General features: G+C 53.4%; 54 protein-coding genes and 3 pseudogenes (2 of these 57 cut by a window edge). 5 read left to right on the top strand and 52 right to left on the bottom strand.

Annotated elements, in window-relative coordinates:
- From EXY20_RS08285 to EXY20_RS40605, 8 genes and pseudogenes are all read right to left on the bottom strand, one after another.
- On the bottom strand, positions 1–1,329 hold the 5' portion of the coding sequence (locus tag EXY20_RS08285) for an MDR family MFS transporter (RefSeq protein WP_135549619.1). Its footprint begins 195 nt before the window's first position; only the first 1,329 of its 1,524 coding nucleotides appear in the window; it begins with the start codon at positions 1,327–1,329; the stop codon falls past the left edge of the window.
- 167 nt (positions 1,330–1,496) lie between these two features.
- A complete protein-coding gene (locus tag EXY20_RS08280) occupies positions 1,497–3,296 on the bottom strand; it encodes a hypothetical protein (protein WP_135549617.1) in 1,800 nt (599 codons plus the stop codon).
- A 111-nt stretch (positions 3,297–3,407) separates the two neighbouring features.
- Positions 3,408–4,097: a FadR/GntR family transcriptional regulator gene (locus EXY20_RS08275; RefSeq protein WP_135549615.1), complete on the bottom strand. Its 690-nt coding sequence runs from the start codon at positions 4,095–4,097 to the stop codon at positions 3,408–3,410.
- A 19-nt stretch (positions 4,098–4,116) separates the two neighbouring features.
- Complete coding sequence (gene vanX / locus EXY20_RS08270) at positions 4,117–4,725, bottom strand: D-Ala-D-Ala dipeptidase VanX (protein ID WP_135549613.1); 609 nt, start codon at positions 4,723–4,725, stop codon at positions 4,117–4,119.
- Between the two features lie 5 nt (positions 4,726–4,730).
- Positions 4,731–5,762, bottom strand: a complete 1,032-nt coding sequence (gene vanA, locus EXY20_RS08265; RefSeq protein ID WP_135549610.1) for a D-alanine--(R)-lactate ligase — start codon at positions 5,760–5,762, stop codon at positions 4,731–4,733.
- 18 nt (positions 5,763–5,780) lie between these two features.
- On the bottom strand, positions 5,781–6,893 hold the full coding sequence (locus EXY20_RS08260; protein WP_135549608.1) for a sensor histidine kinase: 1,113 nt from the start codon (positions 6,891–6,893) through the stop codon (positions 5,781–5,783).
- Positions 6,886–7,584, bottom strand: a complete 699-nt coding sequence (locus EXY20_RS08255) for a response regulator transcription factor (RefSeq protein ID WP_135549604.1) — start codon at positions 7,582–7,584, stop codon at positions 6,886–6,888. Before EXY20_RS08255 ends, EXY20_RS08260 begins: the two co-directional genes overlap by 8 nt.
- A gap of 100 nt (positions 7,585–7,684) precedes the next feature.
- Positions 7,685–7,996: pseudogene (locus tag EXY20_RS40605) on the bottom strand (VanZ family protein); the annotation flags it as partial.
- Between EXY20_RS40605 and EXY20_RS38830 the strand changes: the two are divergent.
- Positions 7,889–8,269, top strand: a complete 381-nt coding sequence (locus tag EXY20_RS38830) for a hypothetical protein (RefSeq protein WP_167859041.1) — start codon at positions 7,889–7,891, stop codon at positions 8,267–8,269. The pseudogene EXY20_RS40605 and the gene EXY20_RS38830 overlap by 108 nt on opposite strands.
- Before the next feature lie 110 nt (positions 8,270–8,379).
- Here the strand turns inward: EXY20_RS38830 and EXY20_RS08245 are convergent, their stop codons facing one another.
- From EXY20_RS08245 to EXY20_RS08235, 3 genes are read right to left on the bottom strand one after another with little or no spacing between them, the layout of a single operon-like run.
- A complete protein-coding gene (locus tag EXY20_RS08245) occupies positions 8,380–8,784 on the bottom strand; it encodes a hypothetical protein (protein WP_207671241.1) in 405 nt (134 codons plus the stop codon).
- Positions 8,785–8,835: 51 nt separating this feature from the next.
- Positions 8,836–9,615 (bottom strand): helix-turn-helix domain-containing protein, encoded by a 780-nt coding sequence (locus tag EXY20_RS08240; protein ID WP_135549599.1) that lies wholly within the window; start codon positions 9,613–9,615, stop codon positions 8,836–8,838.
- A 48-nt stretch (positions 9,616–9,663) separates the two neighbouring features.
- Positions 9,664–10,560 (bottom strand): phytanoyl-CoA dioxygenase family protein, encoded by an 897-nt coding sequence (locus EXY20_RS08235; RefSeq protein WP_135549597.1) that lies wholly within the window; start codon positions 10,558–10,560, stop codon positions 9,664–9,666.
- 197 nt (positions 10,561–10,757) lie between these two features.
- Between EXY20_RS08235 and EXY20_RS08230 the strand changes: the two genes are divergently transcribed.
- Positions 10,758–12,323, top strand: a complete 1,566-nt coding sequence (locus tag EXY20_RS08230) for a glycoside hydrolase family 32 protein (protein ID WP_135549595.1) — start codon at positions 10,758–10,760, stop codon at positions 12,321–12,323.
- 177 nt (positions 12,324–12,500) lie between these two features.
- Here EXY20_RS08230 and EXY20_RS08225 read toward each other — a convergent pair whose 3' ends face one another.
- From EXY20_RS08225 to EXY20_RS08100, 29 genes and pseudogenes are all read right to left on the bottom strand, one after another.
- Positions 12,501–12,995, bottom strand: coding sequence for an ABC transporter permease family protein (locus EXY20_RS08225; RefSeq protein ID WP_135549593.1), 495 nt, complete (start codon positions 12,993–12,995; stop codon positions 12,501–12,503).
- A 125-nt stretch (positions 12,996–13,120) separates the two neighbouring features.
- Entirely contained in the window at positions 13,121–13,825 is a 705-nt protein-coding gene (locus EXY20_RS08220; RefSeq protein WP_235885426.1) for a hypothetical protein, read from the bottom strand.
- Between the two features lie 295 nt (positions 13,826–14,120).
- Positions 14,121–16,019 carry a heparinase II/III domain-containing protein gene (locus tag EXY20_RS08215; protein WP_135549591.1) on the bottom strand — a complete coding sequence of 633 codons (1,899 nt, stop codon included), beginning with the start codon at positions 16,017–16,019 and terminating at the stop codon, positions 14,121–14,123.
- 159 nt (positions 16,020–16,178) lie between these two features.
- A complete protein-coding gene (locus EXY20_RS08210; protein ID WP_135549589.1) occupies positions 16,179–16,631 on the bottom strand; it encodes a GNAT family N-acetyltransferase in 453 nt (150 codons plus the stop codon).
- 150 nt (positions 16,632–16,781) lie between these two features.
- A complete protein-coding gene (locus EXY20_RS08205; RefSeq protein WP_167859083.1) occupies positions 16,782–17,444 on the bottom strand; it encodes a phosphatase PAP2 family protein in 663 nt (220 codons plus the stop codon).
- A gap of 231 nt (positions 17,445–17,675) precedes the next feature.
- The gene (locus EXY20_RS08200; RefSeq protein ID WP_135549585.1) at positions 17,676–18,146 is read right to left on the bottom strand and encodes a GNAT family N-acetyltransferase; all 471 of its coding nucleotides are present in this window, start codon (positions 18,144–18,146) and stop codon (positions 17,676–17,678) included.
- 305 nt (positions 18,147–18,451) lie between these two features.
- Positions 18,452–19,276, bottom strand: coding sequence for a creatininase family protein (locus EXY20_RS08195; RefSeq protein ID WP_135549583.1), 825 nt, complete (start codon positions 19,274–19,276; stop codon positions 18,452–18,454).
- A 23-nt stretch (positions 19,277–19,299) separates the two neighbouring features.
- Positions 19,300–20,412, bottom strand: coding sequence for a hypothetical protein (locus EXY20_RS08190; protein WP_135549581.1), 1,113 nt, complete (start codon positions 20,410–20,412; stop codon positions 19,300–19,302).
- Positions 20,413–20,436: 24 nt separating this feature from the next.
- Complete coding sequence (locus EXY20_RS08185) at positions 20,437–21,408, bottom strand: Gfo/Idh/MocA family protein (RefSeq protein WP_167859082.1); 972 nt, start codon at positions 21,406–21,408, stop codon at positions 20,437–20,439.
- Positions 21,409–21,427: 19 nt separating this feature from the next.
- Positions 21,428–22,819 (bottom strand): FAD-dependent oxidoreductase, encoded by a 1,392-nt coding sequence (locus EXY20_RS08180; protein ID WP_167859081.1) that lies wholly within the window; start codon positions 22,817–22,819, stop codon positions 21,428–21,430.
- Positions 22,820–22,843: 24 nt separating this feature from the next.
- Positions 22,844–24,241 (bottom strand): extracellular solute-binding protein, encoded by a 1,398-nt coding sequence (locus EXY20_RS08175; protein WP_135549575.1) that lies wholly within the window; start codon positions 24,239–24,241, stop codon positions 22,844–22,846.
- A gap of 37 nt (positions 24,242–24,278) precedes the next feature.
- Positions 24,279–25,112: a carbohydrate ABC transporter permease gene (locus EXY20_RS08170; protein WP_135549573.1), complete on the bottom strand. Its 834-nt coding sequence runs from the start codon at positions 25,110–25,112 to the stop codon at positions 24,279–24,281.
- A 33-nt stretch (positions 25,113–25,145) separates the two neighbouring features.
- A complete protein-coding gene (locus EXY20_RS08165; protein WP_235885424.1) occupies positions 25,146–26,030 on the bottom strand; it encodes a carbohydrate ABC transporter permease in 885 nt (294 codons plus the stop codon).
- A 213-nt stretch (positions 26,031–26,243) separates the two neighbouring features.
- A complete protein-coding gene (locus EXY20_RS08160) occupies positions 26,244–27,428 on the bottom strand; it encodes a response regulator transcription factor (protein WP_135549571.1) in 1,185 nt (394 codons plus the stop codon).
- Positions 27,403–29,163: a sensor histidine kinase gene (locus EXY20_RS08155; protein ID WP_167859080.1), complete on the bottom strand. Its 1,761-nt coding sequence runs from the start codon at positions 29,161–29,163 to the stop codon at positions 27,403–27,405. Before EXY20_RS08155 ends, EXY20_RS08160 begins: the two co-directional genes overlap by 26 nt.
- A gap of 164 nt (positions 29,164–29,327) precedes the next feature.
- A complete protein-coding gene (locus tag EXY20_RS08150) occupies positions 29,328–29,792 on the bottom strand; it encodes a RidA family protein (protein ID WP_135549566.1) in 465 nt (154 codons plus the stop codon).
- A 9-nt stretch (positions 29,793–29,801) separates the two neighbouring features.
- A complete protein-coding gene (locus tag EXY20_RS08145) occupies positions 29,802–30,959 on the bottom strand; it encodes a mandelate racemase/muconate lactonizing enzyme family protein (RefSeq protein WP_135549564.1) in 1,158 nt (385 codons plus the stop codon).
- 258 nt (positions 30,960–31,217) lie between these two features.
- A complete protein-coding gene (locus EXY20_RS08140; protein ID WP_135549786.1) occupies positions 31,218–32,471 on the bottom strand; it encodes an FAD-binding protein in 1,254 nt (417 codons plus the stop codon).
- A gap of 183 nt (positions 32,472–32,654) precedes the next feature.
- Positions 32,655–33,452, bottom strand: coding sequence for a phytanoyl-CoA dioxygenase family protein (locus EXY20_RS08135; RefSeq protein WP_135549563.1), 798 nt, complete (start codon positions 33,450–33,452; stop codon positions 32,655–32,657).
- A 217-nt stretch (positions 33,453–33,669) separates the two neighbouring features.
- On the bottom strand, positions 33,670–34,473 hold the full coding sequence (locus tag EXY20_RS08130) for a phytanoyl-CoA dioxygenase family protein (protein WP_167859079.1): 804 nt from the start codon (positions 34,471–34,473) through the stop codon (positions 33,670–33,672).
- Positions 34,470–35,084, bottom strand: a complete 615-nt coding sequence (locus EXY20_RS08125; protein WP_167859078.1) for a sugar phosphate isomerase/epimerase family protein — start codon at positions 35,082–35,084, stop codon at positions 34,470–34,472. Before EXY20_RS08125 ends, EXY20_RS08130 begins: the two co-directional genes overlap by 4 nt.
- 71 nt (positions 35,085–35,155) lie before the next feature.
- On the bottom strand, positions 35,156–35,635 hold the full coding sequence (locus EXY20_RS08120) for a sugar phosphate isomerase/epimerase family protein (protein ID WP_235885422.1): 480 nt from the start codon (positions 35,633–35,635) through the stop codon (positions 35,156–35,158).
- Entirely contained in the window at positions 35,607–35,978 is a 372-nt protein-coding gene (locus EXY20_RS39770) for an apurinic/apyrimidinic endonuclease family protein (RefSeq protein WP_235885420.1), read from the bottom strand. Before EXY20_RS39770 ends, EXY20_RS08120 begins: the two co-directional genes overlap by 29 nt.
- A 25-nt stretch (positions 35,979–36,003) precedes the next feature.
- The gene (locus EXY20_RS08115) at positions 36,004–37,305 is read right to left on the bottom strand and encodes a Gfo/Idh/MocA family protein (RefSeq protein ID WP_135549555.1); all 1,302 of its coding nucleotides are present in this window, start codon (positions 37,303–37,305) and stop codon (positions 36,004–36,006) included.
- 54 nt (positions 37,306–37,359) lie between these two features.
- Positions 37,360–37,569, bottom strand: coding sequence for a helix-turn-helix domain-containing protein (locus EXY20_RS40600; protein ID WP_407944898.1), 210 nt, complete (start codon positions 37,567–37,569; stop codon positions 37,360–37,362).
- Between the two features lie 175 nt (positions 37,570–37,744).
- Positions 37,745–38,575 (bottom strand): annotated as a pseudogene (locus tag EXY20_RS40595) (sensor histidine kinase); the annotation flags it as partial.
- Between the two features lie 251 nt (positions 38,576–38,826).
- A complete protein-coding gene (locus EXY20_RS08105; RefSeq protein WP_135549551.1) occupies positions 38,827–39,558 on the bottom strand; it encodes a hypothetical protein in 732 nt (243 codons plus the stop codon).
- 39 nt (positions 39,559–39,597) lie between these two features.
- Complete coding sequence (locus EXY20_RS40245; RefSeq protein WP_268966064.1) at positions 39,598–39,729, bottom strand: hypothetical protein; 132 nt, start codon at positions 39,727–39,729, stop codon at positions 39,598–39,600.
- 8 nt (positions 39,730–39,737) lie between these two features.
- The gene (locus EXY20_RS08100; protein WP_135549549.1) at positions 39,738–40,052 is read right to left on the bottom strand and encodes an apurinic/apyrimidinic endonuclease family protein; all 315 of its coding nucleotides are present in this window, start codon (positions 40,050–40,052) and stop codon (positions 39,738–39,740) included.
- Positions 40,053–40,254: 202 nt separating this feature from the next.
- Between EXY20_RS08100 and EXY20_RS08095 the strand changes: the two are divergent.
- Together EXY20_RS08095 and EXY20_RS08090 are read left to right on the top strand one after the other, a co-directional pair.
- Positions 40,255–41,178 (top strand): annotated as a pseudogene (locus tag EXY20_RS08095) (beta-galactosidase); the annotation flags it as partial.
- A complete protein-coding gene (locus EXY20_RS08090) occupies positions 41,156–41,917 on the top strand; it encodes a hypothetical protein (RefSeq protein WP_456238568.1) in 762 nt (253 codons plus the stop codon). The pseudogene EXY20_RS08095 and the gene EXY20_RS08090, both read left to right, overlap by 23 nt.
- Before the next feature lie 53 nt (positions 41,918–41,970).
- Here the strand turns inward: EXY20_RS08090 and EXY20_RS08085 are convergent, their stop codons facing one another.
- On the bottom strand, positions 41,971–43,092 hold the full coding sequence (locus EXY20_RS08085) for a glycosyltransferase WbsX family protein (RefSeq protein WP_135549543.1): 1,122 nt from the start codon (positions 43,090–43,092) through the stop codon (positions 41,971–41,973).
- Positions 43,093–43,235: 143 nt separating this feature from the next.
- Between EXY20_RS08085 and EXY20_RS08080 the strand changes: the two genes are divergently transcribed.
- Positions 43,236–44,162 carry an AraC family transcriptional regulator gene (locus EXY20_RS08080; RefSeq protein WP_167859076.1) on the top strand — a complete coding sequence of 309 codons (927 nt, stop codon included), beginning with the start codon at positions 43,236–43,238 and terminating at the stop codon, positions 44,160–44,162.
- On the opposite strand, the gene EXY20_RS08075 is transcribed toward EXY20_RS08080, so the two are convergent.
- The 11 genes from EXY20_RS08075 to EXY20_RS08025 form a co-directional block, all read right to left on the bottom strand.
- Positions 44,095–46,419, bottom strand: coding sequence for a glycosyl hydrolase family 95 catalytic domain-containing protein (locus tag EXY20_RS08075; RefSeq protein ID WP_167859075.1), 2,325 nt, complete (start codon positions 46,417–46,419; stop codon positions 44,095–44,097). The two genes, EXY20_RS08080 and EXY20_RS08075, sit on opposite strands and share 68 nt — an antisense overlap.
- Positions 46,420–46,436: 17 nt before the next feature.
- The gene (locus EXY20_RS08070) at positions 46,437–46,952 is read right to left on the bottom strand and encodes a GyrI-like domain-containing protein (RefSeq protein ID WP_135549537.1); all 516 of its coding nucleotides are present in this window, start codon (positions 46,950–46,952) and stop codon (positions 46,437–46,439) included.
- A gap of 122 nt (positions 46,953–47,074) precedes the next feature.
- Positions 47,075–48,046 (bottom strand): NAD(P)-dependent alcohol dehydrogenase, encoded by a 972-nt coding sequence (locus tag EXY20_RS08065; protein WP_135549535.1) that lies wholly within the window; start codon positions 48,044–48,046, stop codon positions 47,075–47,077.
- A 15-nt stretch (positions 48,047–48,061) separates the two neighbouring features.
- A complete protein-coding gene (locus EXY20_RS08060) occupies positions 48,062–48,571 on the bottom strand; it encodes a DUF2306 domain-containing protein (RefSeq protein ID WP_207671240.1) in 510 nt (169 codons plus the stop codon).
- Between the two features lie 115 nt (positions 48,572–48,686).
- Entirely contained in the window at positions 48,687–49,385 is a 699-nt protein-coding gene (locus EXY20_RS08055; protein WP_235885413.1) for a hypothetical protein, read from the bottom strand.
- Complete coding sequence (locus EXY20_RS08050; RefSeq protein WP_207671239.1) at positions 49,382–49,696, bottom strand: hypothetical protein; 315 nt, start codon at positions 49,694–49,696, stop codon at positions 49,382–49,384. Before EXY20_RS08050 ends, EXY20_RS08055 begins: the two co-directional genes overlap by 4 nt.
- Positions 49,697–50,056: 360 nt before the next feature.
- A complete protein-coding gene (locus EXY20_RS08045) occupies positions 50,057–52,777 on the bottom strand; it encodes a LuxR C-terminal-related transcriptional regulator (protein WP_135549533.1) in 2,721 nt (906 codons plus the stop codon).
- Positions 52,778–52,805: 28 nt separating this feature from the next.
- Positions 52,806–54,665, bottom strand: coding sequence for a ribosomal protection-like ABC-F family protein (abc-f, locus tag EXY20_RS08040; protein ID WP_135549529.1), 1,860 nt, complete (start codon positions 54,663–54,665; stop codon positions 52,806–52,808).
- A 345-nt stretch (positions 54,666–55,010) separates the two neighbouring features.
- Positions 55,011–56,018 (bottom strand): hydroxyacid dehydrogenase, encoded by a 1,008-nt coding sequence (locus EXY20_RS08035; RefSeq protein WP_135549526.1) that lies wholly within the window; start codon positions 56,016–56,018, stop codon positions 55,011–55,013.
- A complete protein-coding gene (locus tag EXY20_RS08030) occupies positions 56,019–56,804 on the bottom strand; it encodes an alpha/beta hydrolase (RefSeq protein WP_135549523.1) in 786 nt (261 codons plus the stop codon). It lies immediately after the preceding gene.
- Positions 56,805–56,945: 141 nt separating this feature from the next.
- Positions 56,946–57,671: the 3' end of a hypothetical protein gene (locus EXY20_RS08025; RefSeq protein WP_135549521.1), read on the bottom strand. It continues 756 nt past the right edge of the window; 726 of the gene's 1,482 nt are visible here — the last part of the coding sequence; its start codon lies beyond the right edge, outside the window; the stop codon is at positions 56,946–56,948.

The raw sequence follows: 57,671 nt of genomic DNA, 5'->3' as shown, positions 1-57,671 counted from the left end.
CAACAGCGAATGGGGATCGCTTAAGCTTAAGCCGGCCGGGATCGCAATACCGCCGTCGCCGACAGACTCCATGAGCCTCGTATGCAGGCTGTGGCTTTGAATAATCCCGAAGACGGTAATGCCAAGCGCCATGCCCAACGAACGGTTAAAATTCAACGTCGAGCTGGCCGCTCCGCGTTGCGCCGCAGGGAACGAATGAAGAACCGAAGTGCCCAACACCGAGAAGGAAGCGCCGATTCCAAGACCAATCAGAATCATGATGCCGGTAATCGCCAGTCGAGAAGATTCTACCGTAATTTGCGTAAGAAGGGAAAGGCCAATTAACAGCAAGGCCAGCGTTCCGATCATAATGGTCCGGTATTGCAGCTTCGTCATCAGAAATCCGCCAAGTGTCGCAGTGACAACCGACCCCATCATCATCGGCAACAACGTCAGCCCCGAGTTGGAAGCTGAACCTCCAAGCACGCCCTGCACGTAGATCGGAATAAAAATCGTCGCTGTCATGTACGCGGCGCCGCTGAGCATTGCAACCAGATTGCTCGTCGTATACAGTCTGCTGCGGAACAACCCGAACGAGATGATCGGTTCTGCCGCTTTTCGCTCCACAAGGACAAGCAGGAAAGCAAAAACAACGAATCCGGCGAACAACCCGATAATTTGCGGGGAATCCCATGCATAGGTTTTGCCGCCGAGTTCAAGTCCGAAAATAAAGCAAACCACAGCCCCCACGAGGAGAACGGAACCGGCCCAGTCGATTTTTTGCCGCGCATGTTCTGTCGATTCCCGATAAAATAAAGCTATCAGCAGCAAGGCGATGACACCCAGCGGCAGGTTGATGTAGAAGATCCACGACCAGTTGAGATGATCGGTAATATACCCTCCGAGCAGCGGACCGACCACGCTGGACAAACCGAACACCGCACCGAAAGCACCCATCATCTTCCCGCGTTCCTTGGGCGACACGACATCGAACAAGATCGTAAACGCAATCGATACCATCGCACCGGCGCCAACCCCTTGCAAGGCCCGATAAACGCTTAACTCGACGATGGAGTGCGCCATTCCGCACAACGCGGAACCGATCATAAACACGACGATCCCGAAAAGAAAAAACCGTTTGCGTCCGTACATATCGGACAACTTGCCGAAGATCGGCATACAAGCCATTTCCGCGACCATATACGCCGTTGTGACCCAAACGAACTTGTCGAGTCCCCCCATCTCTCCGACGATCGTGCCCATCGCCGTCGCTACGATCGTGTTGTCCATGGATGCCATAAGAATTGCCAGCAGCAGCCCTCCGACGATAGACGCCAATTTGTTTGTCATGCGTGTCCATTCCTCTCTTGTTTGAAGGATTGATTGGTGAACAATCATCTGCTGTCATCATAACCCGCCCTTGTTGACAACAGTATGTCAGGGAAGATTGGCCGCACCCCAACTTTTATCGAAAAAAGAAGCCGCCCGAAAGGCGACTTCTTCGATTTGACCTTGTTTTAGTTGTTCGGCGACACAAACAAGCGTTTGCCGTCCAATTGATGATCGAGCATGAGGTCGATTTTTTTCCGCAATTGATCTACAAGCCGGGGGCTTAAAAGGAAGATGTCCTCCAACTCCTCCGAAGGCGCCGTAATCAGCATTTGCTCCACGCGCCCTTCGATGAGCTCGATGATGCGCAGCGTATTGTCGATCTCCGCTCTCGTCAGCGCTTCGTATTCCAGCAGTTTCGGATCGGCGTCGATCGGCCAGCGCGGGCTGATCTCCGGCGCCGTATCGTAATCGGTGCTGTCGATAATGTCCTGGAACCGCATGGCATGGACCGCATTTTGGAAAAAGCAGCGCAGCAGCAGCAACCGGTCCGCCATCAGACGCAGCTTCTCGCTCAATTCTTCGCCTGCCCGTTCGCCGATGCGCAGGAAGGCGTCCGCCGCGCGCCCAATCCGCTCCATCGCTTTCTCCAACGCATGACTGGCCAGGCCGACGGCATACGAGCCGCGAATAAAGCTCGTGCACTGCATATTGAGCAGATCGTTTGCTTGCGCTTCATCATTCGCCTGAAACTGATACGGCCGGTAGTAGCTCTTCTCCTCTTCGGTCAGCTCATGCGGGAAAAGCACGAACGGACGATTGATCCAGCGCTGGTTTACGCTGGTCCAACTCAGTCCCTCGATGCGCGTATCCTCATAATGGATCTGGGCCTTCTGAAAATCGCTCCAGGCTTCCATCAGCTCGCCTGCATGCTCGGCGCCCACAATATCCGCCGCGACTTTGCCGAGCATCGCGATCCGGTCTTGTACGCCGCGTGTCGGCTGCTTATTGAACGCTTCGATCACCCGGAAATATTCCTCGTTGTCCGTCGAAACCAGGATATAAGAAATACTTCGACTTTGCTGCTGGTGCGCTTTCTCCAGTTTTTCGGCGAACGTAAACACGTCGGGCACATTTTTGAGCGGTGCCAGCTTATACTCGTAATCCACGTCGAGAATATGCGTGAGCGGAATTCCCGAGCGAGTCTGCCGGTTGACGCTGACGTTGTCCGGCAAGCTGTGCGCAATCGCATTCAACCCCGGGTCGGCCTTTTTCTTCATGATGCTGCTGCTCAGATCGATCTCGACCTGCTTGCCGGACGCGCGGGCGCCTTCCGTCAACGCATTCGTAAATCCGATGATGCGATCGGCCATGGAACGATGCTTGCACGCTGCCGGACCGTTCGCCCCGGGATAAAGTCCGTTGCTCCAGCAGATGCCCCCGCCGGAATCGTTCGTATGGATGAACAGGTACTCGATGTCCATCTCGTGAACCAATTTCTCCATCGCGTAGCTGTACATCTTCAGCACTTCGGCATTATCGATGCACGGACTGTAGTAATAATTCCTTGCCCGCCTCGGATGCTCGCAGCGCGGCCCCCGCCAGCCGGGATGATCCCGGTACGCTTCCTCCGGCAAGTAGAACGGTTCGCAGAGGCTTAATGCGCCTTTCAACCCGTATTTGCGGGCAATTTCCATCCGTTCCTTTAAAACCTTGTAATTTTCGGCGGCATACGCTTCGGGCAAATACGGCTTTAACGGCTCCGGAACGACAATCTTGAACAAGGAAAGAAAAATCATCCCCCAGTTGGGATACGGATCGGTCCGATCCCGTTCCCATACCCAGCGGCTTTTCGCAAGCTGGTTGATCATGATATGCGTACCGCCGGCGCGGGCGATATTTCGCGCGTCATGCTCGAATTGCTCCAGCGAATAGTCGATCTCGTTCTGATGCGTCACGGTCACAATGACTTTCTGTTTGTTTTCCATCGCGGCCTCCGTGTTCTGGTTAAGGACGAAATTCGCTTCTATTCTACTGGCAATTCACCCGGAATGATATAGCAGAAATTTGTTATTACATAGGGTAAATAAGCGATTCTGTCATGTAACCGACTGCAGCGCGTTTTCGACTTGGGCGAGATGCTTCGCCATCGTCGCGAACGCCAACTGCGGGTCTCCGTCGCGGATCGCTTCGAACAGCATACGGTGCTCCTCGAACAGCGTGCCGTCCGCATCCTCTCCTCCATAGAGCCACAGTCTGCGGCTATCCGGGACAGTGCGGAACATCGCCGCGGAAATGTGGGTCATGATCGTTTCCAGCATCGGGTTGCCGGCTGCCTTGGCGATCGCGAGGTGAAAGTTCGTATCGTAAATTTGGCTGATTTCCTCGTTGCCGACGGCGTCCCGCATTTGTCCGATGATTTTGCCAAGCGCTTCGACGTCTTCAGCCGTGCGGTGTTTGGCGGCAAGCTCGGCCGCCCCGACCTCAAGAATTTTGCGCACCTGGAGCAATTGCGACAGTTCGGAATTGGACGTCTGCAGCAATTCCAGCACCGCTTGCGGCTTGTGTCCGGGCTTCCTGACGTAGGTGCCGCCGCCTTGCCGCGATTCGATGAGACCGAGCGCCTTCAGCTGGCTGAGCGCCTCGCGCACCGTCGACCGCCCGACGCGGTACTGCGCCGCCAATTGATTGATCGAATCGAGCTTCTCGTTCGGCTTGATCAGCCCCGTTTCGATGATGCGCCGGAGCTCGTCCGTAATGATGTCGTAATTTTTTTTGTGCAAGTTCATGGCCTGTCGCTCCGCCCCGCTACAATACGGGGAAATCAAAATAACGATCGGGATAAGGCTCGTTTCTTAATACATAGTGCCACCATTCGAACCGATAAGGCTCAAACCCGCTGTTTTCCATGATCGAACGCAACAGGAAACGGTTGTGCGCCTCCGTGCTTGTTATCCCTTGTGCCGCATGGTGGGAACGTTCATCCATCAAATCGAAGCCGCCCCCCATGGAAACAAGCGCCCCGCTATCCAACTCGTAAAGCGTAAGATCAATCGCACTTCCGCGACTATGGCTGGATCGTGCCGCCACATATCCCTTGGCAATCATCTCGGTTCGTTCGATATTCGGATAAAATTTGTCCTTCGTCACGTTGTCTTCCGGTTGTTCGGACCACCGCAGGAAGCAATCGACCGCACGTTTCGGCCGATATCCATCCCATAACAGCAGCCCGTACCCTAGAGCCGCCGCTTGCTTCTGCGTCTCCAGCAGCGCATTGGCCAAGGCGTGTGTTCCCACGATGCGATTGACTTCGTATCCGTCTACCGGTTTTCCCGTGAAATTGTCCCAAGTGGAATATTTGGCGTCCCAACGAACACCCGGCAACATTTCATCGATAAATACAAATCCGTTTTCCATACTTATCAGCCCCTTAATGCCAATTCGATCAAACGGTCGATTAACTCGGAAAGCGGTATACCCGCAGCGGCCATCATCCGGGGATACCGGCTGTATGATGTAAAACCAGGTAAAGTATTAACCTCGTTAAGCACAATGCGGCCATCCGCCTGGATAAACATATCTACTCGGGAAATCCCTTTGCAGCCGAGCGCCTTGTAAATGGTTTTCGCCGTTTCCCGGATCCGTTCCCGCTCCTCGACGGGCAGGTCGGCGGGAACGGTGATAACGGCGTTTTCTGAGCCTTTTTCCGGTTCGGCTTCCTGATGGATGCGGAAGAAACCGTGCTGCAGCCTGATTTGATCCACCTCGCCGACCGTCAACGCGGAGCCGTTCCCCATTACGGCACAACCGACCTCATCGCCCACAACTGCCTGTTCAATCAGGATTTTGCTGTCATATCGCCTTGCCGTTTCGATTGCGGACTCCAATTCATTCGCATCATTAACTTTCGTCACGCCAAAGGATGAGCCCGAACGCGCCGGTTTGACAAAAACCGGATAGGAGAACGCATCTGTTGCCGGCCTTTCGTCTTGATGAACAATCCAAAATTCGGGAGTAGCGATGCCGGCGTTTTTCGCAACGATGTAGGCCAGCGACTTGTCCATACAAATCGCGGAACCTTGAATATCGCAGCCGACATACGGGATACCGGACAATTCAAACAGCCCTTGTATAGCTCCATCTTCCCCCGACTTGCCGTGCAACACGGGAAATGCTACATCGATGTGGTGGAGTTCGTATTCATGGTTCTTTCTGACAAGCACGCCGTGCATGTTTTTATCCGGCGAAAGCACGGCGGAATAACACGTTCCCTGTTCCCATTCCGCGCCGGGTTTTTCGCAACTTTTCCAACTGCCGGATTTCGTAATGCCAATGTATAACGGCTCGTACTTTTCCTTGTCAAGATTGGCGGCGATCTCGCTGGCGGATTTTACCGACACATCGTGCTCCTCCGAGCAACCGCCGAACAGGATGGCAACCTTTACTTTATCCATGAGTCAAGCTCCTTTTTATTAAAAATGGATGGGGACGTCTTTTTTGACGAGAGGCAGCCGTACTTCGAACACCGTGCGAACGGGATCGCTTTGAGCGGATATCGTTCCTTGATGCTGCTCCACAATATTTTTGGCGATGTACAGGCCGAGGCCTGTCCCGCCTTCTTTCTGCGTCCGGGCCTTGTCGCCCCTGTAAAACATCTCGAAAACATTCTGCAGCTGATCTCCGGCTATCGGGTCCCCGTAATTGATCACTTGAACGACGGCCTCGCCTTCCTCCGTATGCCCCGCAATATCTACATAGCGGCCGTCTGCGCCATAGCGGCAGGCATTGGTCAGCAAGTTGTCGAAGACGCGCGCGAGCATGTCGCCGTCGCCGATCACCGTCAGGTGAGGCGCGAGTTTCATCCGCGCTTCGAGGTTGTTTTTTTCGAAACCGGGGTACATTTCTTCCACTAACTGCGCCAGCAGCTCGACCAAGTCGAGCGGCTTAGATTCCACTTCCACATTTCCGTAATTCACTCGGGCAACCTCGAACAGCTCGTCGATCAGCTTCTCCAGCCGCCGCGCTTTCGTAAACGCGATTTCCGTAAAATGTTTCCTTTGTTCGTCACTGAGCCCTTCGTTCTGCAACAGGTAATCCAGATAACCAAGCACGGATGTCAGCGGCGTTCGAAGATCGTGGGCCAAATTAAGCATCAGCTGCTCCTTGCTGTTTTCCGCGAAATCGCCTCTCTCCAGCGCCAATCGCAGTTTTTCGCTTGCCAGGTTCATGTCGCGCGCGATCGTCCCGAATTCGTCGTCGGATTCGATGCTTACCCGGTTATGAAAATTGCCGCTGGCCAAGTGATGGATGCCGTTTGAAATTTCGCGAAAATATTGGGCGTATCGCTTCGTGAGAAGATAGAAAAAATAAACGGACAACGGGAGAAAAATAAGCATAAAAAAGTTGACGTCGCCAAACAGCTTGATCATGACGCGATATCTTGTCAGGGGGTCTTCCCGACTCGTCGTTCGGTAATAACTTTGCAGCGCTTTGTAAATGGTATAAGTGATCGTTCCTGAAACGAGCATGCTGAGTCCGAAGAGCAGGATCATCGTTGTCCGGAAGCTGAGCGATGTCTTAACCATGAAACGTGTAGCCGACCCCCCAAGCGGTTTTGATCATCTTGCTTTGACTTTGGTCTTCCCCTAGTTTTTTGCGCAGCGAACGAATGTGGACCATCACCGTATTGTTGTTTTCGTAATAGGCTCCCCCCCAGACATGTTCGAAAATTTTCTCCGAGCTGAACACCTTCTTCGGATGGCTCGCGAGCAGCAGCAAAATATCAAACTCTTTGGGTGTAAGCTCGATCTTGTTGCCGTATACAAAAACCGCGTGCTCCTCGGGATTGATCACGAGTCCGCCTGCCTCGATGACGGCCTTGCTGCCGGCAGACGGCGAAGCATTGAACCGGGTAGCCCGCCGCAGCTGCGCGTTGACCCGGGCGACGAGCTCCATCGGATTAAACGGCTTCGTTACGTAGTCGTCCGCTCCCCGAACCAAACCGGCGATTTTATCGAGGTCTGTCGATTTGGCGCTTAAAAAAATGATCGGCAGGTGAGAATTGTCGCGGATTTGCGCCGTCGCCTCGTAGCCGTCCAGCTTCGGCATCATAATGTCCAGGATAGCCAAATCGACCGGGTTCATCCGGATGGTTTGTACCGCTTCCTGTCCGTCGAAAACCTTGATGCAGCGGTAGCCCTCCTTCATCAGGTGCAGCTCGATCAGATCGGCGATTTCCGGTTCGTCGTCCGCAATCAGAACGGTCGTCGGTTTCACGCATCCCCCTCCTCCCTGTTTGAAATTGTGATGGATGGAAAGCGATGAGCATGCAGCCAAGCCATCCGCCGAAGGTGTTCAACAGGATGTCGTCGACGTCGAAGCTGCCGATGGCGAGCAAGGCTTCTGAGCTTTCCAGCAGCAGGCTGAAGGCGAACGATACCACTGCCGTGCGAGTCAGAGCCAAGCGGCCGCTTCGGAATACCCGCGGAAGCAGCATGCCGAATGGCACGAACACGGCAATATTGCCGACAAAGTTAAACAGGCGATGCCCCGTGGGTTCGTTCAAGGCGGCGGATATTTCGTGAAAAGGCGCAAGATTGCCCTGCTCGACTCTTTCCACGAAGAAGCGCGGATTTTCCAAGCTGATCCTCAAATGCTGCCAGAGCAGCTCCGAATCGACGGGGTGCATTTTGAACAACACGATCTTCACGATCACCCAAGCGTAAATAGCCAACAACGACCAGCATGCAACCTTTTTTATCGCCATGTGTTGCTTCATCGTCTGTTCCTCCTTGCTCTGGCTGAACTTAAGCTTAAGCTTAAAGTGAACAACTTAAAAAAAACCAGCGGAAAACATAAAATAATTCTTAAATGTGAAAGACAGGAATGGTTTTGGCGTCTAACGGTTTCAGCAGCGCTATTGGCAGGAAAACCGCCAAAATTGGAGGAAAACAGCAAATAAGCTTTCCTGGAATCGTTAGCTCCGGAAAACCGTTCGAAATGCCCAAATAGGCCCGCCTGGAACCGCAAGCGTGCCGTCGAAGTTGGAGGAGCGAAGCTTTCAAAATGGTTCTAGCTTAAGGGAGCACTTGCCGCCAACTCCCAGCAAATTTTCGGCTTTCGGTAGCGGCGCATGTCCGTTTCCATCAACACATCGATCGCCCATCCGTCAAATAACCGCTCCACGTCGGCTCTGTCAAAAAATCGTTTCCGCCGCCCGTCCTGCTTATAATAATGAGGTTCCAATTCGCTGCCCTGCCCGGCACCGTAATGAATATCTCTTGTGGAATTCAAGCGGGCCAGCAGCAAACCACGCGTGCCAACAACTCGCGCGATTTCGCTAACGATAGAAACCGTAACGTCCCAGTGAAAATAATGCAGTGACTCCTTGTTCTGTTTAAATCCTCTTGCGAACGGGAACACAAATATCTGTAACGGAATTCTCAGACTCAGGTCTATGAGTATTATTTTTAACATTATTTACCATTATCATATCTATAAGGCTCCGCTTCAATCGCAGTAAATCGTTTAATTATGAAACAGCCGCTGCGCCTTTCGCCATTCCGTCGGCGAGCTGCCCTCCAGCTTCTTGAACCACGTAGAGAACGAGTGCAATTGTCCGAAGCCAATCGCTTCCGCGATGGCTTGCATATCTTTGTCCGAGGAGCTGAGCAGCCACTTGGCTTCGGTCATTTTGCTCATTTGTTGATACTGCTTTGGGGTCATGCCATGCACTTTCATAAATCGCTTCCGAAAGCCTTCTTCCGAAAGTCCAGCCTTCTCGGCCATTTCGCCGATCTGCAGACCTTTGCCCAGATTGGTACGGATGTAATAGGCGATGTGCGAGCCGAACAGCGCTTGCGTACCGGCTTGCGAGTGCTCGAACACGAACAGCAACAGCATATCGAGCCAGGCCTCATAACTGCGCTCGGGCTCCTTGAGCTTCGACGCTGCAATGCGCAGCCACTGCTTGAACAACTGCACATACTGCTCCTGGTCGAACGGAGAAAGCGCAATAACCGTTGGCTCTCCGTTATGAAGCAGCCTGTCGAACAGCACCCTCGTCGCTTGCGGCAGTCCGTCCATCAGAATGACGGCGAAGCGGATCGCCGTCACGGCATGGAACGAGTGCTCGACATCGGGCGGGATGAGTACGATGTGACCCGCACCCACCGGGATCTCCTGTTTCCCCCAGCGAAACAGCCCACGGCCCTCCACAATATTGGTCAACTCCAGGCTTTCGTGCCGGAAGTAGCGAGAGTCCTCCCAATCCTTTTCGTGTGTCCCGATAAAGCTGCGAATATGCATTCGGCACTCCCCCTGCCCGGGAACGATGTTTCATGTTCTCCTGTAATACTAGACGCCCCATTCTTTGCGCGCTTCGGCGACGGATTTTTCCGGTGTTTTGCCCCAGGCGTAATGCGCCTTTGGCTTCTTGCCAATCCATCGTTCGTCAACCGGCTCCGAAGCGAGTTGGTAGCGCGTATCCGAGCTGATTCGATACCGGTTCGTCGTGTTGTTGAGCGACGCATGCATCATGAACATGCCGAACACGATCATGTCGCCGGCTTCGAAGGCAGTTGTCGCCCACTGTCCGCCGAATGTGTCAACCAATTCGATCGGATCGTCGGACAACCAGCCGGTCGCAACATTGTCGCGATCGACGTCCATTCGGCCGTATGTTTCCTTCACCTTTTCGTAGTGCTGCGAGCCGAGCAGCATCGCCAGTGTACCAAGCTCCAGCGGAATATCGGACATTGGCGTCCACATCGTGTACAAGTTTTTCGTGCCGCGCCCCATATAGACGATGTCGTAATGCGCGCCGGTATAACCGCCATGACCGACTGCTCGCGGCCATTTGTAATCGAATGTGATTGTCTGCCCCCCTAGCAAGCGGTCGAAGAAGGCAAACACCTTGGGATTAGTAACGATATTCATGAAGCTCGGGAAATCAGCTTCCAGTTCGAAACCGCTTTTGCCCCACGCACCGCCCTTGTTGCCTTCGCCAATAACGCCATCCTCCAGCGGAGCGCCAGGATCGAGCTTGCCCTGCTCGGCCAAACTGCGAAGAAACTCCCGACGCGCTTCCAGCACCGTCTCGCGATCATGGAAGCCGCGAATCAGCAAATACCCGTCTTCCTGCAGCCGCTTGCGCAGCGCTTCTGTATCATCCCAAATATCGTTCGAGCCGCGAAGCTCCGTCAAGTATTTGCTGTCCATCTCCAACTCGCGACTACCCATCCGCCATTTCATATCCGCCGCACCTCTCTTATTCTTCGAAGTTTGACTGCCCATACGCCAAGAATAAGCGAAATCGGCGGAAAAGTCGTTAATGAAAACCGTTCGCCATTTACGCAAAACCGAACAATTGACTGTATGTATTTATCTCATTAGAATGAAGCTGTCATAAAATAAATCGGCAATTCGTTGTCAGAGAGGGGAGCGTTCAAATGGCAGACGATAAAATCATGGCGATTCAGATGTCACAGGTAGAGGAAATGCTGCGAAAGGGGGATGCAAGCGAGATACAAGCCTTTTACAAAAACGATCGCCATCGGCCGCTTTATCATTTTGTCCCGATAGGCTGGATGAATGATATCAACGGCCTGTTGTTTTGGAAGGGCAGATATCACATCTTTTATCAGGCATATCCATACGGGGCCTATTGGTGCAACATTTCGTGGGGACATGCCTCAAGCACCGATTTTATTAATTGGGAGATCCATCCGATCATTCTGGAGCCTGCTCCTGGCGGATACGATCAGAAGGGAGTCTTCAGCGGTCATATTTTTTTGGATGACGACGGGATACCTACGATTGTCTACTTTGGCAACCCCGGCGGGGTTTGTCTCGCTGTTCCCGAAGATTTGGATGACCCGTTGCTGTTGAATTGGAACCGGCATGCCAATAATCCGATTCTGCCCAAGCCCAGTCTTGAAAGCGATGAATATACTAACTATGATGTGTTCGATCCGTCCAATCCCTGGAAGGAAGACGGTTTCTGGTATATGACGACTGGAAATAAATATCCGAACGATCCGATGAAACGGAAAGGTGACGTAACCTATTTATTTAAATCTCGCGATCTCATGAAATGGGATTTCATCGGCCCCCTTTACCAATCGCATAACAGATGGACAAGCCCTCAAGAGGACTGTGCGGTTCCTTGCTTTTTTACGCTGATGGACAAGCGGGTGCTCATGTTTTCCAGTCATGTATTCGGAACGCAATATTATACGGGCAGCTATGGAAACCATGAATTTGTACCCGAGCGGCACGACCGAATCAGTTTTCCCGGAGCAATGATTGCGGGTTCTATTGTGTCGACCGTACCCGATGGGCGTACGATCCATCTGGGCTGGGCGCTCGATTGGAGGGATAAACAAAGCCAGAGGGCTTCCGGATGGTCGGGCATTATGACATTGCCTTGGGAATTAACGCTCAGGGAAGATGGCCTTCTGTCAGCCCAGCCGGCGAGCGAGATCAGGGAACTTAGGCATAATGAGCGATCTCGGCATAATATTCTTTTGCATGCTGGACAAGAAATCGGGCTTCCCGGCTTTGAGGGCGATGTAATGGAGCTTGATCTGACAATCGACCCCGGCAATTGTTCGTTATGCGGAATTAAGGTACGCTCGAGCGGCGATGGCTTGGAGGAAACCGGAATCTATTACGATGCCGTTAATCAGCTTATTCGCATCGACCTGAGGAGATCATCGTTAGACGCCACAATCGAATACAAAAAATATTTTTATAACGCCGAAATATTGCCTGTCACTGCGTCTATCGTTTCGTTCACCGAAGCTCCATTTAAACGGATGGATCACGAGAAATTGAACTTCAACATCTTTTTGGACAAGTCGGTTATCGAACTGTTTGTAAACGGCAGACGATTTCTGATACAAAGGGTGTACCCTACCCTCGAACGAAGCAAAGGAGTCGCCCTATACGCCAAAGACGGGGACGTCCTGGTGGAAAGTATCACTGCATGGGATATGAATCCTTCCGAAAAATAACAAAACGTTAATCATAAACTTTTTGCACAGCCGCGTATAGAGCGAAAAAGTTACGAAAATGTCCGTTTTTCTACTCTTCCCTCGCCACATGTCAACCATCATATTCCGGTGTTGGAATGAGATCGCTTCTGCATACATCACACCGGACGGGGGCTTACCATGAAAAAGTTGCTGCGTCTATTGACCCGCACGTTCAATCGCAATCAATACCGCAAAATGCTGGTTCTCTATTCCGGCTTCACGCTGCTCCCATATCGTATTGCCCATGTGCAAATAATTCTGGATGAGCAAATAGTCCGGAATCATCCCGCCCGAGAAAAACATCGTGAATACGATCAGCATCGTAAAAGCGGCGCGATGCGGCAATTGTCGGCGCGAGAGCGGATACGCGAGCAGCGCTGTCAGAATGATCTGAATGAATGTGCCCAGTATCATGCGTTCGATAGTAACTTGGTATCCCGACCATATATACGGGTTATTCAGCACGTGCTTATAGGCATTAAAGCTGATTTCTTCCGGCCACAGCGTGAAGGCAAGCCGACTTGCCTCGGCGGGCGTGCTGAACGAGATACGAAATACATCCCATACTGGATAGATGGTAATAATACCAATGACAGTAAGAAGAAAATAATTAACTGCCTGGAATCCTTTTTCTCCCCGAGAGAGTTTCATTCCCCGCTTCTCCTCCTACCATAGTCCATAGTCGCTGAATCTCCGCACGATGTAATTGGTGCCTATCACGAGTCCGAAAGCGATAACATTTTTGAACATATTCATTGCCGTCGAGAAGCTGTACATCATGTTCTCCAGACCCATCCTGTACACGTAAGTGGAGAATACGTCCGACACCGAATAGCCATTGCTTCATACAGTTGTGAATCAACAGATGCAAGCGCTGCCATATAAATGATGGTTCCCCAGCCTACTTCCTTCCATGCGCCCGAAACGACCAATACCGTTCGGAACCAGTCGGGATCGCCCACGAAGAATATTGTTTTTACACCTATTGAGTTCAAAATTACGTTAACAAGGCCCGTTGAAGGAGACAGCAGGTTAATGACAATACCCGAAAGAATAACCCATGACAAAAAATGCGGCAAATACGTTATCGTCTGGATGACTCGCTTAAACAAGGTGATTCTCACTTCATTCAGCAAGATCGCGAGCACGATCGGAGCCGGGAACGTGAACACAAGCTTGTATGTGCTGATAATCAGGGTATTGCGGAACACCCGCACAAAATCCGGGGATCGAAACAAAGCCTCAAAGTGCTTAAACCCCACCCAGGGACTGGCGAAAATTCCTTGCATAATATTTAAGTCTTTGAAGGCGATAATAATTCCGTACATCGGTGCGTACTTGAACAACACATAATAAAGCAAGCCCGGCACCATCATCAAAAGCAAATAACGGTTCGAATAGTAATTGCGCATGATGGGGCGCCGTCCCGCTACAAGCTCTCCCTCGTTGCAGGCGGGGAATTTCGGTTTCGTGGCCGGCACGCTAATCTCTCCTTTTCTGGCGACTAAGCTCTCTCTGTCCTGATTGGCCTAATTTTACACTCGCAACGCGGGACTTATATAGCGCGAAAAAGTTACAATCTAGTCTATTTTTCTATTCATGCGACCGTGAACCATTGCTTAGTTGGGCGGAAATCATCGAAAGTGCTCCAGGATCGCGAGTGATGTTAATATTTACCATTTAATGATATTTTATTTCGCGCTCGCAAATTAATGAACGAAGGGAGCCTGCCGCGCGGCAAGCTCCCCACTATCGTTCTATCATGCTTTGAAACGATCAATCCTCGAAACGGTATTCCGCCTTATAGGTTGCAGATGTGCCCGTACGCCGCACCATGACTCCCCAGCGAAGCAAGTCGGAACGATGTTCGTACCCGCGGAAAATAAATACCTGGGTGCCGGGGCAACCTTCCATCGCCAGGCTTACCCGTTTTCCCGACAGCCTCCAGCCGATTTGCCAGTCTCCGTCCAGACTGCAGCTTTGCACATCCTGCATCAGCTGGTAGCCGTCAGCCTCTCCCGGCGCCGATGCGTTTGCCATGGGCAGCTCGCATTCCATTTCGCCCGAACAATGGAAGAACCAATCGAACGTATGCGTTTCGCTTTGGTCGCGGGAAGGCGTTTCCGTCGTAACGGTAAACTCGTCCTGCAGGCCATCTTCCGATAACTTGAAGCAACGCGTATACGTAACGCCCGGATACACATCAACCGCCTGTACGAGGCAGGAGTTGGCGACGGGATCGAACGACAGCAGCTTGCCGGCTGGCCGGTTCGGCTGATTGAGCCGGTCAACCATGACCGTATTGTGCGCGATCGTTTTGCGCTGCCATTCGCGGAAGATGTCCGAGCCATAACCGGCGTTCGAAATATCGCGCGACACGATTTCATCCTTCCGAAAAATTTCGAAGTTCATCACGTCGGCATGAGAATGCTCGCGGATGACGAAACCGTACTTCAAAAACACGCTAGTCTGCGGATTCTGCAGCATGACGTAATGGATGTCTTCGTCGCAGCGGGATATGCGTTCCGGTCGGATCGCAACGTCATGCGCCAGCTCATAACGCTCGAGCTCATTCCGCCAATCGGTGCCGAACAGCAATCGAGGGAGTGTCCCCACATATTCCGACGTCCCGTCGTTGTCGTCATCGTAGCATTGCGCAAGCGCATAGCGGAAAATCGGCTCGTCGTAAACGTTGCGGATCCACTCGTATTGACGCGCGTAATTGGCGAACGAGAGCAACGGCCAGCCGTCGTTCGGACTCGGGAGTTTCCCGTTCGGGAACGCGTATTGAACCGGGTAGCGGTACATTTTACGCAGGGATTCCGTAAACGTGGACTGCTCATACCCGTACAGCGCGCAAAAGGCGGCGTAATGCGTCAATCCGTCCGCACAGTAAAAATGATAATGGAACGAGCTCTCGTACCAGAAGCCTTGCGGCAGCAGACCTTTCTCCAGCTCCTTGTTGATCCCTTCGTGCCCATCCTCCGCCAGCCGGCACCATTCATGCTCGCCGTAGAACAGGCCGATCATGCCGAGCGCCGACTTCATCCAGCAGGCGATATTCGGCGTGCCGCCATCCTTCGTATTCAGAAACGAGGCCATCGGGAAGAAAAAGCGATGTTTGGCCAACTCGAGCTCGTCTTCCGGCAACTCGTCCCGCACCAGATGCATGCCGTTCAACATCCAGCAAATCGTGACAGCATCCCCCAGGTTAATGCCGCTGAACCGGCCTTCGAAGCCTTTCGGCGTACGAACTTGAAACGATTCCAGATGCTCCGACAAAAAAGCCAGCACCTTGCGGATATACGTCAAATACTTCGTATCCCCATGCAAGTTGTAAAGCACGGCGGCGGAAAAAATTTCAGTCCCCGCTTTGCTGCGATACGTGGCATTCCAAGCCTCGTTCGCTTCATCGTCATCCCGAACGGCATTGCAGCGGCTGCAGCGATGTTCGGTCGGCTTGCCTTCGTCAAATACTAGAGCCGAGGCGCACAGACGGCAGTAGTAATTGTGCCCCCACCCGGAAATGCGCGTTGGTTCGTCATTGTATTGCGCGATCCAACGATCGGTTTCCGTTTTCGTTTGTTCGGCTATCTGCTTCGCCCACGGATAGCGGGTGATTTTATCGTGGATCAAGGACCAGTCTTTCACCAAAGGGTTGGCTTTCGGCAGCATTCGATCTTCTCCTTCAATGGGGTCTATTATTCCCCCTGACAATAAAGGATTATCGTGGTGAAATGTAGGTGGTTTCTTGACGATTTTATTAGAAATATTGCTAATTCAAACGCCCGCGAAGTTGGGCATTCATTTCAAGACTGTTGAACAACCGTTTCACTATAAATCTTGCGATAAACGTATCATATCGATAACTTGTATACCATTTTCAAATATTGCTTCATCATAATGTCTGACAAAAAAGTCTCTGTCTACCCCAGTTATTCTAAATCCGCATTTCTGATAAAGGGCAAGTTGCCCAACACCAGAATTCCCGGTGCCGACTTCAATTGTTTTAAATCCCAGTCCCGTGGCAATTTGTATGGCATGCTTTACTAACTGTTTTCCAAATCCATTTCCTTGATGGTTTTCATCGACCGCAAGATTTACTAATTCAACTGTATCAGGTCTTGTTGGCAGCAAAACATAGACACCTATTACTTGATCATTCCTTAAGCCGATAAAGCAATATCCTCTGCGGAGATATTCTTCTACAAGCTTCTGTGACGGATCCGCTAATAATAGTAGCTCAAATGGCGGGATTTCGTTGGCATTCAACTTTCGTATTTGCATCTGAGTTACGCTCCGATTCCATAATTATTGATTATTTGTAAGGATTTTCCGCGGCGGCTTCACTTCATCAAACTTTTTTCTCCTCCATTCGAACGCCAGACAAAATGAAGAAGCGGCCGATATAATCGCCGCTCTCCGCTCTTTATCGCACTAATCGAATCCGATTGGATGAATTCCGGGCATTTCTTTGCCTTTTCCGACGAACCACCGTCTTGTACGCCTCAATACAAAAGTGGAAAAAGAAAACATGACGTGTCCGAGCATAACACCCGCCAAAACATCCATGACGACGTGCTGCTTAACGAATAATGTCGAGATGATGATGAACCAGGCAACGACTCCAATCGCTGCGACAGATTTTGGACGAATTGCCGGACTGCTTTTGGCTGCAATGAACAGAAGATAGCTGGACAGACAGTGTATGCTTGGAAAACAATTGTAAGGGGCATCGTTCTGGTAGACGAACATCACCATTCGGCTAAGCAGATCGTTGTCCTGCAATTGCAATCTCGGGACTGTCGTTTGGAAGAGCAAATAAATGCCATAACAGATCAGCACGCTCAAAGTATAAGCAAACAATGCCCGAAAGTAGAGCTCTCTGTCTTTAAAATAAAAATAAATGAAGGTTAGATATAAGAATGGCATCCAGATCATGTAGGGGATGATAAAATACCTGATAAAAGGAATCGTATCATCCAAATCCGTGTACAAGGTTCGCGACAACGAAGGTTCGCGATTGATCATCACGTAGACCATACCCAGTAACGGAATGACAAGGAGCAGCCACAATGGGTGCACGAATAGCTTCTTCATCTCATTTCCCCTTATCCGCTTGCGAGTCGGCAATGAAGTCCAATCAAGTATTCTTCTGAATTGTAACATAAATGATAAGCTTTGCGACATTCTGTTTCCAATAGGAGACATCCGACATGTTGTTGACAGGACCCATTTTGCAGGAATCCAGACCTCCATTAAAAAAGACCACTCTATTGAGTGGTCCCGTTCGATAAATGGATTTTCATGAAATACTGGATTCAAAGTGTTTTATCTCTTTTCTAATGTGGCGGGCTTGAGCTGCATCCGCGGCGCCGGTCCCCCCGGTGTGCAGGCGAAACCGCTGGCGATAAACCCGACGGATTCATAAAACCCTAACGCGTGCGGATTGGCAGTCACCTCGATTCGGACACCACGCCGCGCAATGTCTTCGATCAGGGCACTCGCAACGCCTTGGCGCATCCAATCAGGTTCCGTAAACAGATCCTCAAGTTCGAGGAAGTCGTCGACAGGACGCGCCGACGCAAAGCCCACGACCCGTTCGCCAACAACAGCTACTCGAGCGAACGGCAACATCATGTCGTCCCACAAGAGCCACTCAGGATGAGTGGCGATGAGATCGCGGTCGCCCTCGATTGTCAGCGAGGCACGACGGAAGATGTCGCGCAGTCGATCGACATCGTCGACGACTGCGCTTCGAATGAATAAGTTGGAAGAATCCAAAGGGTTATATTCATTCACGCTATTTCCTCGCTTTATTCACTTTCGTTTCGTGAATTGATCCAACTAAACAATTGGCGAAATGGTGATACACAAATCTGCTTTTAGTTTACTGCTCATCCTGACTTGCGGATTCGTGATGATGCTGTTGGGAAGTAATGCCCGTTTCACTTCATCACCATTACAGAGTTGTTGGCACAACGACCCCACCTTTTCATTTCTCTTGCTTAAAATATATCTTTATTCCGTTCGAATAAAAACCGAATAAATGGTTTTATCTGTTTTCTCTGCGCCCCAGCTCTAAATGCTTATTCGTGAACTTCTTGTTACGGCGAAGCGGGAGTGGAAGCATTCACGGAAGAAAGCTGCCCATCGCAGATTTCCGACATCGTGCCGTATACGTCGATCAGCCACCGCGATAGCGATTCGACGATCGTCTGCAGATAACGCACGCCTTTCGCCGCGTCGGCCGCGCCAGCCGCGTCCGTGAAGCCATCAATACCTGTGAGTTCTCCATGCTTGCCAATGAAGACGCCCGATTCCGAATACGTCGATCGCATATGCTCCCGATGGGTGTACGTGATCCGTTCGCGTTTGACGAGCTTGGGCATCAGTGCCATGATCAGCGACGTTTCAAACCCGCCGGCATGACCGGGCACTTTGCCGACCTCCTTGGCGCCTGCATCCACCAATGCCGACTTGGCAATATTCCAATAAGAAGCGGCTGCCGTCCATACAGGATGACGTACCGCCAAATCCTGGGCAGCCTGATTCATGAGGGCATGATTGCCGCCGTGCCCGTTGACAAAAATGATTTTGCGGAACCCGCAACGTACCAGACTTTCCGCGATATCGCCCAACATCAACAAATAAGTTGCCGAAGGGAACGAAATGGTGCCCCCGAAGCTTAAATGGTGCTGCGAGCAGCCAATGCTTACCAGCGGCGCCATAACGATCGGAACGGAAGCCGCAGCGGATTCCACCGACCGCCGCACGATGTGGTCGCAGATAAAACTGTCGGTATATACCGGCAGATGATCGCCGTGCTGCTCGGTAGCGGCAAGCGGAACGACGATGGCGGCGCCTTGGCCGGCCATTTCCGTTATTTCCGCACGCGTGTAATGATGAAAAAAAATCGAGCGTCCGCTCATGTTTGTTGCCTCTCTTTCGCAGCTTAATAGGACACGCGCAAGTAGGGCGTCTTAATTTCCTTGCCGCCACTGTGCAGCGATCTCATAAATGCGTCCAGCGCGCCTGTCGTCAGCAGCGATCGTTCGACCGGATGAGGTGGACGCGAGGTGTGGATGAATGTTTCGATTTCCAGGACGAGATAGCCCCAATGGCTGTTCGGCTTTTGATTTTGCAGTCTGAATTCTACGCAAACCGGGCTCTCCTCCGCAGACACTTGAAAGGCGGAAGCAAACAGACGCGCTTCCGGCTCGCCGAACAGTACGCCCGCTTTTAACCCGTCGACGTAATCGACCTCGCACAGCACCGGCTCGCTTAACCGGTAAGGAAGCGATTCCACGTCGCGCAAATTCGCGAATCCGCCGAGCGCCCGGTACATGGTCCGCCATTCATCCGACAAAAGCCGTTCAATCGCTTCCGCGTCCCGAAACGCACGAACCGATTCGATGCCCGATTCCCCGTATGCCCTGTTCTCCGCAATGCTCTGCATCATCTCAAGCGCATGGTACGTGTATCGTTCCACGCCGCTGTAAGCAAAACCGAACATCTTCCGGATTGGTGTCCCGTTCGGAATGCCGATCGATACCGGATGGCGCGGACAATAAGGTACAACCGAGCTCGACATGAACGGAATTTGGTGCCGCTTCACTTGATCGTACACCCATTCGATGTCTTCCCGTACAATGGCAAAGCCCTTGTCGGTAAACACGGGGACGATCCGGTCGTACGCCAGCATCACCTGCAAGCACTCTTCGAAAAAAGCCCGGCGCGGGTACAGCGTTTGCCCGATTTCATTGCACGGATAGTCGCCCAGCTCGCCGACGATAATAATACCTTCCACATCGAACGTATCTCCGCCGCGCAGCAGCGTTTCGCGAATCGAGCCAAATAGCGGAACGTGGTGCTTGGCCGCCATATCTTTGCCCATGTCGTTCACCGGGAACTGGTCGATGTACATGGACACGATATCGATAGTGGAACGATACGGGCGGCCATTCAGGACGAAACCTTCGAACATTTTGCTCAGCAGCACATCCGCGTGGCTGATATCCCAGTACTCCGTCACGATGACGGCCACTTTTTTGTTCCGCTTGTTCACGCAATGGCCTCCCTCTTGCTCGCGTCAATAGTTGATTAAATAGCCGAATGCAGCCGAACGAACGATACCGTCGATTAATTCCGCTGCATGGACGGTATGTCTCCACGGTGCATAATCGGGTGCATCGCCTCGCAGCAAGCTTCGGCTTACCCGGTCCAGTTCCTCGCGCAGTGCGGAGAAGGCGGCTTCGGATTGCTGCATTGCCGGCTGGAAGCCGGCTCGGACCGTTCCTTCCGTTCCGGATACGATCACTTCTGCCGCCTCGTCGGCAGCACAGGACGATTCGCCGCGATCAATAAGCAGCCCGGAGGCGCCGCTCGCAAACCGGAGCGTCACCTTCGCAATATGCGGCGCGTCCAGATTGACCGGCGCCCGCATTTCACCGTCTTGGCGATTATTCGTGGCGGCCGGATCTGCATAAGCTTTCAGCCGAACCGCCCGGCAGCCTGCGTACCACAACATCAGATCCAATTCCCGCGCATAACGCTCGAACAAGGAAAGGGCTCGGTCATATGACTTCTCGCAAGCCGCCCTATCGTATCGCAGCGTAATGCCGGTCAATTGGCCGATATGCCCGTCGCGAATGGCCGCATAAACGTCGGCATAACGTTCCTCTTGCCGGTGGTACGCTCCAACGAACAGATGCTTGCCGGCAGCAATAGCTGCCCTGCGTAACGCATCGGCTGCAAACGGGTTCGTCGCGACCGGTAAATCCATCAGGAGGTGCTTGCCTGCCCGAAGCGCCCATAGCGCAGGAACGAAGCGGTCGCTTTCGCGGGTGGCGACGATGACCAGCGCGATATCTTCGCGCTGCAGCAGCACCGCACACTCCTCATATCGGTCTTGAACGCCATACCGGTCCGCAACGGCCGCAAGCCGCTCCCCGCGCACCTCGCAAACGGCAGCTACACGAATGGTGTCGACTTCCCGGCAGGCGGCAAGATGAAGTTCCCCTCGCCCGCCGAGTCCGATAATGCCCACACTGATTTTTCCCACGATGAGAACGCCCCCCTTGCTACAGATCCCCTGCGACAATAGCCCGCTGCGAGCGCAGCTGCCGCTGCAGTTCCTTCACATTGACTGCCCGCGTCGATCGCTCGCCCCCGGCGGCAAGCGCCGCGGCGATCCCCGCCGCCTGGCCCATAGCCATGCAATGCGACTGCACCCGCGTCGAAGCCATCGCTTCATGGGAAGCCGATATATTGCGCCCGGCCAGCAGCACGTTGTCAAGCCCTGCCGGCAGCAGACAGCGGTACGGAATATCGTACGCGTTGTCAATCTCGACCCATACGTTCGTTTGGTCGTGCGGACTGTGAATATCAATCGGAAAGCAGCCTTTGGCAATGCCGTCGGCAAACTGCCGCCCATGCCGTACATCATCCTGAGTCAACATATAATCGCCGATGATCCGCCGCGTTTCGCGAACGCCTGCACGAGCCGCCGCGCCGGAGAGCGAAGCGCGGGAGAAGCCGGGCAATCGCTTGCGGGCGAATGCCGCGAGCGAAATCACCTGCTTGCGCAGCTCGATCTCGGCCCGAATCAATTGGTCGTTGTTCGTGCCGTCGATCCGATTGATCCGGGTCGCGTTGAATAGCACATCACCTTTGATAAAGTCGGAAAATAACGTGATCCGCTCCCGTCCCAGCTCAAGCTCGCCGCTGCTCAACCCTTCCGCGACCAAACGGTTGAAGCCGCTCAGGCAGACCATCCGGTCGGCAAAATGGGCCGGCAATCCGGCAGGAACAATCGGATAGGAAATCCAGACAAATTCGTCTTTGTGCGCAAGGGTATAGTCAATAAACGCATCCAGATCGACGTAGCTCATCTTGAACAGCGCCGATACCGGCTGCGTCAACCCGTCGGATGCGCGCCCCTGCTCATAGCGGGCGCCGGCCGCTACGGCAACATCGCCGTCGCCGGTAGCATCGACGAACACGTCCGCTTCCAGACGGCTCACGGACGATTTCGTCCGCAAGCCGACGGCCCGGATACGGCCTCCTTCACTCTCCACCCCGTCCACATACGCGTTCAGCTTCAGCTCGCAGCCGGCTTCCTGCACGAGCCGATTGTAGACGAACTTCAATATTTCCGGGTCGAACGGCGTAATGTGACCACCCGTCCCTTTCGTTTCGTCCTTGTTGTCATACGGACATTTCAGCGTACCGGGCGATCCTTCGTACGTGACCAGTTCATCCACGATATCCTGGAATATGCCGCGAATAACCTGTGTATCGCGATGATAATTCGTCATCCAGGGCCCGACGAGACTTGCCGTTCCCGCACCGCCCAGGTAAGATTGCGGTTCGACAAGCACGGTTTTGGCTCCCGCCCGACCGGCGGCGATCGCTGCCGCAACGCCGGCCGGGCCCCCGCCGATTACCGCGACCTCATAGTGAAGAGTAGACACCGCTCCCGCTCCTTCAGACAAGTCTTATTTTTTAAGCGCATCGATACGCTTTTTCATGCTCTGAATCGCTTGGGCCGAGTTTTGTTCGCCAATGAACGTTTTTTCGCCTTCTTCTTCCAAGATTTTCGTCATTTCCGTCATGTTGTCGAACTTCGTGTCCACGATAAATTCCTTGCCGGTAAACAACACCCGCTTGAACGATTCCACATCGAACAACTTTTCCGGGTTGTCGCCAAGCACCAATTTGACGACGTTGTCGATATTCGCTTTTTTCCATGCAGGCACACGGCCGGCGACGATCATCGGTTCGTTCCCTTCCGTTACATACCACTTGGCGAATTTCCATGCCGCTTCCTTGTGGCTCGAGCGCGAGCTGATCGTCACGAAGTCGAGATACCCGGTACCGGCCGTCTCGTATTTATCCGAAGCGTTCAGCTTCGGAACCGGCGCGAACGCCGTAACGAAGTCGTGCGGGTAATCTTTCGTGTTTTTGATGTTGCGGATATTCGCGGTTCCTTGCCAGAACATCGCCGCCTTGCCGGATAAAAAGGTCTGGTTCCCATCCAGCTTGGTCGCTTTCGCTTCGACATGCTTCGGTTGTACCTTCAACGTATTTTGCAGCTCCAGTTGAATGTCGAGGTACTGTTTAAATGCGGGATGTTCGATATTCGTGCTCCCGTCCTCCTTGTACAGCGCGTTGGCGCCTAACTGCGTTTTGACCGCATTGGCCATCCAGCCGGAGAAGTTGGGAGCGTTGCCGATGACCGAGCCCCATATTTTGTTGGCCCCTTCGCCCTTGGACATCTTCTGCGCATACGATTTGTAATCGTCCCAAGTCCAGTTCGTCGGCAATGGCAGCTTGCTTGCTTCCAGCATGCTTTTGTTGATGGATATGAAGTCGTTCAGGATGATCGCCGGGATATAGTACTTTTTGCCGCCCACCGGAACGATCGCCTTGTCGCCGAAATGATCGGCGACATTGAATTGATCTTTGCCGAAATACGCATCGAGCGGCTCCGCCATGCCGGCATTGATCCGTTTAAACAACGAATCCATCGAATAATTGATGAACAGATCGACCTCGCCATTAACGAGCAGTGCCGTGTCCAGCTTCGTATTGCCCGCCGTATCGTTCACGAACCGTTTGTAGGTAACCTGGATATCCGGATTTGCTTTATTCCAATTTTCGACTACCTGGGCAGGACCGGATTCTTCGGGAACCGCTCCCCAGAAGTTCAGCTTAACCGTTTCCTTGGGCCCCGGTGTGGCGGATGCGGTCGCGCTTGACGTTCCGCTTGTTGCCGGCGATTGCTGAGCACCTGATTTTCCGCCGCCGGAACATCCGGAAACGATCACTGCTGTCATGCATACGGCGGCAAGCGCCGTCGTTCCCCACTTTTTCCCGTATGGCAAACTGCTCATTGTTTACACTCCCCTTGTCATGAATGGATGCAACCGGCTACCCTTTAACACCGCTGGAAATAACGCCTTCGACAAACCAACGCTGGCAGATAATGAAGACAACCATAACCGGCAATACCGAGATGACTGCCGCCGCCATCATCAGCGTATACTCCGTACCCGATTCGTCGACGAAATTGTTAAGGCCAAGCGGCACCGTATACAACTCCTTGCTCGTCAAGAAGATAAGCGGGTTTACAAATTCGTTCCACGTCCAGGCGAAACTGAGAATGACAAGCGAGATCATCGCCGCCTTCGAAAGCGGCACCATAATGCGGCTCCAAATATGCAAGTGTCCGGCGCCTTCCATTTTGGCCGCCTCCGACAGTTCGTTCGGTACGGTCATATAAAACTGACGCAGCATGAACGTTCCGAAGGCAGTGAAAATACCCGGCAAAATCAGCGCCCCGTGCGTGTTGTACAGCCCCAAATAGTTGAACAGAATGAATCTCGGGACGAGCGTCACTTGATCGGGGATCATCAGCGTCGCAATATACAGCATAAAGACGGCGTCCCTGCCGGCAAAACGAATCCGCCCGAATCCATAAGCCGCAGCCGAGCTGACGACGATCGTCCCAAGCACGGACAATACCGTTACTTTGATCGAATTCCAATAAAACAACGCAAACGAATACGACCCGCTCCAAACCCGGCTGTAGTTGTCCAGCTTCAGCGGCAGCGGCAGCCAATCGATCGGATAGTGGAATACATCAATCGGCTTCTTGAAAGAAGTCGATATCATCCACAGGAACGGAACGATCATCGTAATCGCCGCAACCAGCAGCAGCAGTGTCAGCAGCGCTTTGGCAACGTTTTTTTTACCGCGAACCATAACTCTCCTTCCCGGCCCCGCACACCGCACGCCTCAATAGTTGACCCAGCGCTTCTGCCACGTCCATTGTACGGCGGTAACCGCAAATATCAGCAGAAACATGATCCATGCCATAGCGGATGCGTATCCCATGTCGTAAAACTGGAAGCCTGATTGGTAAATGTAAAACGTGAGTACGCTCGTAGCATGGCCGGGACCGCCTTGCGTCATGACGTAAATCGCGCCGAACACCTGGAACGATTGGATGATGTTGATGATGAGCACAAAAAATGTAGTGGGCGATAGCATCGGCAGCGTGATGTAGCGAAAGGAAGCGAATGGTCCGGCACCGTCGATGGTAGCGGCTTCGTACAGGTCCTTCGGAATATTTTGCAACCCCGCCAAATAGATGACGACATTATAGCCGACATGGCTCCAAATCCCCATCAGCATAACGCCGGGCAACGCCCATGCCGTTGTCGACAACCAGCCTGGAGGGTCGCTGACACCCGCAAACCGCAGCAACTCGTTAATCGGGCCAAGAGTAGGATGATACAGGATGCTCCAGACGATCGACACCGCAACAACGCTGGTGATATACGGCATAAACACCATCAGGCGGATCGTTTTTTGCAAGAACAACCCGCGGTTCAGGCCTGTCGCCATAACGATCGCCAGCGCCATCGTTGCCGGAACCGTTACGCCGGTATACACGAAATTATTGCGTATGCTCGCCAGAAACCACTCATCGCTCCACATGCGGACGAAATTGGAAAGCCCCACCATACGAAAACCGGTCAATCCGTTCAAAAAATTCCAATCGGTGAAGCTGATCGCGAGCGAAAACAAAATCGGTACCAGTGTCAACAGGCCGAAGCCGGCCACGCTGGGCATAATAAACAGCCATCCGGAAATCGTATCTGCTCTTTGTTGCCTCACATCGGCACCCCTCCCCCGTTGCGAACTCGTCCCTGATGGCGAATCTGCTTGTTCCTCACCTCCTGCAACCATAATGGTAGTAAAGCGGCCCATAAAAAGAAACGCCCGTTTCTACGGAAACGGGACCCGATTCATGGATTGCGGCGAACCTGTTCCGGAATGCGCCGCTCGACGGATTGCTGCCGGATACAATTCTTTGAAATCGCTTTCCTTTCATCTGGATTTGGCGAACTGCAGCGGCGTAAGGCCATAGTATCGTTTGAACATTTTGGCAAAATATTTCGGATTTTCGTACCCGACCTTCTCGCCGGCTTCGATCCAGAACATGTTCCCTTTCTCCAGCAGTTCTCTTGCTTGCCGCACACGAACCTCCTGCAAATATTGGCTGAAAGGAACTCCTTTTTCTTTGGCAAACAAGTTGCTGAAATAATTTTCGCTCAGGTGGACCCAACGCGCGATATCCTTCACCCGAATGTTGTCCATATAGTGGGTGTCAATATAATCAATCGCCTTGTTGATTTCCACTCGATGCGTGTGTTTCAGCGCCCCCGCCATCGAGCGGACGACCTGATGCAACCGCAAGCACCACTCGATCAGCGTGTCGTAGGATTCGAATCGGTGGATTTGTTCGAACGGGGAGTCTCCCTGGAACGCGCTTTCCAGATGCCCGCCGCGGTCGCGAATGTACAGCATGACAGACGATACCCATTGACAGACTCCGTCCTTGACGTTTTGCACGGATGTTGGCCGCTCAATCTGCCTTGGAAACAATTGCTCGAAAGCCTGTTGTGAGACCTGTTCTTCATCCAGATCAAGCATGGCGAGGTAATTTTTCATCGGCGCTGGCCGCAAGAACGGCTCGCCGCTTTCTCCCAGGCGCATGGATTCCCTCTCCTGGGAACCGGCGACGAAGCTGTTGTCGAAGAAACCGGTATAGTCCGATTCGGAAGCAGCCGCTTCCCCCGCCTTGTCCGGGCGTTCATCATGGGTTTGTACCAATGGATCTCCCCTATGGCCCGGCGGTAAAGCGGCGGCAATTTTAACTACTGTCTGCAGCAACTCGTCCGGTGTCATCATCAACTTCTGGATATAATCGGATACACCGAGCCGAAGCGCTTCAAGTGCCGTCGGAAAATCCTCCAATACCGTAAGAATGAGTATTTTGACATCCGGATATTCGTTCCGCAGCGCGCGGATCAGCTCCAGTCCGTCCATCCGCGGCATTTTGATATCGGTCAGTACAATATGGGGCAGCGTCGTGCGGATTAGCTCCATCCCGCTGATGCCATCGGTCGCTTCGCCCGCCACCTCGATCCCGTGTGCGGACCAATCGATGCTCGAGATAATCCCTTTCCGTACGAGAACTTCATCGTCAATCACGACGATCCGAATGGCCATCGTTATTCCTCCTGACAGGAAGCCGTATTGAAGCGCAGGTCATGCCGTTCGTATCGTCCCGCTCGAAGTCCAGGCCGTACGGCGGACCGCACATCATCCGGATGCGATGATGCACATTGGTCAACCCGATTCCCGACAGGGTGTTGTCCGCAATCGAACGGCGAATTTCATCCAGCTTGTCGGGGCTCGGTCCCGCACCGTTGTCCGCTACCTCGATCACAAGCGTATCCGATTCGATGCGCGACCTTATGGCAAGCAAACCGCCATTGATAAACAGCCCGTGCTGGTACACGTTCTCGACAAGTGGCTGGAGCGACAGCTTGGGCACCATGCAGTCGAGCGTTGCCGGGTCGATATGCTCTTCAATACGGATCGTATCTCCGAAACGATGCTTCTGGATCGTCAAGAAGTAGCGAACATTGCGCAAATCCTCCTCCAGCGTAATGGTCTCCTGTCCCCGGTGAATGCTCATATTGAGCAAATGGCCGAGCGATACCAGCATCTCCGTGATGCTCTCCGTACCTTTCAGAATCGACATCCACTTGATCGTATTGATCGTATTGTACAAAAAATGCGGATTGATCTGCGCCTGAAGCGCCTCCAGCTTCGCTTGCTCCTTCTTCCGTTCTAGAATGATTTCATTGGTCAACTGATGCTTCAGCTTCTTCAGCATCGTATTCAGATTTTTCCCAAGCCAGCCGACTTCGTCCCGGGATCGCACCGCAAAGCTAACATCCAGATTGCCGGCCTCGACTTGCTTCATCCCGATGTGCAGCAATCGGAGCGAACGGGTGAAAATCGTTGATATCCCGACAATAATGGCAATAAATAAAATCATACTGATCATGAGGGTCATCGTCGCTATGTTGCGCACTTGCCTGATCGGATTGAAGATTTGTTTATGCGGAATCACTTGAACGACCAGCCATTCGGACAACGAGATATAATTCGTGAATACTTCCACCCGGTCGCCATGAACGTCACTGGAGAATGTCGCTTCCTTATTGCTCAAGCGGGATTCGATGGAAGGATATACCTTGGCGATTCCTGCCGGATCTTCTCCCATAAAATTGCCTTTGCGATCCATAATGAATCCCAAATTTTTCAGCCGGTCGTTTTTCATGCCGAGCATGTCCAGAAAAGGCTGAACGGGTTCGCTTATGATCAACATCCCGATCACCTGGCCAAAATCCCGATCCTTGATTTGCATCGCCAGTGTAACCAGCTTTTCCCCGCTGCGATGCACATAGTTGTCGTGATTCATTTCCCATACCATAAACCCATTCCGGCTAATCGCTTCCCCGTACCAATCCGATTTGCGAATTCGCTCGTACGTTTCGGGCGTTTGTGCCCAATTCGTATAATAGTTTCCTTGATTGTCGATCAGTGCGAGGTAAACGGAATTCGAAATGAGCGTAGTCGATATTTCCAGAAATTTCTGATCCATCTGATCGATCCGGTCGATTGTGTCCCTTGCGGAACTCGGCGGGTTGCGGAGCACATTCAGCACATTTTTGTCCAGTGTCAGCGAGTTGTAAGCGTTTACCATTCCGCGAAACTCACGCTCCATGTTCCGGTTGACCTGCTGCAGCCGCTCCGATGTCGAGGCGGCGATCTGCCTGGTCAATAAATGTTCGAACTCGCGATAAGTGTAGATCCCGATCCCATAAATCGGAATCAGGATGAAGACCAAAAATGCCGCAATGAGCTTCGTATGCAATCGGACAAAAGGCATGTCTCGCTTCCTCCGTGCTTTCGCCGTCATATGATCCGTGATTACTTTTAGTATACAGCAAACGCCGCGCCGGCGGCGCGGCGATCGATTCCGGAAATCGAACCGCAAGCCAACAAACGGCACTACGGAATCCCGTGTGCCGTTTGTTTGCCTTCGATGATCCGCTATGTCCGGATGCGGACGATCATTTCGATCGAAACAGGCGTATGAAAAGGCAAAGCCGGCGCAGCTACCGCCGACCGGGCATGCTGCCCGGACTCGCCAAACAACTGCACGAGCAATTCGGAGGCGCCGTCGATGACATACGGCTGCAAGGCAAAATCCGCCGAGCTGTTGACGAAACCAAGCAGCTTGACGATTCGTTCGATCCGGTCCAAATCGCCCAAATGCGCCTGCAGAGCCGCCAAAGTATTGATAGCGGATTGGCGCGCCGCCTGACGTCCCTGATCGGCAGTAAGCTCTCTGCCCAATTGCCCTTCGTACATCAATTTGCCGTTGACCCGGCAGCCGGTTCCTGAAGTAAACGCCAAGTTGTCGATTGTTACGACGGGCACGTAAGTGGCGACCGGAACCGAAGGCTCCGGCAAGTCGATGCCAAGTGCAACAAGCCGCGACTCAATGATCCCCATACAAGAGCCTCACAATCGTACGGCATGCTGCGCCAATTTCGTCTCGTTGACCTCAATCCCCAGACCCGGTCCTTCGGGCAAATGATAATAACCGGCCTCGCAAACAAGCGGCTCCTGTAATATCAGATTGGCAATCGCAAACACCGTCGGCTGAAACTCGAGTATGTAGAAATTATTCATATTTGCACATAGTTGCAGCGTTGCTGCAATACATATGCCGAGCCCGTTGCTGATATGCGGAGCAATCGGAATATGGAACGCTTCCGACATCGTGGCGATTTTACGCATCTCCGTTATACCTGTGAAGCCGATATCGGGCTGGTAAATGTCTCCCGCTCTTCTGAGCAGCCGTTCCTTGAATTCATATCTGGTCCGGATTTCTTCGCCAATGGCCACCGCCATGTCGAGCGCCCGGCTTACTTCGGCGATCCCGTTTATGTCCTCGCACGAAACCGGCGCCTCCAAAAAATCGAATCCAAGCCGCTCCAGCCGGCGGCCCAGTTGAATGGCCTGGGATACCGGGTATTGCTGGTGCACGTCCGCCATCAAACGAAAGTCGTCGCCGACTGCCTCCCTGATCAGTTGGGCAACCTGGGCATCTCGCAGCAAGCCGTATCCAAGATGAATTTTAATCGCGTTGAAGCCTTCCGCTTGCCAGTCCAGCGCCAGACGAATTTTCCCCTGATCGTCCTCGGCGGCAAATCCCGACTGGTAAGCGTGAATCCGTTGTCTGGCTGCTCCTCCAAGCAGCCGGCAGACGGGAAGCTGCAGCGATTTCCCCCATAAATCCCATAGGGCAATGTCCACCGCAGCAATAGCCGTCACCATGAAGCCGGACAAGAAGCCGCGTTCCCGCATGGAATCGTACATGGTGTTCCAAAGCACTTCGACATTACGCGGGTCTTCACCAATCAGCAGCGGTGATAGAATCTTGCGTACGATTTCGCCCGTCACTTCGGGTGCAATCGGCGACAATGCCTCTCCCCAGCCTATCAAACCACACGCCGTCGTTATTTTGACGATCATGCTTTCCTGTTGGGTCGAATAAATCGCTTTATACTTTGCATGCGTGTAATAATCGGTCTCGCCCCGGAACTTCACATTTCCCTGATACGGTATCAGCTTCGGGATTTTCACAATGTAAATGTCGATCGATTGAATCATCATCCTTGTCCCGTCCCCCCTCTATTGTTGGCTTGTATGCCAAGTATAGAAACAGAGGATTTCGATTGCTAGGCTCGTTTGTTGGGGAATAAGGGCGGATTCTTCGCTCTTCTCGTCAGAAGGATAAGATTATTGGAAGCATTCGTTTATTCTACGATCACTCATTTCGGAAAATAGGCCATAAAAAATGGCCTATTTCACAATTGCCTTGTTATTCCGCGTTAACCTGACAACATGGGCTCCGTCGCTTCCTCATCTTCTTTACCAAATATACCGTTCCAGGAACGGATTCCGAAATTTTCCATGCGGATCACAACTGACCGCAAGGCGTTGGAAATCGAGACGTTTCTCATAGAGCGACTTCAATCGCTCAGGCTCCATTGTGAACAGTTTCCCCCAGTGCGGGCGCGCCTCATATGGTTCGAGCGCATCTTCGATGAGCGGCAGCACTCGCTCAACCTCCTCACCGTGCGGTTTCCATGTAAAGTGAATGCCGACGGAATTCCGGCCGTAGCATGGACTCATCCATAACCGATCGGCGGCAATGGTGCGCACTTCCGATATATATAGATGCGGAGCGATATGCTCACGCAGTTTGTAAATCGCCTCGATCGCAGCGTAGGCATGGCTTCGCGGCACAAAGTACTCGCTTTGCAGCTCCTCCCCCGCACTCGGAGTAAACTCCATCCGAAAATGCGGCAGCCTCTCGTGCCAAGGCCCCCTTTTTCCCAATTGCTCGCTGCATGGCTCCGCGGAAATGCCCGATACGGGGTGCAACGGCACCAACGCCCTCGTCGCCCCATAGAAATGATCCTCGACGATGGTTTCATCCGTATCGACGAGTCGTTTCAACCACACCTGATTGAAATGATCGCTCCTCCAATCGGTAAATAGGCTGACGCTGTACGCACTCGAGAAAATATCGTCGAAATGGCTTTCCAGCCTTGATAGCGCCAGATTCTCAAACAGCTGCTGTCCGATATCGAAGCTCGGCACGATGTCCAGCGTCAGCTTCGACAAGATGCCCAGCGCTCCGAGTCCGACGATGGCACCGTCCGCTTCCGGCTGTTCGCCGCGTGTATAAACGACCGCTTCCCCGCTTGAAGCAACAATCTCAACAGCGCGTACGGCGGTAGCGAGATTGCCATTCCGGTCCCCCGAACCGTGTGTGCCCGTTGCGCAAGCGCCGGCAATTGTAATGTGCGGGAGAGAAGCCAAATTATGCAACGCATAGTTGTTTGCGTGCAAATAACCGGCCAACTCTCCGTACCGAATGCCGCCTTCCACGGTGACGGTCCCGCGGGAGCCGTCAAGCTCCAAAACTTGATTCATCTTCTTCAGCGAAATCAGACTGCCGGCCGTATCGGCAATGCTGTTGAACGAGTGACGAGAACCAAGCGCGCAGACTTTATGCCGTTTGGCCACCCATTCCTGGAGCTGCTCCAATCGCTCAGGCTCGAACAACTCCGCAGCACTGTATCGGTAATTTCCCGCCCAATTGCGTTCCTCTTGCATTGTATGCTTCACTCCGTTTGAGAAGGTTGTACTTGCCGCCATTATATCATTCAAACTCGCATTTGTTGAATCCGTGTTGTTTTCAAGCCATATAAAATACATCGCCCGGGGCGCATGAGCCCCAAGGCGATGTATGCAACGAATTTCATCTAGTTGTATTTTCAATTGCAATAGCAAAACCGGCTATGCCATCACCGGCAAATCAGAAGTATGTTCGGCGAAAAAATCGTCCTGCGCCATAACCTGTTCCAGGTGTTTCATCCGCTGCGGGTTCGCGCTTGCTATCATCGCTTGACCATAGTAAGACGGCCGTTTGAAGTGGGCATTCTTCACGATATAGCTGCGAAGCACCTCTACATCCGTAAACCGTTGCGAACAATTTAATGTGAACATTCTCCGGGACTTGCCGCCGCCAAATGCCGAATGATACAAGTTATGGTTAAACACCAATACATCGCCGGGCACGTTGTCGACCACTACCGCAGGCACATCTTCACCGGGAATGCCCAGGTATTTCTCGGAGGCTTTATGGAATACTTTTTCGCGCAGATCATGGTTGAATCGATCGTCAACGTGATGCGATCCCGGCAACACCCTCAAGGCGCCATTGCTGTGATCCAGTTCGTCCAAATAAAAGGCGATTTTTAAATGCAAGCGTTCCCGGTTGTTATCATCCGGGTGCCAAGTCGTATTGCCGGAATAATAATTGCCGTCGCTTCCCATATAGTTGAAATCATCGCCGAGCAAGGAAGTGCAGATCCCGTTAATCCGCGGATCGTCAATGAGCGAGCTCAGCTTCTCCCGCTGATCGATAAACGCTACGATCGAGGTACGCTTCGTTCCATCATGAATTTTCGAAGCGAACATTGGAAATACTTGTGTAAATTCTTCTGTAATCCAGCCGATCTCATCCTTCATAAGCCCCGAGAACTTCAAGTAACCAAATGTATGGAAAAAATGGAGCTGTTGTTCGCTAAGCATGGCGCCAATCCTTTCGTATGGAATCTACCCACAACGCTATTATAAAACAGAAAAAATGGAGTGGTTATGCTATTATTTTGCCGACTTCTTTCATTATTTTGTCGAAAACAAACTTTCCACGCCCCGGTTTCACGCAAAAGGACTCCGATTCCACTAAGTAGTGGAGACCGGAGCTCTTAATAGGGGGCGCTAATAATCTCAAATAGATTTAAACCCTTTACTGCTTTTTTGTCTTCCAATCATTGAAATCCTGCACACGTTCCGGGTTGCATCGGCTTCTTACGATTAGCGTGGAGTATCGTTGTTCGAAGCCGGGCCCGGTTAATTCATGCCAGGAAAAGGATTGGCCCGTCGGCGTGTAGCGGATATCGATGCTCCAACGTACGCCTTCGGACACGTTCGGCAAGGATCGATGCAGCGTCAATTGATTGAAAATCAGGATGTCTCCCTTTTTCATCCGGGCTGTGATGACTTCTCCCCTTGCTTCCACGTCTTCCACAGGCACTCGCTTGTTGCCAAGGCTTGCATACGGGATAAGTCCCCATTTATGGCTTCCCGGAATGACCTGCATGCAGCCGTTGCGCTCATCCACATCCACAAGCGGTATCCAGAAGCTTAAGATCCGGTAGGAAAGATTATCGTTTTCGGCCCCGTTGTAATAGAAGCTGTCCTGATGCCAGGGGAGCGTGGTCAAGTCTTCATGCGGCACCTTCGGCCTGACCCAGTAATCTCCGTTCAGCGTAATTTCCGGCCCAAGATACTGCTCGCAACTATTCAACAATTTGCTGTTCGTACAAAGCTCGTAGACCGCTTGGCTGAATACTTCCTGATTCCAGCCGCTTGCTTGCTGCGGAGACATTTCGCAAATCTTGGCCCATCTGGTTTCTACCGGAAGTTCCGCATATTTATTTGCAATTCGACCTTCCCGAAATAAAACTTCCGTTTTTTCGTCCATAACGCGGGCGATCAGGTCCGTTACGGATTGAATTTCCGCAGGTGACAACACATTTTGCAAAATCATGTATCCCTGATCTTCAAATTGCTGCATCGTATTGACCAGAAATGAATATGCCCGATTCGTTCCGCATATTTCCGCACACACTGCACCAAATCTTGCCCACCGCGAACGATATGCCCGGAATCCGGCCCCAACGCGATTTCGGCGTCAAGACGCTCCATTAAATAGCTGTACGATTCCGCGGTTTCCAGCAAGGAGCCATGATGCGAATGGGGATGAACATTGACATGGACGCCAATCGTGCGAGCCAGCCGGCCAACCGCATGATAAAACAACAGAGCCTGGTCGATCTTCTTGTACGGCAGCTCTTGACTCGGACTGTTGGCTCCAGCCAAACCAAGAACCGCTTCCGGAAAATGGCTCAAGAAACCGAGCAAACGTTTGACGCTTTCCAGATCTGCCTCGAACGATTCCGCATCGGTAAAACCGCTTGGCGTCGAGAAGGCAACCGCAGCCAAGCGCATCCCATGCTCATCCAGCATCGCCTTTACTTCCAGCGGCCGATCTATATAATCCCCGAGGACATGATTGCTGATCTCAATACCGGCATAGCCAGCAGCGGCGACTTCCGCAATAATCTCTTGCAGACCGCCCTGACGTTCGGAGCCGAGCATTTCCCACGTATACGTCTGGCAGCCAACCCGAATTTCGCTCATCGCTTCTCTCTCCCGCCTCGCTCGTAAGCTTATGCTTGATCAATCAAATTTTGCAGACAGGCATAAGAATCTTTGACATGGATATCGGCATAATCCGGGCTGAGCAGCGCTTGATTGCCCGCGGCCTCGTTGTTATGAATATTCGACTCCAGCTCAATCGAGATATACTCCCGGTAGTTGTTGTTCTTCAACTGCCGGATGATTTGCGGCAGCGCGATTTCACCGCTTCCCAGCGAAACGGCTTGCGTGCCGATATGATCCTTCAAATGGACATGCCTGATTCGAGCGGCAAAGGTTTGCAGGAAGACGGCGATGTCCACCTTGCTGCTGTGAAAGTGTCCCGAATCGAATGTAATGCCGATCTTCGTGTCGGCCAAAGCGTCCATGATTTCGGCATAATCGTCATGAAACTGAAACTGGCTCTTGTGATGGTTTTCCAAACACAACTCGACACCGGTTTCATCAAGATCCTGCACCACTTCATTCAATCCGGCTATCGTGTGCTTCAACCCGTTTCTCCACCCTCGGTGCTCCGGTAATGACCAGTTTCCCGATGTTAAGCGCTTTGGTCGCGTGGATGGCCCTTCGCAGATGAAAGGCGCTTTCCACCGCTTTCTCCCGGTTGGCATTTTCAATATGAGGGCCGTAATTGACAACCAGTTCCACGCCGTTGCTTTGGGCAAATTGGCGCAGCTTCTGCAGATCGACCCATTGGATCATGCTCGGCATATAGGTGAGCGGGCCGGCCAATTCCACATAAGGAAAACCGTTTGCGCCCGATTTCACTATCGTTTCTTCGATTTCATCCGTACCCCTGTCCCGATAACAGCAAGTAACAATAGCGATTTTCATCGGTTCGTCCTTTCTGCGCGCTCGCTTAACGGTCGCCAACTTCAAAGTCGGCGAACGAAACTTCCTTGCCGGTTTGCGCCGATTGCTCGACAGCCGCAAGCAGCTTCATGGCAATGTAGCCATCCTCGATATTGGCCGACGCCTCGTTGCCCGACAGAATGGCCGACGCAAAGGCGTTCAGTTCGTCTTCGTAGCCGCGATAGCTGTACAGCGTAGCCCAGTTCTGGTTCGGCTGCCAGGTCAACGCGTCCTGACTATCGTCCAATCGCGCAACCGCTTCAACGAAGTGGGCTTGATCCCTGGCATGAGACGGCCTGATTGGCGCGTTGCGGTAGTAGGTGATTTCCGCGGAGTTTTCCACAATCACATGTTTGCCGACACCCGTCACTTCCAGGCGGACATTCGGGCTGGTCCATTCTTGCAGGCAGCTCATATCCAAGGTTGCGATCGATCCGTTCACGAATGAAAGGGAAGCCTGCTGGTGAAATTGTCCCGGCGCTGCAGTGGCCTCGCGGGCAAATACTTTATCCGGCTCTCCCATAAAATGCCGCGCCAAATCGAACCCGTGTATGCAGTGGTACAGATAGAAGGCAGGATGGTCCGGATACGGATTGGCCATATAGCGAAAATACAATGCCTTGACCCCGCCAAATTCGGGGCGCTGGCTGATTTCCTTGGCCATTTGATTCGCAGTGGCGAACCGCATCATAAATCCGACCTGAATTTGCCTGCGGTGCTTCTCCGCCAGGCGCACCAGTTCGAAGGCTTGCTCCCTGGTTTCTCCGGGCGGCTTTTCCATCCATACATGCAAACCCCGCTGCAGCGCTTCCTTCGCTACCTGATAATGAACCTTCGCAGGTCCGATGACGAGAATCGCTTGCAAATCTTCCTTCTCCATCATCTCAATGGCATCCTGATAGTATCGCCTGGCGCCGTATTTTCGCGCATTATATTGTGCTTTGGACAGGTCCAGGTCGCATACGGCCACCAAATCGACAGGCGCGTTGCGCAGCGCGGGGAAGATCGCAATGGAAGCACGCACCCCGCAGCCTACGATTCCAATTCGCAACTCTTCATTGCCCGGTTGGCGGCTGCTTTCATCATTCACGTTCATGTTCTCAACTTCCTCCCGCTCCGAGATGCTTGTTATCGTGAGTCCATCGCTTTCCCGACCCATGGTGGATTGGATAATGAGCGGCGATTGCTGTTCTTCGGCCGCTTCGACAACGGCCTGCAGCATTTCCAGCGTATGGACATTGAACGCGCTGATACAGTAGCCCCCGGCTCTGGCGGCCTGCAACATCGTTGTTGACGATACCAATGGCATATACGCCGGCTCCTCTGCATGACGAATGTAACGCGTACCCTCGTCCGACTTTGTTCATTCCGAGCTATCGTCAACCCCGCCGCGAAATTCCCGGGGCGTTAGACCGGTCATTTTTTTGAATATTTTGTGAAAATAGGTAACGTCCGTATAGCCGACAATTCTGGCCACTTCGTACATTTTCAAATCGGGGTGGTCCTGCAGAAATTCCTTGGCCTTGCCCACTCGCAGCCGGTTCAGGTATGCCCAGCAGGCCCTGCATCGCATCCATTCCGTTTGCGTACGATCTTACAATTTTCAAATCCAAGGTGCACTTGGCAAGCATTCTCTCGAGACCGATCCGTATTCGCTCTTCATCGTCCACGATAGCCAGGTGAAGCGCCATGCTGATCCCCCCGATCCGAATCTCGCCCGACAACGCCGCGAAATTCGGCAAATGGATCGTGACAACCGTTCCGCTGCCTTCCTTGCTTTCCACCGACAAGCCGTAGTTGTCTCCGTCATGCAGCCGGATTCTTTCGTTCACATTGCAGAGCCCGATGCCGCGTCCGCCTGGTTCCGTCTCTCCTCTGTCCAGCCTGAGGTTCAACTCCCTGAGCGCATCCGGACTCATGCCGCTGCCGTCGTCGGCCACCCGAACGTAAAGCCCCTCGGCCGTATCCTCCGCCGTAATCCGGATCGTGCCGGGCCCGAGATTATGCTTGAAAGCGTGGTAGATCGCATTCTCCACCAGCGGTTGAAACAGCAACTTGATGCAGCGGTACGTCAGCAAGCCTTCCGGAATTTCCGTCACCAGAATAAAGCGGTTGGAAAACCGCAAATTTTGCAGAGCCAGGTAATTTTTCAGATGCTCGAGCTCTTCGCCGATCGTCACGAGGGCATTGCTCCGGGCGACGCCGTAACGAAGCAGCTTGCCCAGCACAAACATCATGTCGCCGATCTCTTCATCGTCCTTGGCTTCCGCCGTCATCCGGATCATCTCGAGCGTGTTGTATATAAAATGCGGGTTGATCTGGTGCTGAAGCGACTGCAATTCGGCTTCCCGCTTGCGCACTTGCGTCCACTTCACTTCTTCGATCAAGTGCCCGATGCGGGCAAGCATAATGTTGAAATGGGTGCCCACCGAACCGATCTCGTCGCTGTACTTGACGTTAAAGCGAACATCCAGCTTGCCCCGCTGCACTTCCCGCATCAGCAGCTTTAATTTGCGCAGCGGACGCGTTAACGCATAAGTCAGGACAATGGAAATAAACAGGGCGAAGGCAATAATCATCAGCGTGCTGACGTTGGTAAACGTGCGAATTTCCGTTGCCTGACGCGTTATTTCGGCCATCGGAATATAGACAAACATTTTCCATCCGGTCAGCTCCGAAGTGTCGTATACGACGGCATATTCCACGCCCCGCCAATTCGCCTGTATCGTCCCCTGCTTGCCGACAGCTGCACTCAGACCCGCCGTTTCGTCCAGCTCCCTTGCGAACAGAGTAGGATCGCTGTCATACACGATGCGGTTATGGTCGTCGATCAACGTTGTTTTGCTTTGGTCAGCCGGTCCATATCCGCCATCCAGCGGTCGATGCCGCTGAGGTTCGTATCGAATGCGATATAACCGACCGGCAGCCGGTTGTCCAGATTCTTAAGCTGGCGGACTACGGTGAAGGCATAGTAGGCAAAGGTGCTGCCACTTTTCACTTCGTTGGTCGGCACCCCTTGCGTGCTGATCAGCCGGGGGGAACCGTCACCCGCGGCTGCCGCCTCCGCCCATATCTTTTTCACCTCGTCCAGGTCGCTGCGTTTGCTGTGGGATTTTACGTTATAGAAGACGTTCCCGTAGTTGTCGAACGCGAATACGGACACCGTATCCGGTTTGATCTTGTTCAGGAACTGTAAATACCGGTCCATGTAGGAAACCTTATCCACATTCATGAGCGGACTTTCCAAATACTTCATGAAGTCTTCCGCAGGCTGGCTGGTAGACATATAAAGCGGCATCGCGGACATATTAAACAAATCGGTCACATAGTCGTCCAGCTTCGTCAAATTATTCGCGGCGATGTAGGCCACGTAATTCGTGGTCAGCCTTTCGCTGGCATGGGAGTAGTTCCGATAAGACACATAGCCGACCATCATAATCGGCAATGAAATCAGAAAGACAAAGATGATGATCATTTTGCTTTGCATCGAAAGATTGGCAAACGAAGCTTTCCATCTTGCCGCACTGCCGCTTGCCCCTTGCTGCTGCCCGCTTTCCGCCATGCCGCACCCACCTCGCCAGGGACGATTTCCCGAGTACGGTTATTTTACCGCACCGGCAACGATACCGGCAAACACATATCGCTGAGCAAGCAGGAAGCCGCAAACCAGAGGAAGCATGATCAACAGGACGGCGGCGGACACGTACTGCCATTCCGTCGTCCGGTCGGCCACGAAACGCATCAGGCTCGTCGAGACAACAGGCGCTTGCATGCCAATCGCGCGGCAACGTTGATGCTCCTCCGCAGTTCTTCCACAAATTCCGCATGACCGGACGGATCCATCAGCAGCATCCCCGACTTGGTCAGGAAACAGCTGAGCTGGAGGCCGGCCTCATCCTGGGCCTCCCGCAACGCATCCAGTTCATCGCGGTGATCGTACCATCCCCAGAACTCGTAGGCGCGAAAGCCCATTCGTCCCAGCTTGCCGATCCGTTCTGCGAACGACAAGCCCGGATTGGCGGTAAATACCGTGTTCAAACAAGGAGAAAGCAACAATGCTATCAATCCTTTCCGTTTTCAATTCGTCCAACGCAGGTTGCCTTGACCTCAAACATGTCCCAGTGTAGCTTGTCCCTTTCATTCTGTAAAACGAAACCTTTCGTGTTCGACCATCCTGTCAAAAACCAAGAAATCAAAAGATAAGCCATTGTTTCTTCTGTACTAACTAAGTTACAATATCCCGCAAACGACGACATGCATGCAGAAACGGATGTGTTCATTTGGTATGGAATTCCGAAACGCATTGCCGCATTTAGGCGCCTTGGAATGGGATGTGCGGGGCTATAAAATCGACGGCCAACCGCGGTTTCTCGTATCCGGCGAATTTCATTATTTTCGTGTGCCCGCAGCCGATTGGGAGCGCAGACTTAAGCTGTTCAAGGAAACGGGCGGCAACTGTATCGCTACCTACATTCCATGGATTCTTCACGAACCGGCGGAGGGTAATATTCGTTTCGGCGACGTGCCGGAACGCGATCTGGACAGCTTTCTGCGGCTTTGCCGCAAGCTGGGCCTGTACGTGATCTGCCGTCCGGGTCCGTATCAGTATTCCGAAATGAAATATGCCGGCCTTCCGGGCTGGCTGCAGCAGCACTATCCGGAGCTATTGGCGAGAAACGTTCACGGCGGCATCATGGTGCGCGAGTCGGTCTCCTACTTGCATCCCGTCTTCCTGGAAAAGAGCAAACGCTGGTTCGACGCCGTCTGCCCCATTATCGCGAAGCATACGGTCGCTAAAGGAGGTGCGGTCGCTTATGCCCAGTTCGACAACGAATTGATCGGCGTCCACGAATGGTACGGGGGATGGGATTACAACCCGGAAACGATGGGCTTCGGCAGATCCGACGGTCGCTACCCCCGCTTCCTTGCGGAACAATATGGGGACATCGCCAAGCTGAATTTGGCATACGGAACGACATTTGCCGGGTTCGCCGATGTCCGGCCGATCGATCCCGCTGCCATTCGCAACGTGCCGGACAGGCGTCGCGCCAAGGATTACCAGGATTTTTACTTCGGCACCGTAACCGAATTTGCATTAATACTGACGAACTGGATGCGCGAAGCCGGCATCGACTGCGACTTCATCCATAATTCGGCCAATGCCGACTCCAACGCTTATCATTATGAAATGGCCAAACGGCTGGGAAGCCGCTTTCTGCTCGGCACTTTCACCCGAAATGCTCGATTTGTACGACGACGGGCTGCTCCTCCGCACCGACAAACCGCTGCTGGTCGCTTCGGCTGCGAACATGGCGGCTTCCATTCAAACGAGACTGGTCGAATACGTGAAGCGTGGAGGAAAGCTGCTGCTGGCGCCTGTGATCCCTGAACTGGACGACAACTTTCAGCCTTGCGCAATACTGAAAGATTTTCTGGAAGGGGCGGTCTCGGAACGGTTCGACAATGTCGACAAGTACGTGCAAGCCGGGCCGTTCGGGCCGGTGCACGCCAGTGAAGGGTTGTGGCTGGCGGCGCAAATGCCGGACGGAGCCGAGCCTTTGGCTCAAGAAACAGGCAACGGACGGACGGCGGCGTGGAAGATGACCTATCCGAACGGCGGAGCCGTCCTCTGGTTCGGAATGCCGTGGAAATTTACCAAGTACACCCAGATGGACATCCTGCGCTACTTGTTGGGAGAACTCGACTGCAGACAGCCGGTCATTCAATGTGACAACCCGAACGTCTGGACGGTTGTCCGAAATGGCGGCGGCAGGCGGATGCTATTTATCATGAACCTGTTTAGTTCCCCTATGGAAGCAGGAATTCGGATCCGTTCGACGGATGGTCATGGCGAGGAGGATTTGGGACGGTTCGTCCTTAAACCGATGGAAGTGAAAGCTGTTGCGCTTACTGCGAACTGATCGTTGCCTTGGGCGGCGTAGGGACAAAGCCGTACGCCGCCGTAACATTCATTTTATGCGCCGCTGCCGTTTGGCCGAAATACTGCCTTGACAGCCTCCAAATACCCATACCCGTACAAATCGTCGGGCTGCAAATAGCTCGTTTCCGTCCACTCGTTCCAGCTGTTGACGACAACAAGCGGCGGCTGTTCCGGGTGAGCGTCGACATACGTTTTGGCATGCTCGAACGCTTTCCTTACGTTGGCTGGCGTATTGTTCTTGACGATTCCGGGACGAAACTGCTGAAACCGCGGGTTATTGTCCCAGCCGATCGATACGTGCGGGAAATAAGGCACCTTGTACGTCCGGTCGATACGCTGCCACTCCTGCAGCACATCGACCATAATGTCGTTGTAGTCGCGATCAATATCGGCAAAATGAATGTACTGATAATGCGTTACACTATCGAAGCCGAGCAAGTCCACGAGTTCGCTGGTCGTCGTTTGTTTGCCTCCATCCACGCCGCTGAAATCGAAGCTTCGCTCGCTCCACAGCGTCAGTTGCAGATGAAGTCCCGGCAAACCCGCCTGTACGGCGCGGCTGCGGAACCACGCGAAAGCGTCGGCAGTCGCTTCGCCCCCGCCCAGTCCTCGCATCAAATTCGCCACGTCGTAAATCATGAACGCCGGCTTGCCGCCTATCGTAAAATAGGACGGATGCTTGAAGTACAATTCAATCAGTCGCTCTGCGATCGTTTCGAACTCCTTGCGATCCACCGCGGCATCCCATATCAGCGTATCCATGTCGTGTGAATGGCGGATATCCCAGAGCTGGTTCACATTGTGATTCGCCCACATCAAATAAAATTTCACTTTGTCGTTGTTGCTTGCTTTCAAGTACCCGTTGTTCAGACATTGCTCCAGGAACGGGCGGCGATCGTACCAGTACCAGTCGTAAATAAACACGTTTACCCCATGATCGGACGCCGCCTTGATCTGCATCTCCATCACATACGGATCGGCCTCGTTCACGTATCCCCACAGCGGCTTTCGCGGCCAGTTGTGATCCGGAAACTTTTTTACCGCGTTTTTGACCGACTGCCATTCGCCGATCCCTTCCGGCCAAAACATGCGCGTTCTCGGCTCGTCCCCCGTATAAGACGGCCACACATATGCCGCCACGTCGTAATTTGCCATCGAATTCCCTCCCAAATGCATCGAATGCTGTTATCGCGAAAACAAGTTCATGTTTATTGTATAATCGGGATAAACGATCGTATTCCTGCTTTTCAAGACGCAATCCTGCTTTTGGCGACATGCTTTCGAGGAGGAGGCCAGCCGTGACCATTCAACGGGCGATCAAGCACTATACCATTGACGAGGTTGTCGCGAAGGACAGCTTTACCACCATTATGGACGTGGCCGAAAATCATTGGCTGCTGGAGCATGACCACGATTTTCCCGAAGTGATCTGCGTTCTGCGCGGCAGAGGAACCCAGTATATCGACGGGTGCTCCTTTCAAGCGGAGGAACAGGAAATCTATTTGATCCCTGTCGGGTTGACGCATGTTTTCAGGCCGGAGACGAATCAAACGGGAACGTCTCGTCTGGAGGTGCGCAACGTCATTTTTCGGCGGGAATGGCTGGAGCGGATGGCGGGAGATTGGATGGACAGCGAAGTGCGGGACGTTATTCATTGGATGCTCGGAAAACCGGCCCATGACGGCAAGACGCGTCCGCCGTGGATTTGCATCAAGGATCGGCGCGGCGACATCGTGCGTCGGACCGAACGGATGCGGGAGCTGTGCCGCATGCAGCACCGTTTCGGCCGAACGGTGCTGGCGGCGGAAACGCTGGAACTGCTGACGCTCGTTTGCCAGGCCACTGACGCGGGAAACCTGCAGCAAGCGGAGTGGCCGAATGAAACTGGCGGCGATGCAAGCCAGTCCAAGCTAGCGGCCATCATCGCGGCTTTGCCGCTGCATGCCCTTTCGCTGAAGGAAGCGGCAGTGCAGGCCGGCATGAGCGAACGCCACTTGTCGCGCTTGTTTTTGCGGCAGTTCGGCACCACCTTCAACAAATACGCGCAAAAGGTGCGGCTCGACGCCAGCATGCGACTGCTGAAAGAAACCGAGGCCGACATTGCGGCAATCGTACACGCCGTCGGCCTCCAGGATGTCGATCACTTTTACCGCTTGTTCAAGCGCCGGACAGGCTTGACGCCGGGCCAATACCGCAAGGCGGCGGATTGTGTTCCGCCAAGCTAACAACGTCCCCCTTGCGCATCGCGATCGAAAGAGCAGAACCGACCGGACAATCGATAACCGAAGTCATGCCATTCCTTTCAAGAACTAATCTGCTTGTGCTGAATCGATTATCCATGCAAAATGTGCCGTCTCGTTCGGCATGCAGCTCCACTCGTTCCAACTCGCCGGATGTCATGACTGCGGATACGAGAACTCCCCCTTCGCCGCGGAAGCGCTGGAACGCCGCGGTGCCGGCCGCCCAATCAGCCGGGATCGCCGGGAACAGCCGGATCATGCCGCCGTTCGTCTGCAGCAGCATCTCCTGCAGCGCGTCCGCAGCCGCCATGTTGCCTTCCAGCGTGAACGGCCGGTAATGAAATTGGGTAATTCCTGCTTTTTTGTAATCGCCGTTCAGATGAAAGCCGTTCGGAGAGCACATAAATTTCCACAATAGCCGCAAATGATGCCGCGCCGCTTCCCCGTTCCCCTGCCGCGTATAGAGCGCTGCCATCCAGGAGAAGGAATAGCCGCACCAATACCCTTTTCCCAGCCGCTCCAGGTGCAGAATCGTATCGTCGATGATTTGCTTCTCGCGGTCAGAACGGTGATACTGAACGGTCTGCAGCGGATAAATCGCCATCGCATGCGAGAAGTGACGGTGGCTCTCTGTCAACGCCTCGTCCGGGCTGACCATAAACCCGGAGTCGTCGACGGCCAATTCGGGCAACCGCGCAAGTACATCTGCCCACATCTCACGCTCCCGATGTTTGCCCAGCAGTTCAGCCATATTTTCCAAACGGGCAAACAAGTATCGAAGCAGGGACAGATCGTAATTGCTATTCGACGAAAGCCAGGCTTCCAGTCGATCATCGTGAATTTCCGGCGAGCTGGACACGGGCAAGCGCAGCTTCCCGTCTTCGCCGGGGATCAACAGATGCTGCACGCATGTTGCCGATTCTTGCAAATACACATATGCCCGCTTTTCGAGAAAATCCCGATCGCCGGTATAGAGCCAATAATGATCGAAGGCTTGGCATACCCAAATCTGATTGGTCGGACTTAAGGAATACATCGGCCATCCGCCGAGCGGTTTCCCTTCGATCGTCATGACGGAAGGCAAGTTAATACCCGGCGCTTCGTAGAAGGTGCGGGCAAATTCACGGGCAGCGGGACGCAAATCCCACAGAAAATCGAGAAAACTTTCCCCCTCCTGCAGATGGTTCGCTTTCAAATAATGCCAATAACACAGCTCCGTGTTCAGATCGTGATGATAATCGCCTTTCCATGGCGGCAAAAGACCCTCGTCCGCTGTCCATACTCCTTGCAGCGGCATCGGAGGCGCACCTTTGCGCGAGCAGGAGCCGAACAAGTAGTTCGTCAGGTACCACATCTTTTCCATATCGAAATCCGGCAGCGTGATGGCGCTTTGCCTCCAATACTGTTCCCACCAGCCGGTGTGTGACCGCAGCGCTTCGTCGAATCCGGCATGCAGGGCGTCTGCGGTTTTCCGCTTCGCTTGCTCCAGCCAGTCCATCCCGTCGCGATTCGCTGCGATCGCATACACCCATTCCGTTTCCAGCTCGATTCTTTGCTTCTCGGCCACTACGATGGCATACTCCAGTCCATGGTTCGTCGGCTGCAAAAACCATGTGACATTGTCGTCGCTTCCAAATGCTGCGTCCGGATAACCTAGTGAAGCCAGGCTGATATCGAAGGCGGAACGGGGATCTTCCCGGTCTTCATAATGGCCGGCATAATCGGGAGCAACTAGCTTAAGTTCCGCCTGGCTTGCCGATGTTCCTTTCAGCCGGATGTAGCCCACCCCTGTTTCGGCATGCAGGAAGCTCTCCAACCGGCACGTTTGTTCTCCTGCGCGCCACTCGATTTCCGCTTTGGCTGCGCGGACGTTCAGCCGGCATTCCATTCGTTCGGCCGGGGATCCGCCATGCAGTTCGAGCCGGCCTGCAGGCAGCTTCGTCGGATACGGGCATACCGAGAAGAAGTCGCTGAAACGTCGCGACAGTTCCTCCTGTTCCCCTCTCCGAACAAGTTCGATCATATTTCGGTACGTAAACCCGTCGTCCAGCACTTCCGGCGCCGGCCGCGTATCCCACAAGTCCCCCCGGTCAAGACTGAAACGCAGCGGAGCGCCGTCTCCCCATACGAGGCACCCCGTCATCCCGTTTCCAAGCGGAAACGCCTCATCCCAGCGGCGAATCGGATTGCGAACATGCAGATCATGTTGTTCGGAAGGATATTTTCCATCGAAGACTGTCATTGTGCACCTCATCTTATCTACGATGACTTCTTGCGAACCGGGTATAGCATGACAAAATGAAAGGTTTCGATTTCTGAATAAGGTACGGCAAGAGCGTTCAATGGTTCAAACGGAACTGTCTCCATCCCGAAAACGCCTTCACGCCGGTCGAGTTCATAATCGGACGACTGCTCGAGCCAAGCAAATATCGCATCATAGACCCGCCACATATGGGCCTCATTCCCGTAGACCCGGGCACTCACACAAAGCCCTCCGCTTACCTCCAGCGTCTCGACTCCCACCGGTACATTTCCAAACTCGCGAACCGCCAATCCGACCCAAAGCGTATCAACCTGCTTGCTCCATTGCTCTTGCGGAATAAACACATACGCTGACGGCCCTTCCGCAAGACGCGCATCGTCGAGCGGCACCTGCTCCGTAAGCTTGCTCCAAGCCACCCGCGTCCCGCTCTTGTCGGGCGTCATCCCCGTTCTTACGGCCAATGCCTTGAACGGCGCAACTTCAACCAAATCAATCGCAACGGTTTCCTGCACAATTACCCTCTCCTCTACCAAATGATTCAAGAATAACCTTATGGTGCTGTTAATCTTTTTCGTTAGTTGCCATAAAAATCCTTCCCCGTTGCTTCCCCTTTTGATAATCGTTCGGGTGAATGTTATTCCAATTGCCTTACACGTAAAACCACATTGCCTTTTTTGTGGCCCTGCTCTACGTAGCGATGAGCCTCCGCCGCTTGCTCCAACGGATAACGGCGGTCGATGACCGAACGCAACGCGCCAGTCTCGATCAGATTCCTGAGAAAAACCAGATCTTCCGCGCTATCCTTCACTGTTGGGCCAATCACTTTCTTGCCGCTCGTCCAGTTGATCCATAATCCACGCATAATCGGCAGCAGGCTCACATGGACCGCCCGCAAGTAGAAGCCCTTGGGTTTGAGAAGTTCGACGCAAACCTTGAACGGACTCTTCCCAACCGTATCGAAAATAATATCATAGGCCGGACTGTCGCTGACGATCTGTTCTTTCGTATAATCGATGACGCGTTCGGCACCCAACATTCTCACTAACTCCACATTTGAAGTGCTGCATACGCCAGTCACTTCCGCACCGAAATGTTTAGCCAGTTGCACGGCATAGGTCCCGACGCTGCCGGAAGCGCCATAAACAAGCACGCGGCTGCCGCGTCGGATGTTGCCTTGTCGCAGAAATTGCAATGCCGTACAGGCGCCGACCGGAACCGCGGCAGCTTCCTCGAATGTCATGTTCGCCGGCATAAGCGCGACACTTCCCTTCTCCTGCATGCATTTGTATTCGGCATACGCACCGAAACCGGCGCCACAGGCGGCGTACACGGCGTCTCCCGGCCTGAATCGAGTCACGCTCCTTCCCGTCGATTCGACTACCCCGGCTAATTCGAATCCAAGGATTTGGATTCGTTTCGGCTTCCATAAACCGTTGAACAACCTTGCCAGGAAAGGGTCTGCCTTGCGTAATCGCCAATCTCCCGCTGAGGATGTTGTTGCATAAACGTTAATCAGGATTTCGTCGTCATTGGGTACGGGCTTGGCGACTTCCCGGAGCTGCAAGACATCCGGTGCCCCGTACCGCTCGTATACGATTGCTTTCATCCCTATTCCTCCCGTTCATTCTCCTCTTCTACGGATGGCCCGCTCGGCCACGGCAAGATTGATGACCCAGCCCGCCCCCATAAACAACGCCTTGCTTAATTCATCCGGAGGACCGAAGACGAGTGTCCCGGCCATCTCCGTCAGCACCTGTGTGCCCGCGCCAAGCCCGATCGCATAGCCGCGAATCATCCAGGCGCGATGCCGGGCCACGTCCCCCCGCAAGATCGCAGAAAAACCAAGCAGGATGGATACGACCATGCCCGATCCGAATAAGAGCCGCAATGAAAACAACAACTTGCCGCTGTACGGGATGGAATAAAACAAGCTCATCCAAAGCCCGGTCAGTCCGACCATCAGGCCGCTTATAACCAGAATGCGTCCTGCCGCGCGGTGCCAGTCTGGCATGCGTCGCCGAAAACCGGGTGCGAACTGAAACGCGCCAAGGATGGCATACACGCAAGCGCTCAGGATATGCAGCACCACCGGCAGCGGCGTTTCAAAGAAACGTGCGTTGGCCGGCGTCATTTCCGCGCCTCCGGCCAACGAGGCAAGTCGGAAAATTCCGGCGGCGAGCGGAATGGCGCTCAGCAAGAGCAATGAGGCCACCATTCGTTTGGCCGAACGTTCTTTTTGTATCCTGTCAAGCATGTCGTTTGGACCAAGCCGAGTATCCCAACCAGACCAGACTTAGTCCTACCGGCACCGCCAGAATCCGATCGTACGGGTGATGGATCAGTGAAGAGAGCGGGAGAGGCAATAAAGTCCCGATGGCAAGCAGAGCGGAAGCCCGGCGCGACAGAATGCCTGCACGGAATGTAGCGATGCCGAACAGCAGCCCGCCGAGCAAATACATAATTCCTGTTGCCGAATAGATCGTTTCGAGGCTTCCGACATTGATATCCCCCACATTACCGCTTGGGATTCCCAACAGCCCCTCGACATAAATGGGCGATTCGGCGGCGAGCGGCGGCGAAACAAAGGCTTCGATGAACTGAAACGCCATGGTGAGCGCATAGAACATGCAGACAAGGAGATATCCGGCTAAACCCAGCCAACCTGCTTTATCGACTTGTCTTGCGTAGATGCCCGTTATGCCGAGCAGACCCAGGAAACACATGGCGACACCCAAGTAATGGACGATTGCCCATCTGCCGGTGCCGACTGAGGAAATAATATCGGCAGGATGAATCATCTGAACGACGATAAAGAGAAGCCCCGCCAACATAGTAGCTATGCCTGCCAACCGGATCAGATTCGAGGCTGTTATGGCGGAACGCCGGTTGGTTTGCATATGCTCGGCCCCCATGCTGACTACTGCAGCTTGTTGATTCGTGGTCATGTGTTTGTCTCCTTTTTTTTCGATTGATTGGAATCGTTGTTCTCGTGTACATTCGGACCAAAAGCCTCGTTGGGCTCAATCTGACAAACCGAGATCAAAGGCAAACCGAGATCGCGAATTTTCCTTAGAACGCCGTGCAAGGCGGGCTGGTCGGCGACTTGAACCGTGAAGACGGTGGTTCCGTCGCTTTCGCGGGTGAGATTTTGCCCCTCGAACCAATTGGTCCACCGGGCGTCAAGGTGCCCCTTGAGTCGAATTTCGTACCGATCCGCTTTGTGCTGTTCCTCATTGGAACCGTGGGTATCCCTCATTTTTGCCTCCTTCTTGGTCCCCGTAAGAAACATCCTCACATTGTTCCTTGTGTTCCTTCATAACTAACATACCTGCCCGCCGGGTGAGTCCGCATCACCACATGTGGTGATTGACGTGGTGATTTTTTCAAAACAGGAGTAAAACCGTCAGGGAAGCTCATCCCTTGCCAATTAGGCCATGTTTTCTTTCCTATTTCGCCAAAAACAGGCCGTCCATACGAAATAGCCAGTGATTTCACTGGCTATTTCGTATGGACGGCCAATTTGAAGGTGATCTAGAGCAAATAACCAGTATTTTCACTGGCTATTTTCGCCGAGCCGGGCATTATGAGGCAAATAAGCCATTTTTCATGGGCTATTTTACTTTAACAAGTCGAGTTCTTTGGCGCGGCGGACGGCCGCCCGGCGGTTGTTTACCTTGAGCTTCTCGTAAATGTTTTTGGTGTGGGTCCGCAAGGTGTTAAGCGACACGCTGAGCTCGCGGGCTATTTCCGGGCCGCTCAAGTCGGTTATCAGCAGCCCCAGCACGTCGCGCTCGCGTTCGCTCAATGATTCGTGATTTGTCGATTTGGCCAGCGGAGGACTGCCCTCCTCTTTCCTGAATGCCTTCAGCAGGCGCTGGACATAGTTCGGGGCAATCCCCTCTATGGCCGCCACTTTCAGCAGGCTCTCCATGGGGCGGCCTTCGTCAACAAAGAGGCGGACATAGCCTTCCGGCTCGGCAAGCTTCAGGGCTCGTTTCAACTGCATAAGCGCGGCTGGAATGTCGCCTTGCATTTGACGAGCCACTGCATGCACAATCAAGATGGCAATCGCGCTTCCCATCCTCCCTCCTTCTTCCGCAGCTTGAAGGAGACGCTCCAAGAGACCAATCGCCCCAACCAGAGACTGATCCGATCTGTCACGGTTATATTGGGCCAACATCACTCTGGCGAGAACAATGTGCTCGAATTCGCGTGCGTAGCTAAGTTCGTCCGCAGCCGACAGACGCTGTTCACTAGCCCAATCCAAGGCTTCGACAACTCTCCCGCGTTTAACCTGCACCAATGCCTTTAACGCCGCTACGGGACGTACGTTCAGGAAAAAGTCATCCACATAGAGGGACTCCGCCTCGCAGAGAAAATGGAACGCTTCTTCCAAATTCCCCTCTGCCTCCCGAATTCGAGCCATAGAGACTCGCCAGCCATACCGGTATTGCGGAAACCCGGTGTGCTCGCCTTGCTCCTCGCTTATTGACAGGTGCCGCTTGGCAGCTTCCAGATCGTCATGTTCGCGGCAAAGCTCGCTCATCCCTACGTAAATGTCAGCCGTTCCCCGCAGATCCGGCTCGCCTTGATCCCTCGCAAGCTGCAATCCCCGCTCGTAGATATGCATCGCATCGCGAAGTCGACCTTGAGCAATCCGTATTTCAGCCAGAGCGATGGAGCCATTGATCGCGTCGGAGATGGCCCCGGCCAGCTGCACACTGGTTATGCCGTCGGCAAACACCCGCCGCGCTTCCTCGAGCTCCCCATTCCTCCATAAAGCAAGTCCAAGAAGCGCAGTCGCCGCTCCGCGCGGAAGATGATCATCCTCGGACACGAGGTCGATCGCCTGACGTGCGTATCTCGTGGCAGCGGGCACATCGCGGAGGACCAAGGCCAGCCCGGCCCGGTATACGGCGATCAAGCCCGGGAGACGGCGAAATTCTTCTTCGTCTACAACGACCATTTTCGTCGGACGTCCTTGCGGTCGTTCATCCTGATCCACCGTCGTCTGCAGCCACCGTTCGGCGTTTCGCAATTGAACCTCGACGGCATCCAATTTGCCTCCGGCGAGCAACGCCCCCGCATACCAAACGCTCAGCACGGGTCTGCAACGGACCAACTCGTCGGGGAGCGCCTTCAGCCACTTCAACATCGCGGATTCCTGTCTGCTCCTGCGCAAGGCGGGAATTGCCAGCTCGACCAGACTCGCCGTCCGCTCATAATCTTTGGCAGCCAGCGAGTGCCGGATCGCATCGTCCGCCGAGCCATGCTGCTCGAACCATTTGCTGGCGCGCTGATGCAAGATTGCCACCTGATCGGGCCGATCCGACTTCAAATGGGCGGAGAGAACCTCGGCGAACAGGTGATGATAACGATACCAGTGACGTCTGTCATCCAAAGGAACGACAAAAAAATTGCCGCGCTCCAGAAATTGGAGCTGCGCGGCGCCATTCTCCTGGCCGGTGACGGCATCGCATAACGGTCCAAACAACCGGTCGAGAATGGAGGTTTGCAGCAAAAAATTTCGAATCGGGTCAGGCTGGCGCTGAAGGACCTCTTCGACCAAATAGTCCATAATGTAGCGATTATCCCCGGCAAACGCCTGGATGAACGCCTTGATATCGTTGCGTCCCTGCATGGAAAGCGCCGCCAGCTGCAGCCCGGCGATCCAGCCTTCGGTACGCGTTTCCAGCACCGCAATTTCTTCCGCCGTCAAGCGAAGACCCATGACTTGATCGAGAAATGCGGCTGCTTCGTCGGGAGTAAAACGAAGGTCGGCATCGCGTATCTCGGTCAGATGGCCCATGGCGCGCAACCGCCCCAAGGAAAGCGACGGATTCTCACGCGTGGCAATGACAAGGTGCATTTGTGGCGGGAGATGCTCGAGCAGGAAGTTGAACGCATTATCGATCCATGGGGCATCCATAACATGGTAATCGTCCAGGACAAGAACGAAAGAATACGTGAGCGCCGAAATTTCATTGAGCAGCATCGTCAGAACCGATTCGGTTGAAAGCGGCTGCCGCAATTGGAGCGCACCAAGCGCGCCACCGCCCAAACTGTCTTCCACTTTCCGCAGCGCGGCGATGAAGTGAGTCAGGAAGCGCGTTGGATCGAGATCCCCTTCGTCCAGCGATAACCATGCGACAGGTCGATCGCAACGAGCCGCCCATTCGCTTACCAGTGTCGTCTTGCCGAAGCCGGCCGAGGCAGAGATAAGCGTCAGCTTTCGGTTCAATCCCCTGTTCAACCGGTCGATTAAACGCGGCCGCAGGACAACTCCAGTCCGCGGCACGGGGATATACAGCTTTGTTGCCAAAATCGTGATGTTCAATGGATCGCCCGCCCCATCCAAGTAAAATTCACAGCCGCGCTAGCCGTTCATACAACAAGTCTCTTTCGACATCAAGAGCGGAGCGTTCCGCGTACAGTGCCTGCAGCTTCGCCGTGTCATCTTCCTGTTCCATCGCCGCTTCAAGAACGGCGAGCCTGCATTCCATGACCTCGATTTCCCGTTCGAGAAGCTCCTGGCTTTCTACGTCAGCTGCCCGTTTCTCGGACATTTTCCACACTTTTCCTGTTTTCCGGTCAGATGCTTGATCGGTTGTGCGGCGTTCCTCTCGTTTGCTCCTGGCTTCGTCATATTTTCCATTGTAGCGTGTCAGTCTGCCGTCCTCAAGCCACAGGGTCACCGGAAACAGCTTGTTCAAAAAATAACGGTCATGCGACACGCACAACAAGGTCCCCCGAAATGCCGCCAGCGTTTCTTCAAGCGCTTCCCTCGCATCGATATCAAGATGGTTCGTCGGTTCGTCCAGGACCAGAAAATTGACGTCCCGCTGCATAAGCTGGGCGAGGCGCAGCCGCATTTTTTCGCCGCCGCTCAAGCTTTTCACTTTGCGAAACACGGAAGCTCCATAGAACAGAAACTTCGCCAGCATATGCCTCGCTTCGGCCTCATCCATGGAAGCCGCTTCCCGAATCGCGTCGATGATCGTTTGCTCGCCGTTCGGGAACAAATCCTGCTGCTCGAGATAGCCGACTTTTACCGCGCTGCCCAGCTTTACGGTTCCTTCGTCCGGCTCAAGCCCCCGTGCGATCATCCGCAGAAGCGTCGACTTGCCGCTGCCGTTCTCGCCAACAATCGCAACGGAATCGCGGAACCGGATATGCAAGTCGATCTCGCGGAAAAGCCGCTTGTTGCCAAAGCTTGTGCCGACGCCTTCCATGACGACGACATCTTTCCCGCTGCGTTCGCTCATTTCGAAGGATAAGCTCATGGACTTGCGCTCAAGCGTTGGTTTCTCCATCTTGTCGATCCGGTCGAGCGCCTTCTGCATCGCCGCCGCCCGCTTGAACATTTTCGGATTGTCCGCCTGTGCGGCCCAGATCCGAAGACGTTTGATCGCTTCCTCCATCTTTTTGATCTTTTTCTGCTGCTCCTGGTAGGAGTCAAATTCGGCAAGAAGCCGGCGCTCCTTTTCCTTCAGAAAGTAGGAATAGTTGCCGCTGTAACTGTCAGCCGTTCCGCCTTCCAAATCCATAATTTTCGTAACGACCCGGTCGAGAAAATAACGGTCATGCGAAACGATAAGCACGCTGCCGTCGTAGTCCTGCAAATACTTTTCCAGCCACTCCACAGCGAACAGATCGAGATGGTTGGTCGGTTCGTCGAGCAGCAGCAATTCCGGCTTCAACAGCAAAATATGCCCAAGCCCCACTTTTGTCCGTTCCCCGCCGCTTAACGCATGAAATGGCTGCTCCAGCAGCCACCTGATGCCGAGCCCCTCCGCTACCCGGGAAAGCGCCGTTTCCATCTCGTAGCCGCCTTTGTCGGTAAAGGCATCGAGAAGCGGACCGTAAGCTTTCATCGCTTGCTCCGCCCGGTCGGGATCCGCCATCTCCTGCTCCAGAGCGGAAAGGCGATTCCGCATGTCGAGAAGCTCCGCGAACGCTTCCGCCAATACGTCTCCCGCGGTTTTGTCCGGACCGAAGTCCGGCGTTTGTGCCAAAGCGGCAACACGAAGTCCTTTTTTATAATAAATCGAGCCGGTATCCGGTGTGTCCGTACCTGCCAGCAGCGAAAGCAGTGTCGTTTTGCCGCAGCCATTGGGCCCGACCAGACCAATGCGTTCGTTCTCCAGAATTTCCAGCGACAGTTCGCTCAGGACGGGGGAATAGCTCCAGCTTTTCGAAATTTTATCCGCCGCACATAAAATCATCTCGTATCACCTTCCGATGGGATGGTATTTGGTCATGCCGACACGCAAAAAAGCCGCTGGCGAGAGACAACCTCACCCGCGGCCTTCAGCCATCAAGACGACCTCCACCCGGAGGACGATGATTTAAAGGGTCGGCTTGTTGTCATCGCCTGAAATGGACAGACTTCTCCCATATGCGCGAGAAGCGAATGCGATGACGGCCTGGCGTACCCACTTGTGGCCGCCTTTGCAACGTCCGGCGATAAACAACATGCTGACACCTCCTTCCGAATCGATGTAATAGTTACTTCAAAATTATCACAAATCGGTGGAAATCACAATGTTTAATGAACGCGTTATCACCCGTTATGCCAAAATTCGAGCTTGCTTCCGGGTAATTTCCGCTTGCAGCGGTTCGCCGTTCAAGTAGCGTTTCAATTCTTCCGCAGCGAATCTCCCCATTCGGGCAACGTCCCCTTTGGACGATGCGCCCGAAATATGAGGCGTCAATACAACGTTCGGCAGCGAATACAGCAGGGATCCCGGCACAGGGGGTTCCGGGAACGTAACGTCAAGAATCGCCATAAGATCCGGCCGCCGGCCAAGCACCTCGATCATCTCCGATTCCCTGACCAGCGCACCTCTTGCCGTATTGATAAAAGAAGCCCATTTCTTCATGGAGGCGAGATGGTCTCCTGTTATGAACCCTTCCGTTTCTTGCAGCAACGGAGCGTGCAAGGTTACGACATCCGCCTGCTCGAAGATTTCCTTCAATGTGCACAATTCCACTTCCAACTCTTGCGCTTTTGCTGCAGTCACGAACGGATCGTAGGCGATGACTTGCAGCCCGAAGGGCTTCAGTCTCTCGCGGACCTGGCGTCCGATCGCACCAAGCGAAATGATTCCGACGACACTGCCGTCGATTCCGGGCAACCCCTCCAGCAGACTGCGGCGCATTTTCGGAAAGGCCTGTTCGTCTTTCATCAAGCGGGACAGGTGCCATCCTCCCTTTAGAGCGAACAAGATTTCCGCTACCGTATAATTGGCTACTGAAGTGCCATTGGCGGAATAAGCGCTTGTAATTCGAATGCCTCTTTCCCAGAATGCCTCGCTGACGATGCCTTTTATCGATCCGGCGCCATAAAACACAGCCTTCAGGTTAGGTGTGGCCTGCAAAAACTGCTCGTCCATTTTTACTCCTCCCCATCCGGAGAGGATAAGTTCCGTTTCCTTCAGAAGAGAGGCGTTGTCCGCGAGCGTTTCTTCTGTCAGGTGAGGGACTTCGGATCCGATCAACGCTTCAATTTCTGTTCTGACGCGGTCAGGATAAATTCGTTCATACGAATACGAGTCCATCAAATAAATGGCTTTCATCTATCTAACACTCCCTGACTGGTCTTGTAGAAGGTTCTTTTGCAGAAACGTATACATTCTATTCCGGGTATCCAGGTAATCCTGGTCACCTTCCGATTTGCCCTTGTTAAAAAAACCGTGCCCCCTGCCCTCATAGGGTACCAACGTGCATGGATTGCCGTACTCCTGCATCTTGCCGGCGAATTCCACTGCATTCTCATAGGGAACAGTCTTATCCGCGGTCCCATGAAAAACGATCGTTGGGGGCACTCCGCTTGTTACGTTATGCAGCGGTGAAAGCTCCAGCTTCCGATCGCCAAGCTTCTCGGATCCGAACCCTCTCTCGGAGGTGTCGCATACCGGGTTAAACAGCACCATGGCCTTCGGAATTTGTTGCGCCATAGGCGAGCCGAATGCCTCGTCCGGCAATATAGCCGTGCATGCCGCAAGGTGGCCGCCTGCGGAGCCTCCGGCAACTGCGATCCGGTCCGGATCGATCCCGAGTTCGCGACTGTGCAGCCAAATCCAGTGCAAGGCATCTTTCGCATCCTCCACGCTCGCGAAGGGAGTCGTTTGATGTTTGGCATAAACACGGTATTCCGGCGTTGCGGCGCTAAAGCCGCGGGAAGCGAGAAATTCGCTCTGGGGCGCGAATTGTTCGATCGTGCCATTCTGCCAGCCGCCTCCGAAATAAAAGACGACAGCGGGATGGCTTCCCGATTTACCGTCAGGCGGAAAATAAATCCGCAGCGCCAGCTCCACCCCATTGATCTGCTTGTATACATACTCTTCGGTTTGAACCGTCATCCCGATCGCATCCTTCGACAGCTTATTGCATTACGACAGCAGCATCTGAACAGGCTGATTCGGAATTAGTATACCACCCCATGGCTCCGCTGCCAAAGTCCGAATCGCAACCGGGTTCTACGGAAGAAATCGTTTTTAAGCCTAAAACGCAAATTCCCAAGGCCCGTTGATCTGAATCCTGGCTTCCGTAACTTTCATGGCGTAAGTGGAGGCCTTCCGATCAGTCTCAACCCAAAGCTGCTTGATCTGCCCAGTTGCCGGATCGCCTTGCGAAGCGAAGCCGCCTCCGCGTCCATTCCGGTCGACGTCGGGGAAAAATCCCAGCAAATTATCGGGTCGATCCGCTCTGTAGTGGGCATCCAAGGTAATTAGCAGGGAGTCGAATGCTTTGTCCGGCTGTTTGATTCGTTCCACCGACAAGAGATCCACCGGGTATCCTGCAATCGTGAGCGGGATATTCACGTCAAGCTTGCCTTCTTTCGGAACCGGCAGCGTTGCGGTCGCCGCCTTGTCGGCTTTTTTGACGGCTACGATGCCGTCTACGGCGAGGCGGTAGGGTCCGGTCTCCGACGGGTTGCGCTTCAGAATAAACTCGTTCGGATTCGGAAATGCCGGATCCTGCACGACCTCCTTCCGTTCCCCCGAGGGCGTATACAGGAACGTTCGGGCTATACTTGGATCGGGGTGAATGCCGTAGGATTGAATCGTGACATTCCCGGGCATTTGCGCAAGCAGCGTGACGCGCTGACTTTCGTTGCCCTCCTCGGCTACGACCGCCGTTAGCGCAACGCCGTTCTTCACGACCGTTGTTCCCAGTTCCTCCATGTTTCTGATCGACTTTGCCGGCTGAAGTTGAAATGCGATCGG

It is taken from the genome of Paenibacillus cymbidii (genome assembly GCF_004764705.1).
In the GTDB taxonomy this organism is placed as follows: Bacteria; Bacillota; Bacilli; order Paenibacillales; family NBRC-103111; genus Paenibacillus_AN; species Paenibacillus_AN cymbidii.
This window is presented reverse-complemented; position numbering and strand designations above follow the sequence as displayed.

Coding starts and splice junctions, on each gene's coding strand:
- EXY20_RS08280 (WP_135549617.1), bottom strand. CDS start 3,296: ATGGAAAACAAACAGAAAGTCATTGTGACCGTGACGCATCAGAACGAG.
- EXY20_RS08275 (WP_135549615.1), bottom strand. CDS start 4,097: ATGAACTTGCACAAAAAAAATTACGACATCATTACGGACGAGCTCCGG.
- vanX (WP_135549613.1), bottom strand. CDS start 4,725: ATGGAAAACGGATTTGTATTTATCGATGAAATGTTGCCGGGTGTTCGT.
- vanA (WP_135549610.1), bottom strand. CDS start 5,762: ATGGATAAAGTAAAGGTTGCCATCCTGTTCGGCGGTTGCTCGGAGGAG.
- EXY20_RS08260 (WP_135549608.1), bottom strand. CDS start 6,893: ATGGTTAAGACATCGCTCAGCTTCCGGACAACGATGATCCTGCTCTTC.
- EXY20_RS08245 (WP_207671241.1), bottom strand. CDS start 8,784: ATGTTAAAAATAATACTCATAGACCTGAGTCTGAGAATTCCGTTACAG.
- EXY20_RS08240 (WP_135549599.1), bottom strand. CDS start 9,615: ATGCATATTCGCAGCTTTATCGGGACACACGAAAAGGATTGGGAGGAC.
- EXY20_RS08235 (WP_135549597.1), bottom strand. CDS start 10,560: ATGAAATGGCGGATGGGTAGTCGCGAGTTGGAGATGGACAGCAAATAC.
- EXY20_RS08230 (WP_135549595.1), top strand. CDS start 10,758: ATGGCAGACGATAAAATCATGGCGATTCAGATGTCACAGGTAGAGGAA.
- EXY20_RS08225 (WP_135549593.1), bottom strand. CDS start 12,995: ATGAAACTCTCTCGGGGAGAAAAAGGATTCCAGGCAGTTAATTATTTT.
- EXY20_RS08215 (WP_135549591.1), bottom strand. CDS start 16,019: ATGCTGCCGAAAGCCAACCCTTTGGTGAAAGACTGGTCCTTGATCCAC.
- EXY20_RS08210 (WP_135549589.1), bottom strand. CDS start 16,631: ATGCAAATACGAAAGTTGAATGCCAACGAAATCCCGCCATTTGAGCTA.
- EXY20_RS08205 (WP_167859083.1), bottom strand. CDS start 17,444: ATGAAGAAGCTATTCGTGCACCCATTGTGGCTGCTCCTTGTCATTCCG.
- EXY20_RS08195 (WP_135549583.1), bottom strand. CDS start 19,276: ATGAGCGGACGCTCGATTTTTTTTCATCATTACACGCGTGCGGAAATA.
- EXY20_RS08175 (WP_135549575.1), bottom strand. CDS start 24,241: ATGAGCAGTTTGCCATACGGGAAAAAGTGGGGAACGACGGCGCTTGCC.
- EXY20_RS08170 (WP_135549573.1), bottom strand. CDS start 25,112: ATGGTTCGCGGTAAAAAAAACGTTGCCAAAGCGCTGCTGACACTGCTG.
- EXY20_RS08160 (WP_135549571.1), bottom strand. CDS start 27,428: ATGGCCATTCGGATCGTCGTGATTGACGATGAAGTTCTCGTACGGAAA.
- EXY20_RS08155 (WP_167859080.1), bottom strand. CDS start 29,163: ATGCCTTTTGTCCGATTGCATACGAAGCTCATTGCGGCATTTTTGGTC.
- EXY20_RS08150 (WP_135549566.1), bottom strand. CDS start 29,792: ATGGGGATCATTGAGTCGCGGCTTGTTGCACTTGGCATCGACTTGCCG.
- EXY20_RS08145 (WP_135549564.1), bottom strand. CDS start 30,959: ATGATGATTCAATCGATCGACATTTACATTGTGAAAATCCCGAAGCTG.
- EXY20_RS08140 (WP_135549786.1), bottom strand. CDS start 32,471: ATGCAAGAGGAACGCAATTGGGCGGGAAATTACCGATACAGTGCTGCG.
- EXY20_RS08135 (WP_135549563.1), bottom strand. CDS start 33,452: ATGCTTAGCGAACAACAGCTCCATTTTTTCCATACATTTGGTTACTTG.
- EXY20_RS08130 (WP_167859079.1), bottom strand. CDS start 34,473: ATGATTTTGCAAAATGTGTTGTCACCTGCGGAAATTCAATCCGTAACG.
- EXY20_RS08125 (WP_167859078.1), bottom strand. CDS start 35,084: ATGCTCGGCTCCGAACGTCAGGGCGGTCTGCAAGAGATTATTGCGGAA.
- EXY20_RS39770 (WP_235885420.1), bottom strand. CDS start 35,978: ATGAAAATCGCTATTGTTACTTGCTGTTATCGGGACAGGGGTACGGAT.
- EXY20_RS08115 (WP_135549555.1), bottom strand. CDS start 37,305: ATGCCATTGGTATCGTCAACAACGATGTTGCAGGCCGCCAGAGCCGGG.
- EXY20_RS40600 (WP_407944898.1), bottom strand. CDS start 37,569: ATGCGATGCAGGGCCTGCTGGGCATACCTGAACCGGCTGCGAGTGGGC.
- EXY20_RS08105 (WP_135549551.1), bottom strand. CDS start 39,558: ATGGCGGAAAGCGGGCAGCAGCAAGGGGCAAGCGGCAGTGCGGCAAGA.
- EXY20_RS08090 (WP_456238568.1), top strand. CDS start 41,156: ATGCCGACTCCAACGCTTATCATTATGAAATGGCCAAACGGCTGGGAA.
- EXY20_RS08085 (WP_135549543.1), bottom strand. CDS start 43,092: ATGGCAAATTACGACGTGGCGGCATATGTGTGGCCGTCTTATACGGGG.
- EXY20_RS08075 (WP_167859075.1), bottom strand. CDS start 46,419: ATGACAGTCTTCGATGGAAAATATCCTTCCGAACAACATGATCTGCAT.
- EXY20_RS08065 (WP_135549535.1), bottom strand. CDS start 48,046: ATGAAAGCAATCGTATACGAGCGGTACGGGGCACCGGATGTCTTGCAG.
- EXY20_RS08060 (WP_207671240.1), bottom strand. CDS start 48,571: ATGACGCCGGCCAACGCACGTTTCTTTGAAACGCCGCTGCCGGTGGTG.
- EXY20_RS08055 (WP_235885413.1), bottom strand. CDS start 49,385: ATGACCACGAATCAACAAGCTGCAGTAGTCAGCATGGGGGCCGAGCAT.
- EXY20_RS08050 (WP_207671239.1), bottom strand. CDS start 49,696: ATGAGGGATACCCACGGTTCCAATGAGGAACAGCACAAAGCGGATCGG.
- abc-f (WP_135549529.1), bottom strand. CDS start 54,665: ATGATTTTATGTGCGGCGGATAAAATTTCGAAAAGCTGGAGCTATTCC.
- EXY20_RS08035 (WP_135549526.1), bottom strand. CDS start 56,018: ATGAAAGCCATTTATTTGATGGACTCGTATTCGTATGAACGAATTTAT.
- EXY20_RS08030 (WP_135549523.1), bottom strand. CDS start 56,804: ATGACGGTTCAAACCGAAGAGTATGTATACAAGCAGATCAATGGGGTG.